Raw genomic sequence first — 57,671 nt, forward strand, 5'->3', positions numbered from 1 at the left:
TTCCCGGAGTTATCCCGATCTTACAGGCAGGTTGCCCACGTGTTACTCACCCGTCCGCCGCTGAATCAGGGGAGCAAGCTCCCCGTCATCCGCTCGACTTGCATGTATTAGGCACGCCGCCAGCGTTCGTCCTGAGCCAGGATCAAACTCTCCATAAGAGAGTATGAGTAAGCTCATACTTTAAAGCTGGCATATCAAGTGATATGTCCGATATCATTTGTTCCGTTCTCGCCCGACGGGGTCGGGGATCGGGAACTCATTTCATCAGCGTTTTGCTGTTCAGTTTTCAAGGTTCATCGCGCTCGCCGCAAAGCTTGCAACCTCTTAACGAGAGCTTAATCATCATATCATCGTCACTCTGGAATGTCAACACAAAATATGAATTGTTTTTTGTGGATTGTGCTCCGAACGACAACTTCTCTACTATACTCGGATGACTGGCAAAATGCAACCCCTAAAATCAAAAAACAGGAAAACAGCTGAAAGCCGTTTTCCTGCCATGCATCCTATTACTCTTCATCTTCCTGCCCGGTCCCGCCATCGGCGTCTTCACTATCGCCGGCTCCGAAGTCTTCTCCATCTTCCTCAATGGAAGGGAACTCTCCCTCAACCGCGGATTCGGGTTCCAGTTTTTCAGGATCGTCGAATTGTTCTTCAAGAACATCTTCCATCTCTCCGTCCGGAAGATCCTCTTCTTCTTCTTTTTCCACTTTCGCGACAGTTGCTACATATTCGCCTTCCTCAAGACGGATGAGGCGCACTCCCTGCGTGATCCGCCCGATAACTGAGATGTCGGCCACATCCATCCGGATCAGGATGCCGTGGATCGTGATGATCATGATATCTTCCGTGCCGTCAATCGTCTTCATGGAAACGAGCGGGCCGTTCCTGTCGGTCACATGAACCGTTTTCAGCCCGAAGCCGCCGCGCGACTGCCTCCGGTATTCGGATTCAGGCGTGCGTTTGCCGAAGCCCTGCTCGGTGACAACCAGGATCTCCTGGCCCTCTTCCACCACATCCATGCCGACAACGTAGTCATCGCTGCGTAGATGGATGCCGCGTACGCCGGTTGCCGTCCGTCCCATCGGACGCAGGTCGTCTTCCGCGAACCGGATCAGCATGCCGTCCCGTGTACCGATGACCACGTCTTTCGTGCCGTCGGTGACCTTGACCTGGACAAGCTCGTCGTCCTCGCGGAGGGAAAGGGCGATCAGCCCGTTTGAACGGATGTTGGCAAAATGCGTGACCGGCGTCCGCTTGGCGACTCCCTGCTTGGTCGTAAATACGAGGAAGGCTTCTTCATCGTATTCGTCCACTCGCAGCATGGTCGTGACATTTTCGCCTTTATCCAGGCCCAGTACGTTGATGATCGGAAGGCCCTTCGCCGTACGGCTGAACTCGGGAATCTCGTAGCCCTTCAGCCGGTAAACTTTGCCGGTGTTGGTGAAGAACAGGATCCTGTCATGGGTGGACGTATACAGGAGGTGTTCGACAAAGTCGTCCTCGTTCGTGCCCATTCCCTGAACACCTCGCCCGCCTCGCCGCTGGCTGCGGTAGGTGCTTGCCGGCAGCCGCTTGATGTAGCCGCGATGGGTAAGCGTGATGACCGAGTTTTCGACCGGAATCAGGTCCTCGTCCTCGAGCATCTCCGAACCGCCGGCAGTGATTTCCGAGCGGCGTGCATCATTGAAGCGTTCCTTCACGTCGGCAAGCTCTTCCTTGATGATATCAAGCAGCTTCTGCTCGTCTGCCAGGATGGCCCGGAGTTCCGCGATAAGAAGCAGCAGTTCTTTGTACTCTTCCTCGATCTTGTCGCGCTCGAGTCCGGTGAGACGCTGGAGACGCATATCAAGGATGGCCTGGGACTGCCGGTCCGAAAGACTGAACCGCTCCATGAGCGCATTTTTCGCTTCTTCTGTCGTCTTGGAACCGCGGATCAGCGCGATGATTTCATCGATATGGTCAAGCGCAATACGGAGACCCTCGAGTATATGGGCTCTGTCTTCCGCTTTTTTCAGTTCGAAGCGTGTCCGGCGTGTGACAACCTCTTTCTGGTGTTCCAGATAGTAAAACAGCATATCCTTGAGGCTGAGCACCTTTGGTTGGCCGTCTACGAGCGCCAGCATGTTGATGCCGAAGCTTGTCTGGAGCGCGGTGTGTTTGTAGAGGTTGTTCACGATGACATTGGCATTTGCGTCACGTCTGACTTCCATGACGATTCGCATGCCGCGGCGGTCCGACTCGTCACGAAGATCGGTGATGCCCTCGATCCGCTTTTCACGGACAAGTTCGGCAATCTTCTCGATGAGCCGGGCCTTGTTGACCTGGTAGGGGAGCTCGTGGACGAGAATCGTTTCCTTGCCATTCGGCGCAGTTTCGATCTCGACCTTGCCTCGTGTCAGGATGGAGCCCCGGCCCGTTTCATATGCGCGGCGGATGCCGCTCCGGCCGAGGATGAGTCCGCCCGTCGGGAAATCGGGCCCGGGAATGATTTCCATGAGCTCTTCTGTCGTGATGTCGGGATTGTCCGCAAGTGCGAGCACCGCGTCAATCGACTCCCCGAGGTTATGCGGCGGGATGTTCGTCGCCATCCCGACCGCAATCCCGGAAGATCCGTTGACCAGGAGGTTCGGGAAACGGCTCGGAAGCACGATTGGCTCTTTTTCCTGACCGTCATAGTTCGGCTGGTAATCGATCGTATCCTTATTGATGTCGCGGAGAAGCTCTGCTGAAATTTTCGACATCCTGGACTCCGTGTACCGCATGGCGGCTGCGGCGTCGCCGTCGACAGAGCCGAAGTTCCCGTGGCCGTCGACAAGCATATACCGATAGTTGAAGTCCTGTGCCATGCGCACCATTGTATCGTACACAGCGCTGTCGCCGTGAGGGTGGTACTTACCGATAACGTCCCCGACGATACGCGCCGATTTTTTGTACGGTTTGTCCGCGGTGTTGCCAAGGTCCTGCATGGCATACAAAATCCGGCGGTGAACCGGTTTGAGCCCGTCACGGACGTCCGGCAGCGCACGAGACACGATGACACTCATCGCGTAGTCAAGGAACGAGGTTTTCATCTCCGTACTGATGTTGATGCGTTGGACGCCACGTTCCGGCGTATCTGCCATGGTCTTTGACCCCTTTCAAAATAAGCCTTATATATCAAGATTTTTGACGTATACTGCGTTTTCTTCGATGAACTGGCGGCGCGGGGCGACTTCATCGCCCATGAGCTGCTCGAAAATGGCATCTGCGTCAAGCGCATCTTCAAGCCCGACCTGGAGGAGCGTGCGGTGCTCGGGATCCATCGTCGTGTTCCACAGCTGCTCCGCATCCATCTCCCCAAGACCTTTGTACCGCTGGATGACCGGTTTCGGCATCTGCGGCAGGCGGGCAAGGATTTCCTGCAATTGCTCGTCTGTATAGCAGTATTCCTGATGTTTGCCCTGCTTGACCTGATAAAGCGGCGGTTGGGCAATATAAACGTATCCGGCTTCAATGAGCGGCCGCATGAAGCGGTAGAAGAATGTCAGCAGAAGCGTCCTGATATGGGCGCCGTCTACATCCGCATCGGTCATGATGACGACTTTGTGGTAACGGGCCTTTGACAAATCGAATTGGTCGCCGATACCCGTTCCAAGCGCAGTGATCATCATCCGGATCTCCGCATTGGAGAGGATCCGGTTGATATTCGCCTTCTCAACGTTCAGGATTTTCCCCCGCAACGGAAGAATCGCTTGGAAGTGGCGGTCACGGCCGTTTTTAGCAGAACCGCCCGCGGAGTCTCCCTCAACGATATAGAGCTCGCTGATCGCCGGGTCACGCGATGAGCAGTCGGACAATTTTCCCGGAAGATTCGAGATTTCAAGCACCGATTTACGGCGGGTTAGTTCACGCGCCTTTTTTGCTGCGACGCGGGCTCTTGCCGCCATAAGTCCTTTCTCGACAATCATGCGCGCACTGGTCGGATTCTCCATGAGAAATCGCTCAAAGCCTTCGGAAAACAGCGAGTTGACGATCTGGCTGACTTCCGAGTTTCCAAGTTTCGTCTTGGTCTGACCCTCAAATTGAGGGTCCGGGTGCTTGATGGAGATGATGGCCGTCAGCCCTTCTCTCGCATCTTCCCCGGAAAGGTTCGCCTCATTGTCCTTCAGCAGACCATTTTTGCGTGCGTAGTCGTTGATGACCCGCGTCAGTGCCGTTTTGAAGCCGGATTCGTGCGTGCCCCCTTCATACGTGTTGATGTTGTTCGCGAATGAAAAAAGATTTGAGGCATATCCTGCATTGTATTGCATGGCGACTTCGACGGAGATGCCATCCCTCTCGCCCTCGAGAAAGATCGGTTCCTCGTGGATCGGCTCTTTGTCTTCGTTGATGTGCTGGACGTAGGATTTGATGCCGCCTTCATAGTGGTAAGCGTCTTCGCGCACTTCCTCCCCGCGCTCGTCAGCAAGCGTGATACGGATGCCGCGGTTCAGGTAGGCCAGCTCCTGGAGGCGGTGCGCCAGGATATCGTACTCATAAACGGTGGTCTCCGTGAAGATTTCGGGGTCTGCCTTGAAGCGTACCTGCGTGCCGGTTTCCTCTGCTTTTCCGGTCACCCGCAGTTCCTCTGCGACAAGCCCGCGCTCAAACGCGATAAAGTGGAGCTCGCCGTCACGGGCCACAGTCACTTCCGTGCGCTCAGAGAGCGCGTTCACGACGGACGCGCCGACACCGTGAAGCCCGCCGGACACCTTGTATCCTCCCCCGCCGAACTTGCCCCCGGCGTGGAGGACGGTCATGATGACCTCGACTGCCGGACGGCCGGTCTTTTCCTGAATACCGACAGGCATGCCGCGCCCGTTGTCCCGTACGCGGATCCAGTTGTCTTTCTCAATGGCCACTTCGATATGGTCGCAATATCCCGCAAGCGCCTCGTCAATCGAGTTGTCTACGATTTCCCAGACGAGATGGTGCAGACCTTTTGAACTGGTCGAACCGATATACATGCCGGGACGCTTCCGGACCGCTTCAAGGCCTTCTAGGACCTGGATCTGATCCGCCCCGTAATCATTGTTGCGAAGGTTCTCTTCTTCCATCGCCAATTCCGTTCACCTGCCCTTTCATGCCCAAACATGATGCAACGTTTTCCTATATTCGTGAAAACCCGCGGAGGGATGGCCCTGCCGCGTGTTCAGTCGTCCTGATTCTCGTGTTCCGCCGTGCCGGCGGCCACACGGTACAGATCCGCTTTCCGGATCGTATCGTGGGTGATGCCGTCCACATTCGTTGTCGTGACCAGCGTCTGCACCTGGCCCTGAATTGTATTCAGCAGATGCGACTGCCGGTAGTCGTCCAGCTCGGACAGGACATCATCAAGAAGAAGTACCGGGGATTCTCCCGTTTCCTGCCGGAGAAGCTCGATTTCCGCAAGCTTCAGCGACAGGGCGGCAGTCCTCTGCTGGCCCTGCGAGCCGTACACCTGGACATTGTGCCCGTTCACAAAGAATGTCAGGTCATCCCGGTGCGGGCCCGCCAGTGTCACGCCCCGGTCAAGCTCCCGCTGGCGCAGCCCGCCGAGACGCTCTCTCAATCTGGAGGCCATCTCTTCGGCCGATTGGTCCGCTTCGATGTCTTTCAGCGTTTCATATGTGATTACGAGCTCCTCAAGTCCCCGTGAAATCCCCTTATGGATCGGTTCAGCCCATTTCTGGAGCATTTCCGCGAACTCGAAGCGTTTCCTGATGATGCGGATCGCCAGGTCAACGTATTGATCTGTATAGACATCGAACATGACATCCGTGAGTCCGCTCCTGCCCTGGTTGGCCTTCAGGATGGCGTTACGCTGGCGCATCACCTTGTGGAACTGCAGCAGGTCATGAAGATAGACCCTTGATACCTGGCCGATTTCCATATCCAGAAAACGGCGTCGCACCTGCGGGCTGCCCTTGATGAGGTGCAGGTCCTCAGGCGCGAACATGACGACGTTCAGCTGTCCGATGTAATCGCTCAGCCTCTGCTGTTCCAGGTGATTGACCTTGGCTTTCTTGCCTTTTTTGGAGAGCGTCAGCTCAAGCGGCAGAACGCCGTATTTCCGCTGTACCGCTCCTTCTATTTTACCATAATCCGCGCCCCAGCGTATTAATTCACGATCGTTGGAAGTACGGTGTGATTTCGCCATCGCCAGTACGTAGATTGCTTCCATGACATTGGTTTTGCCTTGTGCATTTTCGCCGATCAGCACATTGATGTTCGGCGAAAATGACAGGTCCAGTGATTCGTAGTTCCGGTAGTTCTTCAGCTTGAGTTGCTCGATATGCATCAGTTGTCACCCGGAGCCGGCCCTGAAACACGGAACCTGCCTGTTCCCGGGATGTTGATGACATCCCCGTCACGCAGTTTCCGGCCGCGCCGGTTCTCCGGTTCGCCGTTCACATAAACGGCGTGCTCGGACAGGAACCATTTCGCCATGCCTCCGGAGGAGATGGTATTGGTCATTTTCAGCGCCTGCCCGAGTGTGATGAATTCCGCATCGATCGCAAGACGTTCCACGGTCGACACCGCCCTTCGTCCAATATTCGTCCTTCCCCTTATTTTATCGCTTTCAGGCGATAAACAAAAGGAACAGCCATTCGGGCTGTCCCTTTCTTTTTTCAGGGTGCGTTGTTCAGTATGTGCGAACCGGGAGAATCAGCTGCAGAAGCGTGTCGTCCTCGGCCGACTTTAAGATAAACGGCCTCATCGCGCCGGTGAACCGGATCACGATGTCCTGTCCTTCGATCGCCCGGAGCGCATCCATCATGTATTTGGCGCTGAAGGAAATTTTTAGTTCTTCTCCTTCAACTGAAGCCGTCTCGACCTGTTCTTCGACTTTACCGATTTCCGGGGAATTCGAAGAGATCTCCACGATATTGCTGCCATCGGCAGAAAAGCGGACGACGTTGTTCCGCTCTTCACGCGCAAGCAGAGAAGCCCGGTCGATCGATTGAAGCAATGTCTTGCCATTCACATAAATATCGGTCTTGTACTCCGAGGGGATCAGCCGGCTTGTGTCCGGATAGTTGCCTTCCAGAAGTCTTGAATAAAACAGAACATGCCCAGCACGGAACAGCACCTGCTTGTTGCTCATCGTGATGCCGACCGGTTCATTGGAATCTTCAAGGATCTTGTTGAGTTCCTGCAAGCTCTTTCCCGGGATGACAACGCTGTAGTCGTCATCCGGAGCGCTTTCGAGCCGTGTTTTCCGCCGCGCCAGCCGGTGGCTGTCCGTCGCGACACAGACCAGTTCCCCTTCCTGCACCTGCCAGTGGACACCGGTCAGGACCGGCCGGGACTCCGAGGCGGAAACCGCAAACACCGTTTCACGGATGATCGACTTCAGCAGATCTGCCGGAATGGCGAAATGCCGGTCGTCATCAATTTCCGGCAGCTGCGGATAGTCTTCCGCGTCGGAGCCGATCAGATGGAATTCGGATTTCCCGGACCGGATATGCGTCTGCAGATGGCCGCTGACTTCGATTTCGATGTCATTTGTCGGAAGTTTCCTGACGATCTCGTTAAAGTACTTGGCCTGCAGCACGATCGAACCGCGTTGGGATGTGCGGATCAGCTGTTCACCGTTTTCCTCAGCCGGAATGAATGTCTGGATTGTAATATCCGAATCACTTCCGGTCAGATAAAGACCTTCTTCGTCCACATCCAATTTGATGCCTGTCAGAATCGGAATCGCCGCTTTTGAGCTGACGGCTTTCGTAACGTCACTCAGGCCGTTGAGAAGCCGGTCCCTCGCAATCTCAAATTTCATCTCGATACCTCGCTTATATATTTAATTTAAAAGTAAAAAGATAGATAGTAATAGTAATAGGGGCTGTGGATAAGTTGATAAGTGCCTTTAGGCCAAGAGCACCATACTTGTCTACATGTTCATAACCTGTTGACAGGGATGACCGCTGAAAAGAGAGTTATCCACATCAGTTTTTGCCGAGCGCAGCCCGGATTTCTTTGATGTCCTGCTGGAGATTCTGGTCTTCCTTGAGCATTTTCGAGATTTTCTCGTGCGCATGGATGACGGTCGAGTGGTCGCGGCCGCCGAACTCATCGCCAATCTTGGGAAGCGAGAATTCGGTCATTTCCCGGGAAAGGTACATGGCGACCTGCCGCGGAAAAGCGATTGATTTGGTTCGCTTTTTGGCGGAGAAATCCTCGAGACGGATGCTGAAGTGCTCACCGACGGCTTTCTGGATATCAAGGATCGTGACCTGGCGCGGCCGGGCGTTCGGGATAATATCCTTCAGCGCTTCTTCAGCCAGTTTCGGCGTAATGTCTTCATTGACGAGAGACGAATACGCCACAACCCGGATAAGGGCGCCTTCGAGTTCACGGATGTTGGTATCGATCTGGTTCGCGATGTACATCATGACTTCGTTGGACACATCAACAAGCCCGTCCGCCTTCGCTTTCTTGCGGAGGATGGCGATCCGGGTCTCGAGATCGGGTGGTGTGATGTCTGTGATGAGCCCCCATTCAAATCTCGAACGCAGCCGGTCTTCAAGCGTCGGGATCTCTTTGGGCGGGCGGTCACTTGAGATGACAATCTGCTTGGATGATTCATGCAGCGTATTGAATGTATGGAAGAACTCTTCCTGGGTCTGTTCTTTCCCCGCGATAAACTGAATATCGTCAATCAGCAGAACGTCGACATTCCGGTATTTGTCCCGGAATTCGACGGCTTCGTTGTCACGGATCGAGTTGATGAACTCATTCGTGAACTTTTCTGAGGAAAGATAGACGACTTTTGCGTCCGGCTTGTGCTCACGCACGTAATGGCCGATCGCGTGCATCAGGTGGGTCTTCCCCAGGCCGACGCCTCCATAGATGAAGAGGGGATTGTACGCCTTGGCCGGCGCTTCCGCAACAGCCAGGGAAGCGGCGTGGGCAAAACGGTTGCCGGACCCGATGACAAACGTATCGAATGTATACTTCGGATTGAGCATGCCGTCTGACTGATCGACATGGCGCCCGTTTTTCGGCTTGGTTGGGGGCTTCGGCATGTCGAATGCTTCCTCCTCGGCATCTTCGGGCACAGTGAATCGGATATGTACGTCTTCGCCGGTGAGTTCGCTCATGATGCCGGCGATCAGCTGGATATAGTGGTTCTCCAGCCAGTCACGCGTGAACGAATTGGGAGCGCCGATGATGACGGTGTCGTTCCGGTAATCGATCATGCGGGTCGATTTCAGCCATGTGTCGAAGCTCGGCTTGGAGATCCGCTGCTCGACCCTTGCGAGCACCTGGTTCCATAAATCATCGAACTGTTCCAACACGAAACCTCCTTTTCTATTTATTTGGTTGTCGAATCGTGAACCCTATTAAAAGGATTTGCGAACAAATCCACAAGCTGTGGACAATCACAATTAAAAAATGCGGAAAAAATTATCCACAACCTATCAACAATTGTGGATAATAATTAAACGGTTGTTTTCCGCGGAAAAGTTATGCTCCAACATCGTAACAGAAAACCCCGCGGCTGACAACCGCCCGCAGCACTTATCCACACGGCCTTTCCCTGTGCACAAATCTGTTATCCACAAGGTATGGGGATGTGCGAAACTTGTCGATAAGCGCTGTGAATAACTTTTTTCTTGTCGAACGCCGCAAACAGGCTATCCGGAGGGTCCGTGGATAACTTGTCGTGAACCCGGCAAGCCGGAATGGTACCGATTCCGCCCGGGTAAGGAAATATACGGTTGACAGAGGTTGCGGAGTCTTATATAATGTGCAAGACTGTCTGATGTTTAAACGGCAACGATTAGGAGGTGCCTTGACTATGAAACGTACGTATCAACCAAATAAACGCAAGCACAGCAAAGTACACGGATTCCGCGCGCGCATGAAAACAAAGAGCGGCCGCCGCATTCTGGCTGCACGTCGCCGCCGGGGAAGAAAAGTACTTTCCGCATAAGTCCACTGATCACTTCAGTGGTCTTTTTTTTCGTTTAGGGGCGGCTGCAGAGGAAATGAATAACTAAGGAGTGGCGCCGATCCCTTCCTTATAAGGTAGTTAGTAATCAAGAAGCAGGTGGATCCAACCATGAACAAACACCAGCGGGTAAAGAAGAATAAGGATTTCCAGAAGGTTTTCAAGCAGGGGAAGTCGTTCGCGAACCGTCAGTTCGTCATCTATTCGCTCAGAACGGAGGGCCAGGAGGAGTTCCGGCTCGGAATATCCGTCTCGAAAAAAGTGGGAAATGCGGTCACCCGCAACCGGATCAAGCGCTATGTCCGCCAGGCGGTGCTGGAATTGAAGGATGACCTCCGGCCGGAAAGGGACTACATCATTATCGCCCGCAATCAGGCGGCATCCCTGGACTTCCATGAAACGAAAAAGAGCCTGATGCACGTCATGAGGATCGCCAGGGTGCTCAGAAAGAAGTAGAACGCACCGCGCCCGCGTGGTACGATGATGGGAAAGGCGGTTTTGCCGCCGTCGGAAAAGAACGAACGTCTGGGGGAAAGGTTTTGAAAAAGAAGTTGTGGCTGGTTCTCATGGTCGTATTCCTCGCCGCGTTCCTAGCGGGTTGTACGGAATTCCAAGAGCCGATTTATGAGGACAGCGAAGGATTCTGGAATAAGTTTGTCGTCTGGCCGCTCGTCTCGCTTATCATCATGTTCAAGGGACTGCTCGGCACGTTCGGCCTCGCCATCATCGCGGTCACGATTCTGATCCGACTTGCTATTCTGCCTCTGATGATCAAGCAGGTGCAAGGTTCGAAGCGGATGCAGGAGATCCAGCCGGAGATCAAGGCGCTGCAGGCGAAGTATCCGTCCAAAGACGCGGTAACGCAGAAGAAATATCAGGAGGAGTTCCAGCAGCTCCTGAAAACACGCAATGTCAATCCGGCAGCAGGCTGCTTGCCTGTTCTTGTCCAGATGCCGATTCTGATCGGTTTCTACCATGCGATCAGCCGGATGAACAACACGCCTGAAATTGCGCTCGGCAGCATTTTCGGTGTCCATCTTGCCGAGCCGAGCATCATCCTGGCATTTATTGCGGCATCCGCGCAATTTGTCGTGCTGAGGACGGGACCGGCAATGGGCAACCCGCAGATGAAGGCAATGATGTACTTTATGCCGGTCATGATTTTCGCTTTCGGTACGTTCCTGCCGTCGGCGCTCACGCTTTACTGGATTATCGGGAACATCATTTCGTTCATTACAAACATCTTCCTGTACAAGCCATTCAGCAAGAAAGAAAAGCCGGAGGCAGCAACGGCTGCACCGTCAGCCCAAAAGCGCCCGGCGCAGCAGAAGCCGGCAGGCACCCGTCCTGCGGCACAACCAAGCGTGAAGAAAAAAGGCGGCAAACCTGGAGGGAAGAAAAAATGATTCAGACGGTCGCGACGGGCACCACGGTCGATGAGGCAGTCTCGAACGCACTTGCCAAACTCGGCCTGACCCGTGATCAGGTGAAAATCGAGATCATTGACGAAGGCAAAAAAGGGTTTCTCGGCTTTGGTGCGCGCGAGGCGAAGGTGCGCGTCACGGCCGAAGTGGCAGGAACCGAACCGGAAACGGCTTCGGAGGCGGCAAAGGTGGAGCCTGCAGAGGTAACCGCTGCAGAACCGGCGGAGCCGTTGGAACCGCTTGATTCCGGGGGCACCGCTTCCCCGGATGGAACCGTGCAGCCGGAAAATCCGGCAGAAGCGGATCCCGTCCCTTTTGAAAAGGAGCAGGGAGAAGAAAAAGGCCCGGTCGTTCCGGTAGAGCCGCTGGAGCCTGTCTTTCCTGAAGGTGACGAAGAGGAACCGGAGCGGGATCTTGACGAGGCGATTGCCCTGACCGCCGATTATCTGAAATCGGTCGTCCGGGAAATGGGTGCGGAGGACGCTCAAGTGTTTCACTTGCTCGACGGCAAGAACCTTGAGTTCCGGCTTGAAAGCGGGAAGGCCGCGATGCTGATCGGCAAGCGGGGCCAGACCCTGAATGCGCTCCAACAGCTTGTCCAGGTAGTCGCGAACAATTACGCCAAGCAGTTTCTCATCGTATCGGTTGATGTTGGCGATTACCGGGCAAAGCGTGCTGAAACGCTGAAGGTGCTGGCCGACAGGAAAGCCGACCAGGCCGTCCGGACCGGCGCGCGTGTAGCGCTTGAGCCGATGCCTGCATCGGAACGGAAAATCATCCACCATGAACTTTCGGAACGGTTCGACGTCGATACTCATTCGGAAGGCAGGGAGCCGCACCGTCATATCGTGATTGAACCGCATAAATGAAATGGAGCCGGACAGCGCTGAACGCTGTCCGGCTTTTTGCCGGCTTTGCAAAGAGGATGAAGTGATCCTGTTGCACAACAGGGATGAGAGCGTGGACCGGATCCCGGACACGATTATTTGTTCCTTGCCGGTCGCGACACTTTTCCACAAAGAGTGTTTGTGGTACTATATTATGTTAGATCACCATGCCCGCATGCGGCTTATCCACATGTGGATAACAAGATAGAAAGGGGTGGCCGGAATGGAATTTGACACGATTGCGGCGATATCCACACCCATGGGCGAGGGTGCAATCGCCATCGTCCGGCTGAGCGGGGATGAAGCGGTCGGCATTACCGACCGGCTGTTCCGCTCGCCTTCCGGCAAGACGCTGGCCGAATCGGCATCGCATACGATCCACTACGGCCATCTCGTCGACCCGGAAACGGGGAAGACAGCAGAAGAAGTGATGGTGTCCCTGATGAAGGCACCTAAAACCTATACACGGGAAGATGTCGTCGAGATCAACTGCCACGGCGGACTCGTTTCGGTGAACCGCGTCCTTGAACTGGTCCTCCGGAGCGGCGCCCGCCTGGCCGAGCCCGGCGAATTCACGAAGCGTGCCTTCCTGAATGGGCGCATCGACCTGTCCCAGGCTGAAGGGGTCATGGACCTCATCCGCTCCAAAACCGACCGGGCGATGGATGTCGCGCTCGGCCAGATGGAAGGCCGCCTTTCACGGCTGATCGGGGAGCTGCGCCAGGCATTGATCGAAACACTTGCGCAGGTGGAAGTGAACATCGACTACCCGGAATATGACGACGTTGAAGAAATGACGCTTCCCGTGCTGATTCAGAAATGCACATGGGTCCGTTCGGAAATCGATGGGCTCATCCGCACGTCCGGCCAAGGCAAGATTCTCAGGGAGGGACTGTCGACCGCAATCATCGGCCGGCCGAACGTCGGCAAATCGTCGCTCCTCAACAGCCTTCTCCAGGAAAACAAGGCAATTGTCACCGATATCGCGGGCACGACGCGCGATATCATTGAAGAATATGTGAATGTGCGTGGCGTTCCGCTGAAGTTGGTGGATACGGCCGGCATCCGTGAGACAGAGGACATCGTCGAGCGGATCGGCGTCGAGCGTTCGCGAAAAGTGCTGAAGGAAGCCGACCTCCTCCTTCTCGTGCTGAACAGTTCGGAGGAGCTGGGCGAAGAAGATATCCGTCTGTTTGAGGCGGTCCGCGGTATGGACGTAATCGTTGTCGCGAACAAGACCGACCTTCCGCGCAAGCTGGATATCGGTGAGGTACGGAGCCTGACGGGCAATGCGCCGGTCGTTACGACTTCCCTCCTTAAAGATGAAGGGGTCGATGAACTGGAAGAGGCGATCGCCTCGATGTTCTTTGAGGGCCGGACAGGATCCCAGGACATGACATATGTGTCGAACGCCCGTCACGTTGCACTGCTCCATCAGGCGCGCCAATCCGTCGATGATGCCATTTCGGCGGCGGAGGCAGGCATTCCGGTGGATATGGTACAGATCGATGTGACCCGTGCATGGGAAATCCTCGGTGAAATCGTCGGGGATACCGTGCAGGAAAGCCTCATCAATGAATTGTTCTCGCAGTTTTGTCTTGGAAAGTAAATGCCGGCCTGGTGCCGGCTTCATATATTCAGAGATTAGGAAGGATGAACGAACATGCCACAATTTGAAGCAGGCAAGTTCGATGTGATCGTCATCGGAGCGGGCCACGCGGGCGTTGAAGCCGGCCTGGCTGCGGCAAAAATGGGTGCATCGACCCTCATGCTCACGATGAACCTGGATATGGTCGCGTTCATGCCGTGCAATCCGTCGATCGGCGGACCGGCAAAAGGGATTGTCGTCCGCGAAATCGACGCACTCGGCGGCGCGATGGGGAAAGTGATTGATAAAACGCATATCCAGATGCGCATGCTGAATACAGGAAAAGGTCCTGCCGTACGGGCACTCCGCGCACAGGCCGATAAAGTGCTTTACCAGCAAGAAATGAAGAACCTGCTGGAGGAACAGGAAAATCTTCACCTCCACCAGGGAATCGTCGAGGAACTGATCGTTGAAGACGACGAAGTAAAAGGTGTCATCACACAGGTCGGAGCCGTTTACCGCGCCGAAACGGTCGTCGTCACCACGGGAACGTTTCTCCGCGGAGAAATCATCATCGGTGACCTGAAATACTCCAGCGGTCCGAATCACCAACAGCCGTCGATCCGCCTTGCGGAAAACCTCGAGGAACTCGGATTTGAAACGGTCCGCTTTAAGACCGGAACGCCTCCCCGCGTAAACAGCCGCACGATCGACTACAGCAAGACAGAGATCCAGCCGGGCGATGAAGAGCCGCGGGCGTTCAGCTACGAGACGACCGAGTTCATCACTGACCAGCTGCCGTGCTGGCTCACATACACGACCGGAGAAACGCACGAAATCATCAACGACAACCTGAATCTGTCTCCGATGTACTCCGGCATGATCAAAGGCAAAGGCCCGCGTTATTGCCCTTCGATCGAAGACAAAATTGTCCGGTTCAGCGATAAGCCGCGCCACCAGATATTCCTCGAACCGGAAGGCCGCAACACACGTGAAGTATATGTGCAGGGACTTTCCACCAGCTTGCCGGAGCACATCCAGCGCCGGCTGCTGGAAACGGTCCCCGGGCTTGAAAAGGCCGAAATGATGCGTGCCGGCTATGCGATCGAATACGATGCAATCGTTCCGACACAGCTTTGGCCGACACTTGAGACAAAACGGATCCGAGGCCTCTACACCGCGGGCCAAATCAATGGCACGTCAGGCTACGAAGAAGCGGCGGCCCAGGGAATCATGGCCGGCATCAATGCGGCAGCCCGTGTGCTTGGCCGCGAGGAAGTCATCCTGAGCCGCTCCGATGCCTATATCGGCGTCCTCATCGATGACCTCGTGACAAAGGGAACGAACGAACCGTACCGCCTTCTTACATCCCGTGCGGAATACCGCCTGCTGCTGCGCCATGACAATGCCGATCTCCGCCTGACGGAGATCGGTTATCGGACCGGCCTTCAGAGCGAGGAGCGGTATGCACGATTCCTCGAGAAAAAGCGGATGATCGAAGACGAAATCAAACGTCTCGGCCGCACGGTCCTGAAACCGGACGACACGCTCCAGGCGAACATCCGTGAAATCGGCGGCACCGAGCTCAAGGAAGCAATCCACGCCTCCGATCTGCTGAGGCGTCCTGAAGTGCACTACGGACTGATCGAGGCCGTGGCACCGGCAGATGTGAAACTTCCGGAAGAGGCCAAGGAACAGGTCGAAATCCAGATCAAGTACGAAGGCTACATCAATAAGTCGATGCAGCAGGTGGAGCGCCTGAAGAAGATGGAAGACAAGAAGATTCCTGAAAACATCGACTATGATGCCATCCAGGGCATCGCCTCCGAAGCGCGCCACAACCTTAAGGAAGTCCGGCCGCTCTCCATCGCGCAGGCATCCCGGATCTCGGGCGTCAACCCGGCAGACATCTCCATCCTGCTCGTCTATATCGAACAGGGCAAGATTGCGAAAGTATCCGGTTAAACACCAATAGGCCGATGTGAACAAGATTCGCATCGGCTTGTTTTATGGAAGGGGAACCGTCTCAATGAATGAAGAACAATTTGTGCAGGAACTTGAAAAGCGGGGCATCTCGCTGAGCGAACGGCAGATTGCCCAGTTCCGCCGCTACTACGAACTGCTCGTCGAGTGGAACGGAAAAATGAACCTGACGGCGATTACAGACCGGGAGCAGGTGTACCTGAAGCATTTTTACGACTCGGTGAGCGCCGCATTCCAGGCTCCGTTCGACGGTCCATTGACCGTCTGTGACGTCGGAGCGGGAGCGGGCTTCCCGAGCATCCCGCTGAAACTCTGCTTCCCGGAACTGCATGTCACAATCATCGACTCCCTCAACAAGCGGATCACGTTCCTGGACGAACTCGGAAAAGAGCTCGGCCTCGACAACGTCCGGTTTGTCCATGCCCGCGCCGAGGAAGCCGGCCGCAATCCGGAATTCCGCGAAGCGTTCGATGTAGTGACCGCCCGTGCGGTCGCGCGCCTCCCCGTGCTTGCTGAACTGTGCCTTCCGCTCGTGAAGGAAGGCGGCCGGTTTATCTCCATGAAGGCGGCGGCTGCAGGCGAAGAAATGCGGGAAGCGGAATATGCCGTGAATCTGCTTGGCGGGCGCCTGAAGGAATCCCATTCGTTCCTTCTTCCTATCGAGGAAAGCGAGCGCAACATCTTCGTCATTGAGAAAGTTGCCCGCACTCCGAAAAAATACCCGCGGAAACCCGGAACCCCCGGCAAACTGCCGCTTGTAAAATAAACGCTTGATGGTTCCACGTGAAAAGGCATCGTTTGCTGTTCCACGTGGAACATTTTTATATATTCTTTCAATTAGGCTCTCCGGGAAGGAATTTCCGGTCCCGCATCGAATTGACTTGTAGTAGGATGTCCATAAGGGGGTGCCCGTTTTGAAAAGCACTTTCTCGCGCTTTTTCGGGAACAGCGATAAAGATGAATTGTTTGAAACGAGCGGGGCGGAACGTTCCGAAGATGTGATCAAGGTCCGCCTGGCCGATATCATACCTAACCGTTTCCAGCCGAGGACGATCTTTGACGAAGACAAGATCGATGAACTCGCGAGGACCATCAATATCCACGGTGTGATCCAGCCCATCGTCGTACGCCCGATCGAGGACGGCAAGTTTGAAATCATTGCGGGTGAACGCCGATACCGGGCGATGAAAAAGCTGAACTGGACGGAAGTTCCGGCGATTATCCGGGATATGGACGACAAAGAGACCGCTTCCGTGGCCCTTATCGAAAACCTGCAGCGGGAAGAACTGACCGCGATTGAGGAGGCCATGGCCTATGACAAGCTGCTGAAGCTCCATTCTCTCACCCAGGAAGCACTCGCGCAGCGTCTCGGCAAGGGGCAGTCCACCGTCGCCAATAAACTCCGGCTCCTGAAACTTCCGGAACCGGTCAAACGGGGGATTCTTGAACGTGAGATATCCGAACGCCATGCCCGTTCACTGATCCCGCTTAAAGAAGAAGAGCTTCAGCTTCAGGTATTCGAGGAAATCAGAGAACATCAATATAATGTCAAACAGCTGGAAGCAAGGATCCAGGAAATCCTGAATCCTCCCGAGGAAGAACCGGCACCCGAGCAGAAACCGAAAAAACGGCGCAAGGCAGTCAGCAAAGATGTCCGCATCGCCCTCAATACGATCCGGCAGTCCCTTTCCCTCGTCAACCAGAGCGGAATCCGCCTGCAAACGGAAGAAGAGGACGAAGAGGAATTCTACAAGATCACAGTCAGAATCCCGAAACAGAAGTAACCGCCTCTTGCCGCTTTGGCAAGAGTTTTTTCTGTCGGCCAAAAGACCGTCCGGCAGAATTTTGGTAGAATATAAGAAATGGCCTTTCCGGTGTGTGCCGGCCTGGCCAATACCGCAACGAAGCAGTTGGAAAGCAGGTGCATTGTGGGAAGAATCATATCGATCGCCAATCAGAAGGGCGGCGTCGGCAAAACGACGACCTCCGTCAATCTGAGCGCTTGCCTCGCATATCTGGGCAAGAAGGTGCTGCTCATCGACACGGATCCCCAGGGAAACGCGACGAGCGGAGTCGGCATCAACAAAGGCGATGTCCAGAATTGCATATACGATGTCCTGATTGATGACGCAGATGTCCGCAGCGCGGTCATGCCGACGAAGGTGGAGGGCCTGTGCGTCATTCCGGCCACCATCGCACTTGCCGGAGCGGAGATTGAACTGGTGTCCACGATTTCCCGTGAAGTGCGTCTCAAGCATGCGCTGGATGAGCTGAAGGATGAATATGACTACATCATCATCGACTGCCCGCCTTCCCTCGGCCTGCTGACGCTCAATGCGCTCACCGCATCTGACGGGCTGATCATCCCGGTCCAGTGCGAATACTATGCCCTGGAGGGCCTGAGCCAGCTCCTCTCGACCATCCGGCTCGTCCAGAAGCATCTTAACCAGGACCTGATGATCGACGGTGTTCTCCTGACAATGTTCGATGCGCGCACAAACCTTGGCATCCAGGTGATTGAGGAAGTGAAAAAGTACTTCCAGGACAAGGTATACCATACGGTCATCGCGCGCAATGTCCGTCTGAGCGAGGCGCCGAGCCATGGTGAACCGATTATTGTCTACGATCCGCGGTCACGCGGAGCGGAAGTTTATCTAGAATTGGCGAAGGAAGTGATTCGCAATGGCGAAGGGGCTAGGTAAGGGGCTGAATGCGCTTTTTCCCGGAGAGTCGCTGAAACAGTCCGAACAAGTGGAACAGATCGACCTGAAACTTCTGAAGCCGAACCCGTACCAGCCAAGGAAGGTGTTCGAGGAGGAAAGTCTTAAAGAGCTGACCGAATCGATCCGCGAGCATGGTATCCTCCAGCCGATCATCGTCCGGAAAAAAGGCCGGAAGTATGAAATCGTTGTCGGCGAGCGGAGATTCCGGGCTTCCGGAAAGGCGGGACTGGAGTCCGTTCCTGCCGTGGTTCGCGATATGACCGATCAGCAGATGATGGAACTGGCGATCCTGGAGAACCTCCAGCGGGAAGACCTGAACCCTGTCGAAGAGGCGGAAGCCTACAAGCAGCTGATGGACGCCCTCGGCCTGACGCAGGAGCAGTTGGCTTTCCGTCTCGGAAAAAGCCGTCCGCACATCGCGAACCACCTCCGCCTTCTTTCCCTCCCGGAAGAGGTCCGTGCCATGCTGTCGGACGGCCGCCTGTCGATGGGCCACGGCCGCGCACTTCTCGGTCTCAAGAATAAAAAGCAGATTGAACCGGTTGCACAAAAAACAGCCGCCGACAGCCTGAATGTCCGGCAACTGGAGGCGCTTGTCCAGCGGATGAACGAAGATGTTCCACGTGAAACAAAGAAAGAAAAGAAAGACATCTTCATCACCGAAAAAGAAACGGAGCTCCGGGACTTTTTCGGAACAAGTGTAAATATCAGGAAGACGAAAAACCGGGGAAAAATCGAAATCGAGTTTTTCTCGGATGAAGATCTTGAACGGATCCTAGAGCTTCTGGACCAGCAGCAGTAACCACCTGCCCTTTTTCCGCAGAGAAAAAGGGCGGTCTATTTTTGGGAGGAAGGAGGATCCTTATGGCATTATTCGGCACACTTGTGAACGTGCTGCTCATCGTCATCGGTTCAGTGATCGGCCGGTTTCTCGGAAGGATTCCCGAACGCATCAGGGAGACGGTGACTTATGCCATCGGCCTGGCGGTCCTGGTCATCGGTATCCAGATGAGTTTCGCCACTTCCCAGATCATCATCGTCATCATCTCGATCGTTGTCGGAGCGGCAATCGGTGAATGGTTGGATTTGGACGGGCAACTGAACCGCCTCGGCCGCTGGATGGATTCCAAAGCGGGCAAGACAACGGGAGAAAGCGGCCAGGGCGGAATCGCCCAGGGATTCGTTACAGCAACCCTCATCTTCGTGATCGGTTCGATGGCGGTCATCGGAGCAATTGACAGTGGCCTCCGCAACGATCACGACGTCCTCATTGCAAAGGGCATCATCGACGGGTTCACCGCATTGATCCTGAGTTCGACGCTCGGCATCGGCGTCATTTTGTCCGCTGTGCCGGTGTTTATCTATCAGGGCGCAATTACAATGTTCGCTTCCGTCATCAGCCGGTTTATCCCGGATGACATGATGCGATTTTTCATCGAGGAGATGACGGCGACCGGCGGCCTGATGATTCTTGCAATCGGATTAAACCTGATCGGGCTGACGAAGATCCGGGTGGCAAATCTTATCCCGGGGATCCTCGTCGTTGCCCTCGTGACCGGGCTCTTGTACGGGTTTGGTTTCATGCCGGCAACAGGCGAGTGAGATTGCCCTCGCAGTCACCCGGCTCATCATGAACGGCAGATGGAGGCGGGTGTTCTGGAGCACTTCCTGGCTGTTGGGCGCAGCGGCGTTGACGACGCCCTTGATCGACAAATCTCCGATCGGCGGCAGCGTCTTCCCGACAGCACGCCCCGGGAAAAGCGGACGGTCTTCGATGACAATCTGCCCGATATGTTCGGACTTGCCGAGGCAGGCATCAATTGCCACGGTGAACACATCTTCGTCGGTCTCGGCGATCCTCTGCAGGTTCAGCGCATGGACCGGCCTGCCCAGCGTCCCGAGGATCGGATGGCGAAAATCCCCCAGTTCGGCGAGCGACGTGCCGGTCAGCGGCCCATAAGCATCACCTGTCGACCGGTCTGTCCCGATGCAGACAAACCGGACCGGCCGCTTGCCGAACGGTATGTGACTGAGGAGGACGGAGGCGATTCTCCAGGCCGCCCCCGCCTCCGCGTAATGGAAACGTCCCTGTTCAGAACTCGTCCCGATGCGGATCATATGAACCTCTTTTCTGTGCGTGTTTTTGGAAGTATACGCGGAAAGATGAGAGGATATACAGACTTCCGAGGAGGTTGATGCATAGATGGACAAAGAACCTACAGTGGCAGAGACCGTCACGAATGAGGCCAAACGAACATTCGATTTGATCGGGAAGATCAAAGAGGCGCTGTTCAGCGAGGAGCTGTGGCTCAGCGTCGGGCTGCTGGCGCTGAAAATCCTGCTCATTATCACTATTGCAGGTCTGGTCGTCCGGATCGGGAAAGCGATCATCCGGAGGGTATTCAGTGTACGGCTCAGGCGTCCGCTTTCAGAACGCCGGGAACGCACGCTACTCAAGCTATTGGAGAACGTCATTTCCTACGTCGTTTACTTCGCGGCGATCCTTGCCGTTTTGTCGGCGTTCCATATTGATGTTGCCGGTATGATTGCCGCTGCAGGAGTGCTCGGACTTGCCGTCGGTTTCGGCGCGCAGAGCCTCGTGAAGGATGTCATCACCGGATTCTTCATCATCTTCGAGGACCAGTTTTCGGTCGGTGACTACGTGCGGATCGGCGAAGCCGAAGGAACCGTAGAGGAGATCGGCCTGCGCACGACAAAAATCAAGGTCTTCACCGGAGAGCTTCACATCATCCCGAACGGCAACATCCAGGAGGTCATCAACTCGTCGATCTATAACTCATTGGCGGTTATCGATGTGAGTGTTTCGTATGAGACGAATATTCCCAAGGCAGAAGCGCTGATCCGGGAGTTTTTGCACAGCCTTATCGATGATGAAAACTATGCGGATCTGCTGGCACCGCCGGAACTGCTGGGCGTCCAGAGCCTTGGAGCGCATGACGTGATCATGCGGATCACGGCGGAAACAGCCCCGATGATGCATTTCGCCGTCGCACGCAAGTTGCGGAAAGACCTGAAGGAATTCCTGGAACTGAATGAAATTGAAATCCCGTATCCGAAAATGGTCATGGTGGATTCCAAACCGTCGGAATGACATGTTAGAATCAGAAGAAAGCAGAATCCCGGAGGTGGTCCCTGTGGAGCCGAAGGAATACGGCATCGGAGATGTGGTGGAGATGAAGAAGCCGCATCCGTGCGGCACAAACGCCTGGAAGATCATCCGCCTCGGAGCGGACATCCGGATCAAATGCACCGGATGCCAGCACAGCGTCATGATTCCGCGGCGGGAATTCGAGAAAAAGATGAAGAAAGTGCTTGAACGCGCAAAGGCGGGGGAATGATGGACATCCCTGCCTTTTCTTCTTATACTTATAAAGTTGTAGGGATTGAATCAGACTGTTTAATGTTTTGGATATAGATTGAAAGGTTGTGGAAACCATGGCATTAACTGCCGGTATCGTCGGGCTCCCGAACGTCGGGAAGTCCACACTGTTCAACGCCATCACCAAAGCCGGAGCGGAAGCGGCCAACTATCCGTTCTGTACGATCGACCCGAACGTCGGGATCGTGGAAGTGCCTGATGTGCGCCTCAATAAACTGACGGAACTTGTCAAACCGAAAAAGACGGTCCCGACCGCATTCGAGTTCACCGATATCGCGGGCATCGTCAAAGGTGCCAGCAAAGGCGAAGGCCTCGGCAACAAATTCCTCTCGCACATCCGCGAAGTCGATGCGATCTGCCAGGTCGTCCGCTGCTTTGCCGATGAAAACATCACCCACGTCTCCGGCAAGGTCAACCCGATCGATGACATCGAAGTCATCAACCTCGAACTGATCCTCGCCGATCTGGAAAGCGTCGATAAGCGCCTGACGCGCGTGTCGAAGATGGTCAAGTCGAAGGACAAGGAGGCCCTTGTCGAGGAGCCGATCCTGAAGCGTCTGAAAGAAGCGTTTGAAGAGGAAAAGCCGGCCCGGTCGGTCGACTTCACCGAGGACGAGCTGAAGGTCATCAAGGGCATGAACCTGCTCACGATCAAGCCGATGTTGTATGTGGCAAACGTCTCGGAAGACGAGATTTCAGATCCGGACAACAACGAATACGTCCGGCAGGTCCGCGAATTCGCAAAAGGCGACAATGCCGAAGTCATTGTCGTCTGCGCGAAAATCGAGGAAGAAATGGCCGAACTCGATGATGACGAGAAAGCGATGTTCCTTGAGGAGCTGGGCATCGAGGAAGCCGGCCTTGACCAGTTGATCCGCGCTTCTTACAACCTGCTCGGACTGGCTACTTACTTTACAGCCGGCGAGAAGGAAGTGCGCGCCTGGACATTCCGCAAGGGTATGAAGGCCCCGCAGTGTGCCGGTGTCATCCACACCGACTTCGAGCGCGGTTTTATCCGTGCGGAGACGGTCTCCTATGAGGACCTCCTTGAAGCAGGATCGATGGCCGCTGCCAAGGAAGCGGGCAAGGTCCGCCTGGAAGGAAAGGAATATGTCGTCCAGGACGGCGATGTCATGCTGTTCCGCTTTAACGTTTGACGATACGAAATTGCCCCGGTTCCGCTTGATGCGGAACCGGGGCTTTACGTATAGAAGTGCCGGAAGCGCGCATGAGATCATACGCCCGCTTATTATCCGCAAGTCTCCGACAAACCTGCACCCCAAGAGGGTGTTTTTTTGGTCGTCCGGAAAACCGGAGACACTCAGTTTTCGGAATCAGTGCCATCTTCCTGTGTTGCCGCCTTTCCCTTCGGGTTGTAGGCGTACAGCTTCGGTTTCTCGGGGTCGTCCCTGATCAGCCAGTTGTCCGGAAGTTTCTTCAGCTGGCGGTTCATCTCCAGGTCGCCCGCCGCCCCGCCGATCAGGAAGGCCGATAGCAGGATAAGAAGCTGGCTGTCCAGCCAGATGCCGATGATGCCGGGAAGCACCCCGGTGAGCCAGAGTGGCAGAAGAAGCGTGCGACGCATCGGCCGGTTCCGGAGCGGAATTTCGGTCGTCGCATATGCGATTCCCATCTCGAGGTTCACGCCATATGCCATTTTCCGGAACGGCACTCCGCCGAAAATCCGGAAACCGAGCAAATGGCATGCCTCGTGCAGCACAATCAGCACGGCATAACCGACAGCGAACAGCAACAATCCGAGCAAAAAGCCTCCGAACGAGAAGGAAAGCGAGAACTCCCGGCGGATAACGAAACTGGCCAGATAAAGGACGGCCGCACTCCCGCCCGTCAGCCAAAGACTTTGCCTCATCACCCGCTGCAGATCGACTTCAATCACCCGATCCGGCTCCTGCGCCGCAAGATTATTTATTTCCAAGTCAATCGCCCCCAGGAATAGTGAGATTAGTGGAGTCTGAGTGAATGATAGTAAAGCCGGTCGGAGCAGAGGGCACTCCCGCGGAAGCGAATGCCCGGAGCGTAAATCACCTTGGCCCCATCAACAAATTATACGCCAACTTCCCTCTCCGCACTTTCCATAGAAAACAGTTGAAAACGGACAGGCACCGTGGTAGAATAAACCGATGTGAGTAAGTATTGAATATTTTACTCCTTGCCTGCCGCCCCGCGGCAGGCCACAAGTCCACAAGGAGGTGACATCTTGATGAATAAGTACGAAATCATGTACATTATCCAGCCGAAAATCGAAGACGAAGCGAAAAAAGCTCTTGTTGAGCGTTTCGACGGAGTACTCACTTCGAACGGCGCGGAAATCATCGAGTCGAAAGAATGGGGCAAGCGTCGTCTCGCTTACGAGATCAACGACTTCCGCGAAGGGGTTTACCACATCGTAAAAACCAACGCGCCTACGACTGCGATCGATGAATTCACACGTCTTGCCAATATCAACGAAGACATCATCCGTCACATCGCGATCCGCGAAGACGAGAAGTGATTCTCCGTTAAACAGAAACCACAAAAGGGGGTTGTTGTCTGATGATTAACCGTGTTGTCCTGGTCGGCCGACTTACGAAGGATCCTGAACTGAAATACACGCAGTCGGGCATCGCCGTCACCCGTTTCACCCTTGCCGTGAACCGTCCGTTCACGAACCAGCGCGGGGAGCGGGATGCGGACTTCATCAACGTGGTGACTTGGAGGAAGCAGGCCGAGAACGTGGCCAACTTCCTGCGGAAAGGAAGCCTCGCGGGTATAGATGGCCGCATCGAGACGAGCAGTTTCGACGGCCAGGACGGAAAACGCGTCTTCATGACGGAAGTCGTGGCGGACAGCGTCCAATTCCTCGAACCCCGCGGAGCGGGCGGCGACCGCGGCCAGCAGGCACCGCCGTCCTACGGCGGACAGCCTCAGCAGAGCCAGCCGTCCTACAACAATAACAATTATCAGGGGCAATCCCCGAATCAGAATAACTATACACGCACGGATGAGGATCCGTTCTCGCCGGGCGGCGGACCGATCGAAGTATCGGACGACGACCTGCCGTTCTGATCCTCACACCGGTAAAACCAAGAGCAAAGGAGGCGAACCAGTATGGCACCACGTCGCGGACGCAGACGCCGTAAGGTCTGCTACTTCACGTCCAACAACATCACGCACATCGACTACAAAGACGTCGATCTGCTTAAAAAATTCATCTCCGAGCGCGGGAAAATCCTCCCACGCCGTGTGACGGGTACTAGCGCAAAATGGCAGCGCAAGCTTACAGTTGCTATCAAGCGTGCCCGGATCATGGGCCTTCTTCCATTCACAGCGGAAGAACGCTAATCCTGCGAACAAAAGACGTTCCGGCTCTTGCCGGGATGTCTTTTTTCTTTGGCCGGACGGACACCGCGGGCAGTCGCGGGGGCCCGTCCCTTTTTGGTCCCCAAGGCAAAACATGATACAATGATAGGAAGATTCCACTTGGAAATCTGGTGGATATCCTATCTGAAAGAAGGCTGACCATGGGTAATGACAACGCGAGAAGACTGACCTTCGGCGCGATGATGGCCGCCTTGTTCACACTGCTTACGGCCATCACTTATTATGTGCCGGTTCTCGGTGTGCTCACGGTGTTCGTTATCCCGCTTCCGCTGGCGCTCTACGGCGCGCGCTACAGCCGCGGCCCCTCACTGATGGTGACGGGCGCCGGGGTCCTCCTCTCCTTCCTGATCGCAGGTCCGGGCGGGCTGATTCTGGCCCTGCTCAACGCCCCCGTCGGATTTATCATCGGGGATGGCGTGAGGACAGGAAAATCCAAATTATATATCTTCATGGCGTCGGGTCTCGCAGTCCTTATCACCGGAGTGCTGCAATACGCGGCTGCCGCATTACTGATGAACCTGAACATCATCGCCGAGCTGACCGGGCGGATGCGCGACATGTACGTGCAGGCGGGCGAACTGATGGACCGCATGGGCCAAAAGCCTGCGGAATATGATGAAATGGTCTCCATCATTCTCATGCAGGTAGAGACGCTCATCCCTTCCGCATTCATCTTCGTTTCCTACGCAACCGCCTTTGTGACGCTCGCCGTTATTTTCCCGGCCATGCGGAAGCTTGGCACAGCGGTGCCGAAGTTTCCTCCGTTCCGCGACATGAAGTTGCCGGCGGTTCTTCTTATCTACTACGTGATCATTCTGATTGCGTCGCTGATCGGGGAATTCGAGCCCGGTTCGACGGGTTATCTGATTGTCATGAATGCGCTGCTGATCCTGCGTACACTGTTTTTCCTGCAGGGTCTGTCGCTGATCGCATATCTTCTCCATGCCTCCGGCAAACCGGGCTGGCTCCTGGTGTTTGCGGTCTTCCTGGCGCCGCTGCTGTTCCCGATCATCTCGTTGCTCGGGATCATCGACATCGGCTTCAAGCTGAGGGGGCATATTACGGGAAGCAAAGGAAAGTGAGTGGCTGACGAATGGGAAGTTTTTTCAGGCAACGGCCGATCCGGACACCGCTTGCGGTCCTGACGGTAATTGTTCTCGGGGCGACCGTCCCGATCTTGTTTTACAATGAATGGGTGGCGGCAGCTTGGCTGATTGTGGCCATCCTTGCACTGGCTGCCGCGTGGCGCACAGAGGCAAGGACTTACGCGGAGACCGAAAAGCATATCGAAAACCTCTCCGTCCGGATGAAGAAAGTCGGAGAGGAAGCACTTCTTGAGATGCCGATCGGAATCATCCTCATCAACGACCAGTTCACGATCGAATGGGCGAACCCGTACATGTCCCAGCTGCTTGAGCACGATACGCTCATCGGCGAGGAGCTGTTCGGACTGTCCGAGGATTTCCGTTCTTTCGTCAAGGAAGGTGCCGACCCGGAGGGGGTCATCTCCCTCGGCAACAGGCAGTACAAGGTCATCTACAAGCCGGAAGAAAAGTTGTTCTACCTGTTCGACATCACCGAGCAGCTTGAGATCGAAACGCTCTACTACGCCGATCGCACGGTTCTCGGCATGATTTTGGTCGACAACTACGACGAACTCTCCTCCGGCATGGATGACCAGACGAAAAGCCGGCTGAACAGCCTGGTGACCACCCGCATCAATGACTGGGGCGCCGAATACGGAATCTACGTGAAGCGGTTCAGCTCGGACCGGTTCCTCGCCGTCCTGAACGAGTCGATTCTCCACGAGCTGGAAAAGGATAAGTTCAGGATACTGGACTCGATCCGTGAAGAAACGGCGCGTGAAAGCTCCGCGCTCACGCTGTCCATCGGAATCGGGGCGGATTCCGCTTCTCTTCCGGAACTCGGGGAACTTGCCCAATCGGGTCTTGACCTCGTCCTCGGCCGCGGAGGCGACCAGGTCGCGATCAAGCAGCCGAGTGGCCGGGTAAAGTTCTACGGCGGCAAGACGAACCCTGTCGAGAAGCGGACGCGCGTACGGGCGCGCGTCATCTCGCATGCCTTGCGTGACCTGATCCAGGAAAGTGACAAAGTGATCATCATGGGCCACAAACTGCCCGATATGGACGCCATCGGTGCGGCCGTCGGGGTGCGCAGGATGGCCCAGCTAAACGGTGTCGAGGGGTATGTCGTGATCAATCCGGACGAACTCGACGCGAGTGTCATCCGCCTCATGGAGGAGATCCGCTCGGAGCCGGACCTGTTCAGGCACTTCATCACACCGGACGAGGCGCTCGGCATCATTACCGACCGGACGCTCCTCGTTATCGTGGATACGCACAGGCCGAATTTTGTCGTTGATGAGCGGCTGCTCGGCAAGGCGGAAAAGACAGTCGTCATCGATCACCACCGCCGCGGAGAGGAATTCATCGAGGACACGCTTCTTGTCTACATGGAGCCTTATGCATCCTCGACGGCCGAACTCATCACGGAACTGTTGGAATATCAGCCGAAAGGCGAGAAAATATTGCCTCTTGAGGCCACGACGATGCTTGCGGGCATTGTCGTCGATACGAAAAGCTTTACGCTCCGGACAGGGTCCCGCACGTTCGAGGCCGCTTCTTATCTGCGGTCGAACGGTGCCGATACGGTGCTGATCCAGCGATTCATGAGAGAAGAGATCGGCACGTACCTGGAGCGGGCGGATATCATCCGGACCGTCGAGGTGCTGGAGGGCGGAATCGCCATCGCGCATGGCGAAGAAGGACAACCCCACAGCCCTGTTCTTGTCGCGCAGACAGCGGATACACTGCTCACGATGAAAGGTGTCGTCGCCTCGTTTGTCGTGGCACTCAGGCCCGAAGGACGGGTCGGCATCAGCGCCCGCTCGCTCGGCGACCTGAACGTCCAGCTGATCGCCGAGCGGCTGGGCGGCGGCGGCCATCTGACCAACGCAGCCGCACAACTTGATACAGAATCCGTCAGTGAGACGCTTGCCCTGCTGAAAGAGACCATCAGTGAAATGACAGAAGGGGGAACCGAAGAATGAAAGTGATCTTCCTTAAAGACGTAAAAGGCAAAGCAAAAAAAGGTGATATTAAAGAAGTTTCCGTCGGCTACGCACAAAACTTCCTGTTCAAGAACAATGTTGCCGTCGAAGCGACACAGGCAAACCTGAGCAAGCTGGAAGGACAGAAAAAGCGAGCCGAGAAAGATGCCGCACAAGAGCTGGCCGAAGCAAAGGAACTGCAGGCCAAGCTTGAGCAGCTGACCGTCGAGCTCAAGGCAAAATCCGGTGAAGGCGGCCGGCTGTTCGGCTCGATCACGTCGAAGCAGATTGCCTCCGCGCTCGACAAGCAGCAGGGAATCAAAATCGACAAGCGGAAAATGGACCTGCCGGATGCAATCCGCTCGCTCGGCTATACCAACGTTCCGATCAAGCTCCATCCGGACGTCACCGCGACGCTCAAGGTGCATGTGACGGAAGAATAAGGAGAGAACGGAATGGAACAGCAGTTTGACCGCGTCCCGCCGCATAGTAATGAAGCCGAACAGTCGGTGATCGGGGCGATATTCCTCGAACCGCAGGCACTCATCACGGCAGCGGAGACGCTTGTGCCGGAGGATTTCTACCGGGTGTCCCACCAGAAAATCTTCCGGACGATGGTGACGCTCAGTGACCGCGGTGAAGCGATCGACGTCGTCACCGTCACCGAAGAGCTTTCGGCGAAAAAAGAGCTGGAGGACGTCGGCGGCATCTCCTACCTTACGGAGATCGCCAATGCCGTGCCGACCGCGGCAAACGTCTCGTATTACGCGAAAATCGTCGAGGAAAAAGCGCTTCTTCGGAGGTTGATCCGGACCGCGACAGGCATTGTTGAAGACGGCTTCACCCGTGAAGATGAGGTCGACGCGGTGCTTGCCGAGGCCGAGAAAAAGATGATGGAAGTCGCCAGCCGAAAAAATGCCGGCGACTTCAAACACATCAAGGATGTCCTCGTCCAGACGTACGACAATATCGAACTGCTCCATACCCGGAAAGGGGAGGTCACCGGCATACCGACCGGGTTCCGTGACCTCGACCACATCACGGCGGGTTTCCAGCGCAACGACCTGATCATCGTTGCGGCACGTCCATCCGTCGGGAAAACGGCCTTTGCGCTGAACGTTTCACAGAACGTGGCGACGAAGGCCGGCGAAAATGTCGCCATATTCAGTCTCGAGATGGGCGCCGACCAGCTGGTCATGCGGATGCTCTGCGCGGAAGGCAATATCGATGCGCAGGTGCTCAGGACCGGTGCACTTGAAGCTGAAGACTGGCGCAAGCTCACGATGGCGATGGGCAGTTTGTCGAACGCCGGTATCTATATTGACGATACGCCGGGCATCCGGGTAAGCGAAATCCGCGCGAAATGCCGCCGGCTCAAGCAGGAACACGGACTCGGCATGATCATGATCGACTACCTCCAGCTGATCCAGGGCAGCGGCAAGCCCGGTGAAAACCGGCAGCAGGAAGTTTCCGAAATCTCCCGCTCACTTAAAGGGCTTGCCCGTGAGCTGGAAGTCCCCGTCATCGCCCTGTCCCAGCTATCCCGTGGTGTCGAGCAGCGTCAGGACAAGCGGCCGATGATGTCCGACCTTCGTGAATCGGGGTCGATCGAGCAGGACGCCGATATCGTATCCTTCCTTTACCGCGAGGACTATTACGATAAAGAAACCGAAGACCAGAACATGATCGAAATCATCGTTGCGAAGCAGCGGAACGGCCCGACCGGCACAGTGAAGCTTGCTTTCGTGAAAGAATATAACAAGTTCGTCAATGTCGACTGGAGCCAGCATGAGGCGCCGCCGGCATGACTTTCAAAACCCGAACGTTCGATGCCGGAGTGCATCTGTGCGTTCGGGTTTTTCTTGACCCGTTACCGGATCATTGGTACACTATATCTGTTTGAAATCGGACGTGAACAATAGACCGTCCATCGGAGGTGCAGATCTATGCCATCAGTGGTGGTAGTCGGAACGCAGTGGGGAGACGAAGGTAAAGGGAAGATCACCGATTTTCTTTCGGAAAACTCGGAGGTCATCTCCCGTTATCAGGGCGGTAACAATGCCGGTCATACGATCATTTTCGGCGGGGAAACATACAAACTTCACCTGATTCCGTCGGGGATTTTCTACAAGGATAAAATTTCGGTCATCGGCAACGGAATGGTCGTTGATCCGAAGGCGCTTGTCACCGAGCTGGATGGGCTCCATGCACGCGGGGTGGAGACGGACAATCTCCGTATCTCGAACCGCGCGCATGTCATCCTGCCTTACCACATCAAGCTGGACGAAGTCGAAGAACTCCGCAAGGGTGACAACAAGATCGGCACGACCGGCAAGGGAATCGGCCCTGCCTATATGGACAAGGCCGGCCGGATCGGCATCCGGATCGCCGACCTCCTCGACAAGGAAGTGTTCGAGGAAAAGCTGACCCGCAACCTGAAGGAGAAAAACCGCCTGCTTGAGAAGTTCTATGAGACAGAAGGCTTCAAGGTGGAAGATATCCTCGACGAATACTACGAGTATGGACAGAAGATCGCACAGTATGTGACGGATACATCAAAAGTGCTGAACGACGCACTGGATGAAGGGCGCCGTGTCCTCTTTGAGGGAGCACAGGGCGTCATGCTCGACATCGACCAGGGGACATATCCGTTTGTCACGTCGTCGAACCCTGTGGCGGGCGGTGTCACGATTGGTGCGGGCGTTGGCCCGACAAAGATCAACCATGTTGTCGGTGTCTGTAAAGCCTACACTTCCCGTGTCGGCGATGGACCGTTCCCGACGGAGCTGTTTGACGAAGTCGGCGACCGCATCCGTGAAGTGGGCAAGGAATACGGCACGACCACAGGCCGTCCGCGCCGCATCGGCTGGTTCGACAGCGTCGTTGTCCGCCATGCGCGCCGCGTGAGCGGACTGACCGATCTGACGGTCAACTCCATTGACGTGCTGACGGGTCTAGAGACGGTCAAAATCTGCACGGCGTACCGCTATAAGGGCGAGCTGATCACCGAGTACCCGGCGAATCTGCGGGTGCTGGACGAATGCGAGCCGGTCTACGAAGAAATGCCGGGCTGGGACGAAGACATCACAGGCGTCCGTTCCCTGGACGAACTGCCGGAAAACGCACGCCATTACCTGGAGCGCATTGCCCAGCTGACAGGCGTCCAGATCTCCATCTTCTCGGTCGGACCTGACCGCACACAGACTAACGTGATCAAAAGCGTCTGGCGCTAAGCCGACAAGTAAAACCACTCTCTTACAGAGGGTGGTTTTTTGTTTTTACCGGTTTGCCCGTTACCCCTTCCTGTTTCTGTATTTTCTCCATTGTCATCCCTGTCATTTTACTGAAATAATCGACGAATATTTTGGTAGTGCGACTGGGTATTGGGTCCCATTTTACAGTTGGATTACAAATGGTCCGCATTTCTTGTCCCTATATATAGGTAGCTGTTAAAGTGGCTAAGGCTGAGTTGATAAATACAGAGATATAGATAGAGAAACATGGAAAGGATTAGGGAATGAGATGCAAGGAAACACAGAAAATTATCATGCAAACTCTCCATCTTCCGGACAAAAGAAGAGGGGGAAAATCAGAAAAGTTTCGTTGGCGGTGCTCCTGGGCTCCCTTCTCTTCACCGGGACGGGGTTTGCCAGAGAAAGTCTCCACGATCAATATCTCATCTATGAAGGCGACGAATACATCGGGACAGTCAAGAGCCGTGAAGTCATCGATCATGCAGTGGATGAAAAAAAGGAAAGAGCGGAAGCTGCCTACGGAGACCTTGAACTCGTCGTCGGCCGTGACCTCTCCGTCGTAAAGGAGAAAGTATTCGGAAACCCCGAATCTGCTGATGAGGAATCCGTGAAAAAGACATTGGACAAAACACTCGACGTCGAGGCGAAGTCCATCGCTGTCCAGGTGGACGGAAGCACCCTGTTCCATTTGAAGGACACGGAAGCGTTCGACCATGTGATCCGCGGCGTCAAGCTGACCCATATGACCAAGGAAGAATTGGAGAACTACGAAGATTCACGGGAAGCCGGCGAATTCCCGGAGCCTGAAGCAGGACAGACGCAGGTGACCCATCTTTCCCTGAAGGCGGATCTGCAGGCAAAAGAAGTGTATACCGACCCTGAGAACATCAGGACGGAAAAAGAGGCCCTTAAGCTTCTCCGCTCCGAAAGGCCCGTCGAGCGTGATTACACCGCGGCAGAAGGCGACAAGCCGGAAGAAATTGCAGAGTCGCATGGTATGAGCATGAAGCAGTTGCTTGAACTAAACCGCGGAATAGACGCGCAGGACCCCCTTGCCGCCGGTGACACGGTAAAGATCCTGGTTGAGGAACCGTATGTGGAAGTTTCCATCACCCGAAAGCAGCGTGAAGCTTCGCCAATCGCCCATACAAAGGTCGTAAAAGATGATGAAGCGTTGCTGAAGGGCGAGAAGAAAATTGCCCGAGCCGGAAAAGACGGAAGAAAAGAAACCCTTTCGGTCACGGAAACCGTGAACGGAAAAACAGTATCCGAGAAAGTACTGGAAGACGAGGTAACCGAAAAGCCGGTTGATGAACTGATCCTGAACGGCACAAAAGCCGTGGCGGGCAAGGCCCTGGGGAAATTCGCCTGGCCGGCGCAGGGCGGCTATGTTTCAAGCCAGAAAGGACCTCGCTGGGGCCGCCAGCACAACGGCATCGACATCGCCCGTCCGAGCGGAAAGGCGATCCTAGCGGCTGACGCGGGCACCGTTACCGCCACAGGCCCACAGGGCGGCTACGGCAACCGGGTCGTGGTCGATCACGGGAACGGCTATACGACGCTGTATGCCCATTTGGAGTCGATAAGCGTCAAACCCGGGCAGAAGCTTGCCCAAGGGCAGAAACTTGGCGTGATGGGCAACACCGGCAACTCCACCGGTGTGCATCTTCACTTCGAAGTGCGCAAAAACGGACAGCTCATCAATCCGCTTACGGTTGTGAGCCAGTAATCGATCAGGAAGAAAGGACGGCATGCCGCAGGGCCCGCCGTCCTTTTCGGTGTCTGTCATTTTATCGTCTTATACTCGGGAAATATGTCGTTCCAAGGCGAATATTGCCCGGGAAATGAACCGAATATTTCCCGGTCCGATACCGTGGGGCAGATGCCGGCGGCAGACAATTAAATAGGTTGAGATTCAATCTCACAAAGATGCGGAACTTGCAAACTCGTGATAGCATAAGGGAAACAGGATCGAACCTGATAATGAGAAGGGAAGACCATCATGGACAAGACCATTCTTGTAGTGGATGATGAAAAACCGATTGCGGACATCCTCCAATTCAATCTGAAAAAAGAAGGCTACAACGTCATCACGGCATACGACGGCGAAGAAGCGCTGCAGCGTGTTGAAGAGACTGTCCCGGATCTTGCGCTGCTGGATATCATGCTGCCGAAAAAGGACGGCATGGAAGTTTGCCGCGAGCTCAGAAAGAAATACGATTTTCCGATCATCATGCTGACGGCCAAGGACTCCGAGATCGACAAAGTCCTTGGACTGGAACTTGGTGCCGACGACTACGTCACAAAACCGTTCAGCACCCGTGAACTCATTGCGCGCGTGAAGGCCAATATGCGCCGCCACCAGGCCGCTCCTGCAGAAGCAGAAGAGGAAGTGTCCAATGATATCACCGTCGGCCAACTGACCATCCAGCCGGACGCCTACCTCGTCCAGAAACGCGGCGAGCAGATCGAGCTGACCCACCGGGAATTCGAACTGCTCCACTATCTGTCCAAGCACATCGGCCAGGTCATGACACGCGAGCACTTGCTCCAGACCGTCTGGGGCTATGACTATTTCGGCGACGTGAGGACGGTCGATGTGACGATCCGCCGTCTCCGCGAGAAGATTGAGGACAATCCGAGCCACCCGGCGTGGATCGTAACCAGGCGCGGTGTCGGATACTACCTGCGCAATCCCGAACAGGAGTAATGACTCATGCAGAAAGTCGGCTTTTTCCGGTCCATTCACCTGAAGTTCGTCCTCATGTACGTTCTTCTCATCCTGATTGCCATGCAGGTCATCGGCATCTACTTTGCACAGGAACTTGAACAGACGCTGAAAAAGAACTTTGAGGAATCCATCGAGGACCGGGTGAATCTCCTGGAGTTCAGCGTCAGGGAAGAAATGACACGGCAGCGGACCGGTGAAGACCCCTCCCCCGAGGAAAGTCTTCGCGCGGTCCTTGATGGCTTTTCTTCGGATGACATTCTTGAGGTGAGGATCATTGATCCAAAGATGAGGATCCTCGCCACATCCGAATATGAAAACAATGAACTGGTCAACCAGCTGATGGTGAATGAACTTGTACGGAATTCGATTCAGTTCGGTGACTCATTCGACAGCATCTCCCTGAATGAGTCCCAGCGCCGCATCTGGGTGCTGGCGAAGCCGATCATGTCCGGTGACGAAGTGATCGGCTCGATTTATGCCGAGTCGAACATCGAGAAGGTGTATGGCCAGATCAATGACATCAACCAGATCCTCGCCGGAGGGACGGTGTTCTCACTCGGAATCACCGTGATTCTGGGCATTCTGCTTGCCCAGACGATCACCCGTCCGATTGCCGATATGACCAAGCAGGCGAGCGCCATGGCGAAAGGGAACTTCGCCCGGAAAGTCCGGGTGTATGGCCAGGATGAAATCGGGGACTTGGCGAAGGCATTCAACCATCTGACAACCCGCCTTCAGGAGGCGCAGTCGTCAACCGAATCCGAACGCAGGAAACTGGCCACGGTTCTCTCAAACATGACAGACGGTGTCATCTCGACCGATCGGAAGGGGCGGATCATTCTGATCAATGACACGGCGCTCGATATGTTGGGCGTCCCCCGCGAACATGTCCTGAACCGTCCTGTGCCGGCTGTGCTCGGCCTTGAAGCGGAGCACACCTTTGAAGACTTTGTTGATATGCAGGAGCCCCTCACCATCGACTTCAGCGATGAGGTGCGGCCATACATCCTGCGGGCGAATTTCTCGGTTATCCAGAAAGAGACCGGATTTGTAAACGGGCTGATTGTCGTCCTGCATGACATCACCGAGCAGGAGAAAATCGAAATGGAACGCCGTGAATTCGTCTCGAATGTCAGCCACGAGCTGCGCACGCCGCTCACTTCGATGCGGAGCTATCTGGAGGCGCTGGCGGACGGTGCGTGGAAAGACGAGGAAATTGCCCCTTCCTTCCTGCATGTCACCCAAACCGAGACGGAGCGGATGATCCGCCTCGTCACGGATCTTCTCCAGCTGTCACGGATGGACAGCCGGGAATATGAGCTGAACACCGATATCGTCGACTTCGTGAAATTCTTCCACCGGATCATCGACCGGTTTGAACTCATGAAGTCCAAAGACGTCCAGTTTATCAGGCAGATTCCGCCGGGCCCGCTGTATACGGAGCTCGACATGGATAAGATGACCCAGGTCATCGACAACATCATCTCAAACGCACTGAAGTACTCCCCGGACGGCGGCAATGTCAGATTCACTGTGCTACCGGAAGACGACCACATTAAAATAGCGGTATCCGATGAAGGGATGGGCATTCCGGAAGCGAACGTGAAGCGGATTTTCGAGCGGTTCTACCGCGCGGATAAGGCCCGCTCCCGGGCAATGGGCGGCACGGGCCTCGGCCTTGCCATCGCCAAGGAAATGATCCAGGCCCATGGCGGCCACATCTGGGCGGAGAGTGAGGAAGGCAAAGGCACGACCATCTTCTTCACCCTTCCATTTGAAGTTGAAGAGGCGGGTGAATGGGATTGAAATACGTGGAGCATATCAAATCGGCAATCCTGATTCTGCTCATCCTGCTCAGTGTGACGCTGACATTTTCGATCTGGACATTCCGGACCGATTATCAGCCGATTGAACAGGCGCCGGCTGTCGAAACCATTGCTGAAAAACAAAAACTCGGTGATGTGATCCTTCCATATAAACTGATTGCCGTTTCCGAAGACGGTGTCACCGGCACAACGGGCAGGGAGGACATCGGAGAGCTGATGGACTTTATGAAGACCTGGTCGTTCCAGAATCTGACGGAGGCCGACAAAGAAGTCACCAAGGATGAAGCCGATGACATCATCAGCCAGCCCAACACGGTCACGCTCTATTTCCGCTCTCCCATTCCGTTCGGGGTCGCTGACAGTCTGTTCCGGTTTGCTGATTCAGTGACGACGGAAGCCAGCTTTAGCCAGATCGTCATTGAAACACAGTCAGACATCGGGCTTATCCATTTTATCGGGAAAGATGGCGGACGAAGATTTACAGCCCAAGCAACAGGAGTCGAACCTGAACAGCTTAATGATCTGCTGGCGGGAGCCAAGGGATTCGAGCCTTACGGAGCGATCGAGCGGGAAACGGCAATGACGCTGTACCTGCCTGCAACAAGCACGTCTGTCAGCAATATGTCCTTTTTCCAGCAGGAAGTCAGCCCTTCCCGCTTCAAGCGAGTGCTGTTCCCGGACATCACCCTGGTCAAGCAGGTCCCGGCAGGCGAGCATTCAGATAAATACCATGATATCGAGCGTCAGATGATTGTTGACACTGAGATGAAGACGCTGAGATTTAATAATACGCGGATGAGCGACAGCGAGGGGGTCTCGATCCCGAGTGAACTGCTCATGGACAGTCTGGACTTTGTCAACGGACATGGCGGCTGGACCAATGAATTCGTCCTTTCGTCGATGGACCCGCTGCGCAAACAGATCAAATACCGGATGGTGGTAGAAGGATTCCCCGTTTTCAGCGACATCACATTGACTGAGATCACCCAGATCTGGGGCAATGGTCAAATCTCCAGTTATGCACGTCCTTACTACCAGTTGGGTGAGCCTCTCCCGGAAAATGCGGAAAAGCGCCTACCGGCCGGAACAGACGTGGCCGAAGAACTGCGTGCAGACCCGGAAGTTGATTTTAATCAAGTCGAGGATATTGTCCGCGGATATAATCTCCAGCTGATCCAACGCGGCGAAGAAGCATTGTACACACTGGAGCCGGAATGGTTCTATGAGGAAAACGGGGAATGGCATCCTGTGAACAATGCAGGAACAGGAGGTGGCAGGAGTGGACTGGAGTAAGACAAAGACCATTTTCATTGTCGTATTCGCCATCCTGAATGTCTTCCTGTTTTCGCTATATATGAACCGGACGAATGAGTATGAAAACTACGGGGTGCTCGGTGAAGCGAGCATTGAAGAACGGCTGAGCGGGGATGACATCACTTACGGAGAACTCCCGGAGACCAAGGAAGCCTATCGGATTTCCGGCGAGCTGAAGCCGGTCAGCCTCATGGAAATTAGAGAGTTATCCGGCCAGGCACTTAAAGTCACGGAAGGGCACACGCTCATTTCAGAGCTTGAGGAACCTGCCGGCCTTGAAAACAGCAAAGGCAAGCTTGAGTTCGGAGAGTTCCTCGAGAAATATGTGACTAACGGCAAGGATTACACGCTCTGGGAAGTGGACGAGGAAAAAAGGACTGCGACCTTTTTCCAAAACTTCGATGGCAACACGATCTTTTATAACGAGAACTCGACGCTGACCGTGCATTGGAATACAGACCGGAAGGCCATCCGGTATGAGCAGACCATGCTGCACAATCTGAAGGAGATCAACGAGAAGAAACCCCTTTACTCGCCTCTCCAGGCAATCAGCGCGCTATCCCGGTCTGGCGTCATCAAGCCGGGCGCCCATGTCAAGGATGTGGAGCTGGGCTATTCTCCGCTTGTCGAACTCACCCAAACACAGGTGTTTGTCCCGACCTGGCATATTCATGTAGAATTGGATGATGGGACATCTGCCGACCACTTCGTCAATGCGGTGAACGGCAAGATCCTCGATAAGCTTTCCGAACCAGACACCCAAGAACAAGAGTAGGAGGCCGAAACGTGAGATTCAGTGTATTGGCCAGCGGCAGTACAGGCAATTCCATTTATATAGAAAACGACGAACATGCTTTTCTCGTGGACGCCGGCTTGAGCGCAAAAAAGCTCGAGGGGCTCCTCGGGGGCATCGGCCGCAGCATGAAGCAGGTCGACGGCATCTTTGTCACGCACGAACACAGCGATCACATCAGAGGGATCGGCGTGGCGGCCAGGAAGTACGGCATGCCGATCTATGCGAACGAAAAGACTTGGCAGGCGATGGACGGCCTGGTCGGAGACATTCCGGTCGGCCAGCGCTTCACTTTCGATATGGAAACGGTGAAGTCGTTCGGCGGCCTGGATATCCAGTCGTTCGCCGTTTCGCACGATGCTGCCGACCCGATGTTTTATGTTTTCCATGATAGCGGCCGCAAGCTTGCCCTCATCACGGACACCGGCTATGTGAGCGATCGGATGAAAGGCTGGATTGCGGGTGCGGATGCCTTCGTTTTTGAAAGCAATCATGATGTCGGCATGCTCCAGATGGGCCGCTATCCGTGGAACATCAAACGGCGCATCCTGAGCGATGTCGGCCACGTGTCCAACGAGGATGCAGCGGTCGCAATGAGCGAAGTGGTGGAGCAGAAGGAAACGCGCATCTACCTTTCCCACCTGTCGAAAGACAATAATATGAAAGACCTTGCGCGGCTGAGCGTTTCACAGACGCTCGAAACATGCGGCATCCGGCCCGGCGAATTCGTTCATCTGTATGACACCGATGCGGAAGTGCCGACCGAGCTGGTCACGGTCTGAACCGAATCCGTCCCGTTTGGGGACGGATTTTTATTTTTCCAGAGCGGCGGGGTTTTCTTAACACCCGTTATGGACTCCCGCAAAACGCTCTGTGTTCAAATTGCCCGAAACGGGTAGGTTAAAGGACAGTGGATACTTTCAAGAGAGGAAGTTGAATGCATGAGCAAACGAGATGACCGTCAACGCGGACTCCGTTATATCGGTACGGCCGGAATGCTGTCTGCGGCGCTTCTCCTGCAGGGCTGTCTGTCTCCGGACCAGAAAGCGGAAGGCGAGAACAACGCAAATACCGTCGCCGACACGGAAACAGCGGCGAAAGACGGAAACGGGAAGGATAATGTAGCGCCCGACGCCGCGCTTGAACTTCAGGATGGCATCGTAGGAGCGGTGGATGAGGCATCCGCCGCGGTCGTCGGCGTAACCAATCTCCAGACCGCCGGCAACTATTGGACAGGAGCGGAAGAAACCGTTCCTGCAGGCGTCGGTTCGGGCGTGATTTACAAGCAGGAAAAAGGCAAAGCATATGTTGTCACGAACAACCATGTCGTCGAAGGGGCGTCACAACTTGAAATCACGCTGGAGGATGGCACGAAGATACCCGGCAAGCTGCTGGGCACAGATATCTGGACTGATTTGGCAGTGGTCGAGATGGATGATTCCGACATACAGGATGTCATCAAATTCGGGGATTCAGACAAGCTGAAAAGAGGACAGACAGCAATTGCAATCGGTAACCCGCTCGGCCTCGGGTTTTCGGGTTCCGTGACGGTCGGCGTTATTTCCGGAAAGAACCGCTCCATACCGGTCGATCTGAACGGGGACCAGTCGGTTGATTGGAACGCGGAAGTGCTGCAAACGGATGCCGCCATCAATCCGGGCAACTCGGGAGGCGCGCTTGTCGATCTGAACGGAAGGCTGATCGGCATCAACTCGATGAAGATTGCCGAAGCATTGGTCGAGGGCATCGGCCTGGCCATCCCGATCAATTCCGCTGTGCCGATCATCGAAGATTTGGAGCAGCACGGGGAAGTCCGCCGTCCGCAAATGGGCGTCACGCTGTTTGACCTGATGGATGTTCCGGCCGTGTACCAGCAGCAGGAGCTGAATCTGCCTGAGGATGTCAAGGAAGGTGTGGTCGTTGATCAGGTGATGAAGGGTTCCCCGGCACAGAAAGCGGGACTCCGGCAGTATGATGTCATCACAGCGATGGATGGTGAACCCGTAGCGGATTTGATCGACTTGCGGAAGTACTTGTATAATGAGGTGAAAGAGGGCGACAAGGTCAAGCTCAAGGTGTACCGGGGCGGCGAAGCAATGGATATCGAAATCAAATTATAGCAGTTTGCAACTAAATAACTGAAATTTTGTTCTACTGTTACAAATATATCTATCCACAAGGGGCAGCACGGTGAGGGATCAACCGGCTGCCTGTGTTTATTACCGGGAATAATTGCAATTGTCCACCAATGTGGATAACTATTTGCAAATGTTTATAACTTTCTGTAGTGGAAAAGGAGGTTTTTGAGTGGAAAACGTATCGAAAAAAGCGTGTGAAACCCATATATACCGGGCTTTAGACGAAGTGACTGCCAAAACGGAAGCGTTTCCGGTCATGGAAACCATCAACAATCCCGAAGAGTTATCCACACCCTGTGATTATTGCCAACAGGCTGCAATATATGTGGTATCGAACATGCAGTCGCCCACCATATCTTGATTTCACTTGTGGATATGTGCATAATTCCTGTGAACAACTGATTTGATAAAGGTGGACAAGCTGTGAATATTACAATCATTACAGTCGGAAAGCTCAAAGAAAAATATCTGAAAATGGCCATCGAAGAGTACGAAAAACGGCTGCGCACCTATGCGAAAATCCAACTGGCCGAAGTACCGGATGAAAAAGCGCCCGAGCAGTTGAGTGAAGCGGAGATGGAAAGGGTGAAGAAAAAAGAAGGAGAGCGGATCCTGTCGAAAATTCCGGCCGACGCCCATGTGATCGCACTCGCCATTGAGGGCAAGCAGCGGTCGTCGGAAGAACTCGCGGCAAACCTCGAATCCCTGATGACCTACGGCAAAAGTAAAGTCGTATTTGTCATCGGCGGCTCGCTTGGCCTGCATGCCGATGTTCTCAAACGTGCCGACGAGAAACTCAGCTTTTCCAAAATGACCTTTCCTCATCAGCTGATGAAGCTCATACTGATGGAGCAGGTGTACAGGGCTTTCAGGATCATGAAAAATGAGCCGTATCATAAGTAGGCTGTCAAAAAGGATGTGAGCAGATGAGATACAACAAAACCGTCATGACGAAATTGATCAACGAGCACCGTGAATTGCATGATGAGCTAAAGAAGATCAAATCCGAGATGGGTCTGGAGAAAAATCTGGCCATCAAGGCGCTATACCATTCAGTTGTAGCGGATGACGGTCCGTACATGAAGCAGTACCAAGTGTTGGACCGTTTACACGGGGAATAAATAAAAATGATCATCGGACCTGTCCCATTGCCTGGGCGTGGCTCGGATGATCATTTTTATGTCATTACCATTCTCTTGGTTCGTAGTCGAGTTCCCTGAATAATGCGGTGCGTTCTTTTTTGGACAGATCCCTCCACTGCCCGGGGGGAAGATTGCCCAGATGGATGTTCATGATCCGGATTCTCTGCAGCCGGTACACTTGGTAGCCCAAAGCCTCGCACATACGGCGGATCTGGCGGTTCAGCCCTTGTGTGAGAATGATTTTGAAATCATATTTCGATAATTGTTCCGTCTTGCAGGGAAGCGTTTTGGTCCCCAATATCCTGACGCCCTCTGACATGTTCTTCAGAAATTCAGGGGTGATCGGCTTGTCGACCGAGACGATATATTCTTTTTCATGCTTGTTTTCGGAGCGCAGGATTTCGTTGACGATGTCCCCGTCATTCGTGAGAAGGATCAGGCCTTCAGAATCCTTGTCGAGACGCCCGATGTTGAACACTCTCAGTGGATGGTTGACCAAGTCGACGATATTCCCTTTTACACTTTTTTCTGTCGTGCTCGTGATGCCAACAGGCTTATTCAGCGCAAGATAAACATTGTTCCTGGCCACCCGGACGGGATTCCCGTCTACCCGGACATCATCCCCGGGTTCGACTTGAGTGCCGATCGAGACACGTTTGCCGTTGATCGTCACCCGCCCTTCTTCAATGAGTTTATCGGCACCGCGCCTGGATGTCTTTCCGGATTCACTGATGTATTTATTGATACGCATGTCTGCACGTCCTTTCCTTGATCAGGATCATTGGATTTGATGCTTACTATACTTTGTTTTATGGGGGAATCACAACTACTGATGCAGGGATGTCCCGGTAAGCGGAGTGCAGCAGATGATGATTTGAGTACCTGTCTTCATGATTCAATATGTATGAAAAATGGGTTTCGGTAAAGGATAACTATGAGTCAGGAAGGAGGAGTTCATACATGAGTGTGCTTTCACGGATTGCGCTGGCTCTTTTGATTATCGGCGGGATAAACTGGGGATTGATTGGTCTTTTTCAGTTTGATTTAGTTGCAACGCTATTTGGCGGCCAAGATGCCTTCTTGTCCAGGGTGGTTTATGGTCTTGTGGGAATCAGTGCCCTGATCTGTATCGGTCTGTTGTTTAAACCGAGTGAAGAGATGGACGACGTGGTGACCGGTGACCGACCCTCAAGAATCTCCAATCAGGATCTGCGTACAGAATTCGGCGAGGAGCCCGATTTCAGTAAAGAGCGGGAGACTGAGTCAAAAGAGGCGGACCGCAACAAGGATTGATTGGATCTCAAACACTGCCAGGCTTTGCGCAGAATGTAAGCTTCGCCCGCGTTATTGCGGACTCGTCGGCTTTCATCCGTATCATGCGGATGAAAGCCTTTTCTATTCTGTACAGTTGAATGCTATTTCACGCATGGTGTTCCTTGTTCGGTCCCGGAGTCCTGATTAAACCGGCAAAAAAGGTATAATTGTACTGTATGCAATCGGAAGTAAATAGGAAAGACAATTGTCGAACTATGTTATAATAAAGATTAAGAATGAACATAAGTTGTTCCCGGCCGGTGCTTGTTGATCACCGGGGCAGGAGCTCTATTATTAAAATATAATCCAGGGGATAAGGAAGGTTGTCATGAGCAGCATGCAAAAGCAAACAGATGTGATTTTGATCGGTGCCGGTATCATGAGCGCGACTTTGGGATCCTTGCTGAAAGAGCTCTCGCCGGATATGAAGATTAAAGTATTCGAGAAATTGGATAAGCCGGGGGAAGAAAGCTCCAATGAATGGAACAATGCGGGTACGGGCCACTCTGCGCTGTGCGAGCTGAACTACACTCCCCAGAAAGAAGACGGCACGGTCGAAACGAAAAAAGCGGTCCGTGTAAACGAGCAGTTCCAGCTTTCCCGTCAGTTCTGGGCCCACCTCGTCAAAAACAATCTGATCCAGGATCCCGAGAAGTTCATCATGCCTCTTCCTCACATCAGCTTTGTGGAAGGCGAAGACAATGTCTCGTTCCTGAAAAAGCGTTTCGAGGCGCTGTCGGGCAATCCTCTCTTCAAGGGAATGGAATTCAGCGACTCCCCTGAAAAGCTGGAGGAATGGATTCCTCTGATGATGGAAGGCCGCCAGGTCGATGAGCCGATTGCGGCGACGAAAATCGACTCGGGCACGGACGTCAACTTCGGTGCGCTGACCCGCATTCTCTTTGACCACCTGCAGCGCCAGGAAGTCTCGGTCGACTATCGCCACAGTGTCGAGGACATCCGTCGCTCCGGCGACAAATGGGAAGTGAAGGTCCGTGACCTCGACGGCAACAAGCTGGAGTACCACACGGCGAAGTTCGTGTTTATCGGTGCGGGCGGCGGCAGCCTGCACCTGCTTCAGAAAACGGGCATTCCGGAATCCAAGCATATCGGCGGCTTCCCGGTCAGCGGGCTGTTCCTCGTCTGCAACAATCCGGAAGTCATCGAACAGCACCATTCGAAAGTATACGGCAAGGCGAAGGTCGGCGCGCCGCCGATGTCGGTGCCTCACCTTGACACCCGCTATATCGACGGCAAGCGTTCCCTCCTCTTCGGGCCTTACGCGGGCTTTTCGCCGAAGTTCCTGAAGACGGGTTCGTATCTGGATCTGATCAAGTCGGTGAAGCCGAATAACCTCCTGACGATGCTTTCCGCAGGCGCGAAGGAAATGAAGCTCACGAAGTACCTGATCGAACAACTGATGCTGAACCAGGAACAGCGCATCGATGTGCTCCGCGAATTCATCCCGAACGCGAAAAGCGAGGATTGGGATGTGGTCATCGCGGGACAGCGCGTCCAGGTCATCAAAGACACCGAGGAAGGCGGAAAGGGCACGCTCCAGTTCGGCACGGAAGTCGTGACGGCACAGGACGGCTCGGTTGCGGCACTTCTCGGCGCATCTCCCGGCGCGTCCACCGCGGTCCATGTCATGCTTGAAATCCTTGAGCGCTGCTTCCCTGAGCAGTACGGAGACTGGGAGCCGAAGATCAAGGAAATGGTGCCTTCCTATGGCATTTCCCTTTCGGAGAACCCTGAACTCTTCGAGAAGATTCACTTCGAGACTGCAGAAGTGCTCGGCCTGAATGAAACTGAAAAAGAACCGGTTCACAACTGATAGGAAAAGAGCGCCGTTCCACATGGGACGGCGCTTTTTTTCATGGTTATTTAAATGCGGGGACTTTCTTGAGGGCGATGCAGACCGGGATGGCGACAATCAGGCCGACCACGTTCTGGGTGATGTTCCCCGGGATCGAAGCCACAGGGATGATCCAGTTGCTGAACAGGACAGCTTCGCACAGGTAGTAGCCCGCGAGCATGAACGGCAGGGAAACAATCGCAGCAATCGTATTGAAAACCGGGCTTTTCCCTTCGCGGCCGCCGGACCATGCGATTTTGCCCACGATATAGCCCTGCAGGCCTCGCGTGATCAGGGTGAACGGGGCCCACAGTGTCCAGCCCGAGACCAGGTCGAACAGAGCCATTCCGACGCCGCCTGCAATGGCACCCTTTTTGGGGCCAAACAAAATGGATGAGATAAAGAGCATCGCCGTCCCGAGGTGGACAAGCCCGCCGTTCGCGGTGATCGGCAGTTTGATATTGAGCAGCAGCGTCGCTGTAAAGACGAGCGCAATGAGCATGCCGGTGACAATCATATCGTAGGTTTTGGTCCGTGTGACGGAAACCGGGTGTGTTTTCTGCATGATGACTCCTTCTTTTCTGTATGAGATAAGACCTATCATACCGAAATGCTGACTTATGGAAAGGTTCAATTTTGTCTGTATTGAAGGGGTCAGTTTTAACGTTCTCATGACAAAACGTAGTTGGAACACTTTTATTCCGTTAAACCAAAAAGCAGGCAATGATGTTTGTTCACGCACCATTGCCTGCTTTTTTACTGTTCAATTTTATCTATCATGATGCCCGGAATTGAAATGCTTGCCCCCATGGTGGATTCGTAAGTGAGTAGACCGCTGGATATTCCCATGATGGTAATGACATCGTCTTCGAGAATTCTTGAATCAACAATCGAAGAATCAAATTCCCCATAAATGATGGTATCGTAGTCCTCGTTAACTGCAAATCTGATTTGAGTGGTGCCGTCCCCTTCCATAACCTGAATGACTTTTCCGTGGAATTTCACTTTTTTCCCGATGTAGTCATCAGGAGTCCTGGCCAATTGGTCATATGTGATTCCTGTCTCATAACCTTTCTTGGCTTCCTCTTCAGCCTTTCGTTTGGCTTCTTTTTCTTCTGCCTCTTTTCTGGCTGCTTCTTCAGCCGCTTTCTTTTTGGCTTTTGCTTCTTCTTCTTCTGCTTTCTTTTTAGCTGCTGCCTCTTCTGCTTCTTTCTTTACTTTTTCTTCATCAATTTTCCGTTGTCTTTCAGCTTCCGATAGCTCAAACCACGGTTCGGCTTCTTCTACTTTTGCCTCTAAGTCTTTGATTTTGCCTTCTTTTTCTCTTAACTTCCCATTGAGATCATCGTACTTTGCTTGTAACGAGGACAGTTCTTTATCTTTTTCAGCCAGCAATTGCTCCTTTTCGGAAGCGTTGCCGGAGAGGCTGGTAATAAGGAAAAAAACAACAAAGACAATTAAAATTTGTATCCAGAATTTTTTGCTCTTCCAATTGACCTTCAACGCTAGCCATCTCCTAATCCAAAAGTTTCCTCAATTATACAGGACGACTGATTCTAAAGATATACATTTCTATACAATATACGGAATTTAGATGGGTAATTTATAACTCAATAAATTTTAGGCTGTGTCTGTTTTCATTTGCTAAACCTTGCTGTTGAGCCTTTCAATGAGGTTTGTAAAGATTGTTAACCCTGTTGCAGACTCGGTTTACAAACGATTTACATCTAATTCATTTGTCCTCAACAACCTGTTGCTAAAGTAGGGAATGTAAACAAAACGACTACGACCAACAGGGGGAACATTTACATGAAAAGCTGGAAACACTATCTCGGACTCACTGTCGTTTCATCGGCTCTGCTGCTCGGCGCTTGCGGCGGCAACGTGGAAGAAGACACAGCAGAGGATGGAGCAACTGAAGAACAGGCAGCGGAAAGCGATACGGCAAGCGAATCTGCAGATCAGTCTTCTGAAGCAGCGGTTGAAGGCGAAGTTTCCGGCGATGGCTCAAGCACGGTCGCGCCAATCATGGAAGCCCTCGTCGAAGAATATTCCGCAACCGGAACGGACGTCCAGGTAACGGTCGGTGTATCCGGAACAGGCGGCGGATTCGAGAAATTCATCGCCGGCGAGACCGACTTCTCGAACGCATCCCGCGAGATCAAAGACGAAGAAAAGCAGAAGCTTGAAGAAGCCGGAATCGACTACACAGAATTCCTTCTCGCCTATGATGGGCTGACAGTGGTCGTCAACCCTGAAAACGACTGGGCAACCGAGCTGACCGTCGAGGACCTGAAGAAAATCTGGGTGGAAGACGGCACGACAAAGAAATGGTCCGACATCAATCCGGAGTGGCCGGATGAAGAAATCGTCTTCTACTCCCCGGGCACGGACTCCGGCACATATGACTACTTCAATGAAGTCATCCTTGAAGAGGAAGACATGGTCCAGAACGCCACGCTTTCCGAAGACGACAACGTCCTGGTACAGGGCGTTCAGGGCGACAAGAATGCCATCGGCTTCTTCGGATATTCGTACTATGTGGCCAACCAGGACACCATCCAAGCAGTCGCAATCGACGGCGTAGAACCGACGAACGAAACGATCGAATCCGGTGACTACTCGCCGCTGTCCCGTCCGCTCTACACATACGTGAGCAACGAGGCGCTTCAGAACGACGCGGCAACTTACGACTTCTTCGAGTTCGCACTGGATAACGCAGGCGCCATGGCTGAAGCCGTCGGCTATGTCAGCCTTCCCCAGGAAGTGACGGACGAACAGAAAGCAAAGCTGGAAGAATTCAAAAAGTGACTTTCATCTCTCTGCAGGGCAAATGAGCGGCATTCCGCTGCTCATTTCTTTCTGCTTTCCAAATAAATGGAGGTAAATGATGGTAAATCCGACTACCCGGGAACGGGCATCCGTACAGGAACTGATTGCCAAAGCCGGAAACAACAAACGTAAAAAAGCCATTGAGAAAATCATCCCGGTCATTCTTTTCCTGATTGCAGGCGTCTCCGTGCTCACAACGATCGGAATTGTCGCGACGCTGATCTTTGAGACGGTGACGTTCTTCAGGCAAGTGCCGATCCTGTCGTTCATCTTCGGAACCGAGTGGCTGCCGTTCTCCAACAAGGAAGCGAAATTCGGCATCCTGCCGCTGATCGCCGGCACGCTCAAGATTACGCTGATCGCTGTAATCGTGGCGGTCCCGATTGGCCTCGCGGCAGCGATTTATCTGAGCGAATATGCTTCGGACACCGCTCGCCGGATCATCAAGCCGGTCCTTGAGGTGTTGGCGGGCGTCCCGACAATCGTCTATGGATTCTTCGCCCTGACTTTCGTGACACCGGTCCTTCAGACGATCATCCCGGACCTGAAGATCTTCAACGCCCTCAGTCCCGGGATCGTGGTCGGATTCATGATCATCCCGATGATCGCTTCGCTTTCCGAAGACGCGATGAGTGCCGTGCCGAATGCGATGCGGGAAGGGGCGCTCGCGATGGGCGCGACGAAGTTCGAGGTTGCGATCAAAGTCGTCCTGCCGGCGGCCCTTTCCGGAATTCTTGCATCGGTCGTCCTCGCCACCTCGCGTGCGATCGGGGAAACGATGATCGTGTCGCTTGCAGGCGGTTCGACACCGCGCTTTGATGCGAACTTCACCGACTCCGTCCAGACAATGACCGCCTATATCGTCCAGGTTTCCACGGGTGATGCGGGTTACGGCACTCCGATCTACTATTCGATCTATGCGGTCGGCTTCACGCTGTTCCTCTTCACCCTGCTGATGAACTTCCTGGCAAGCCGCATCACGAAACGATTCAGGGAGGCGTACTAAGATGAGAATCACTGAACAGCAGCCCGGAGTCAGCAAACGCTATATCGATCCGGATTCCGTCACCAAACGGATGGACGGCCGGAAAGTCATCAATACGGTTTTCAGATCCTTGTTCTTCATGGCGACACTCGTGGCGCTGCTTGTGCTGGGGATTCTGTTCTACAGGATCCTGTCGCAGGGCCTTGGCTTCCTGTCCGCGGAATTTTTCCAGAACTTCGCATCGCGAATCCCCGAGAAGGCCGGCATAAAGGCCGCCCTCGTCGGATCGCTCTGGCTCATGGCGGTCGTCGCGCCGGTTTCGATGTTCCTCGGAATCGGGACGGCGATCTACCTGGAAGAATACGCCAAGAAAAATCGGATCAATGACTTGATCCGGATGAATATCTCGAACTTGGCGGGCGTCCCGTCCGTCGTGTTCGGCCTTCTGGGACTGACAATCTTCGTCCGGGCGCTCGCCCTCGGAAACAGCATCCTGGCCGCGGGCTTCACGATGAGCCTGCTCATCCTGCCGGTCATCATCGTCGCCGCCCAGGAAGCGATCCGCGCCGTGCCGCAGGACGTGCGGGAAGCGTCGTACGGGATGGGGGCAACCAAATGGCAGACCATCGTCCGCGTCGTGCTTCCGAGCGCGATTCCGGGCATCCTGACAGGCAGCATCCTCGCCCTGTCGCGTGCGGTCGGGGAAACGGCACCGCTGATCGTTATCGGCGTGCCGGTCATTATCCACTTCCTGCCGACGGGCGTCACGGATACATTCACGGCGCTTCCGATGCAGATCTACGACTGGGCAAAGCGGCCACAGGCCGACTTCCAGCAAGTTGCCTCAGCAGGCATCATTGTTCTCATGGCGTTCCTGCTTTTCATGAATTCGATTGCTGTCCTGATCCGGAATAAATTCCAGAAGCGGTACTGAGAACCGAGAGGAGAAAAAGGAATGGTACAACTGATGAACCGAACCGAAACTGAAGCGGTCGTGAGCCCGCCGGAAGCACCGGTCAGGGAAGCGGCAAAGCCGGTCGTCTATGATACAAAGCAGCTGAATCTCTGGTATGGCAGCCACCACGCTCTGAAGAATATCGATCTGCCGATCCGGGAAAACGAAGTCACGGCAATCATCGGTCCTTCGGGCTGCGGGAAGTCGACCTATATCAAGACGCTTAACCGCATGGTGGAACTCGTTGACGGTGTCCGCACATCGGGAGAAATCCTGTACCGCGGCCGCAATATTTTCGACGCCAAGTATTCGGTCGAGGAACTTCGCACGCGTGTCGGCATGGTGTTCCAGAAGCCGAACCCGTTCCCGAAGTCGATCTATGACAACATCGCCTACGGCCCTCGGATCCATGGCATCAAGAACAAAAAAATTCTTGATGAAATCGTTGAACAGAGCCTTCGCGGCGCGGCAATCTGGGATGAAGTCAAAGACCGCCTGAACACGAACGCCTACTCGCTCTCGGGCGGCCAGCAGCAACGGATCTGTATCGCCCGCGCACTGGCGATCGAGCCGGACGTCATCCTCATGGACGAACCGACATCCGCCCTCGATCCGATCTCGACTCTGAAAGTCGAAGAGCTCGTCCAGGAACTCAAAGAAAACTATTCGATCATCATCGTCACGCACAACATGCAGCAGGCCGCACGGATTTCGGATAAGACGGCGTTCTTTCTGAACGGCGAAGTCATTGAGTTCGACCATACGGATAAGATTTTCCAGAACCCGGCCGACCAGCGGACCGAAGATTATATCTCCGGCCGGTTCGGCTAAAAAGGGGGTCACGGAGTTGAGGAATATGGGGAATGTACGGAAGACGTTCCAATCGGAACTGGAAGACCTGAAGGGCACCCTGCTGCGGATGGTGGATCTCGCGGAGCGGCAGCTCGGGGATTCGATGGAAGCGCTGAAGGCCCAAAACCTGATGCTCGCCAATGCGGTCAAGCAGAAGGACGCTGAAATCAATGCATTGGATGAAGAGATCAACCAGAAAGTAATCCAGCTGATCACCCAGCAGCAGCCTGTTGCGACAGATCTGCGCAAAATCATCGTCGCGCTCAAGATTTCGACCGACATGGAACGCATCGGCGACCTCGCGGTGAACATCGCCAAATCCACCATTCACATCGGTGAAGAGCCGCTGATCAAGCCGATCATCGACATCCCCAAGATGGCGGATGCGGTGCAGGTCATGCTCCGGAAAGCGTTTGATGCCTATGATCTCGAAGATATCGACCTTGCATTCGAACTTGCGAAGGAAGACGATGCCATCGACGAGGCTTACGGCCGGCTCATCCAGGAACTGATGGGCTACATGCACCGGAATCCGGATCATGTGAACCAGATCACCCAGCTGGCCTTTATCTGCCGACACCTCGAGCGTGTCGGCGACCACGCCACCAACATGGCCGAGAACATCATCTTCATGGTCAAGGGTAAAACACTGAATCTGAATGAATGATGAAAAGAGGCTCCGGCATGGGGCCTCTTTTTCCTATGACCAATCAGGTGTACAATATAGTCAGAACATTAAGAAGGTGAAGCCGTGATCATCGAAATGGAGAACGTCTCCCGCAAGCGGGAGGGGAAATGGATTTTAAAAGATATCGATTGGAAAGTCGAAAAGGGGGAGCACTGGGTGCTCTACGGGCTGAACGGAGCGGGGAAGACTTCGCTCCTCGAGCTCATCAATGCCTATCTGTTCCCGACAAGCGGGACGATCCGTGTGCTCGGCATGGAGTTCGGGAAGACATATCTGGCGGAGCGGTTGCGCAAACGGATCGGATTTGTCTCGTCACTGGTCCAGCAAAAGCTCGAGCCGGGGGACAATGCGTATGAGGTCGTCCTGAGCGGCGCGTATGCCTCGTTCGGTCTGTATGAGGAGACAACAGAAGAGATCGACCAAAAGGGCGTCGGCATCCTCAGAGAACTGGGTTGCCTGGAATACGCCAACCGCCGGTATGATACGCTGTCTCAGGGAGAAAAACAGCGGGTGCTGATCGGCAGGGCGCTCATGGCGGATCCGGATCTGCTGATTTTGGATGAGCCGACCAACGGGCTCGATTTTCTTGCCCGCGAGGAACTGCTGGAATCGATCGGCCGGATTGCGGAAAAGCCGGATGCGCCGACCATCCTGTATGTCACGCATCATATCGAGGAGATCCTGCCGGTCTTCAACAAGACACTTCTTTTGAAAGAAGGAAACGTTTTTGATGCCGGAGATACGCGAAGGCTTGTTACCGGCGACCGTCTTTCCGAGTTTTTCGGCATGCCTGTCAACGTCTTCTGGAACGATGGCCGACCGTTGCTCTCGAAGGCTCGTACAGTCAGAACATGATCCATGCCATACATCCAACAGGGATTGTCCATGATCCACACGGACAATCCCTGTTGCATTCTTTCGCGATCTCTTAACGTTCCAGCTTTTTCAGCGGTGTCTTGGCCGGTCCCGCCAAGACATTGCCGGTGCTGTCAAAGACCGAGCCGTGACATGGGCAGTCCCAAGTTCTGTCACCGTCATTCCATGCCACTTCACAGCCAAGATGGGTGCAGGAAAGGTCGAGTATGTGGGTGCTGCCGTCTTCGTCTTTATAGATGCCGACCGGCTTTCCATCTCGTTCCATGCGAATAGCCTGGCCGTCTTCGAGCTCTGCGGCAATGCGTGATACAGTGGTGGACTCGTTTTTCTTGCCTTCATCTTTGTCGTTGCCGCCGTTCTGATTGCCGGTGTCTTCAGGCAGCTGCCGGTGAGGGTCAAACAGTTCCTTGCAGGGGTGATCCTCTCCTGTAATCAGGCCGGCGATAACGCGGGCTGCGCAAGCAGATGCGGCGAGCCCCCATTTGCCGTAGCCCGTCATGACATAGATGGAACTGCCGCCTTTTTCAAGCGGACCGATATACGGTCGTTTGTCGGGGGTAACGAGATCGTGTTCGGACCAGTATGTCTGCATGTCCGTCAGCCCAAAAGCTTCTTTGGCGAATGTCCGGATTTCTCTGTAACGGCCGGAGACCGAGGAGCCGTCTCCTGTCGGATGGGTTTCCCCGCCGATGATCCATACAAGCCGGCCGTCTTCCGCTTCCGATGTTCTGAATGTCCGCGTCGGTGAATCTTCTGTGATGTACATGCCATTTCCCCATTCAATATTTCCACGCGTGAAAGAAGTCAGATGGGAAGTGAACGGTTTCATCGTGTTTGAATAAAATGACTCGGGATCCTCGACGGGGAACAAGGTCGCAAGTACGATTTGGCTGCAGGTCACTGTGTACGGCTGATTGGTCCGGACGACCAGCCGGTCCCCATTTTGCTCTGCCTCCATGTATCTGGTACCTTCGTAAAGCTGCACGCCCATCGACTCCAGTTCCTGCAGGATCCCGTGCAGAAAGTTCATCGCATGGAACTCTGCCTGATCCTCCATAACCAGTGCCGCTGCCGATTCAAATCCGGGCGGAGATGATTTGGTCATTCTGCCGGGAATGCCCAGCCGGCTGTAAGCTTCTGCCTCTTTTTTCAGTTTGCCGATTCCATCTTCTGAGCGGGAGATGACATAGGCGTCCGTCTTCCTGAAATCACAGTCAATCCCGTGCTTGCGGACGAGGGATTCAATCAGCTGCCGGCCTTCCTGATTGGCCTCAAAGTATTGACGGGCTGTTTGCTCGCCGTGACGTTCCAAAAGATCATGATAGATGAGCCCATGCTGGGCAGTTAGTTTTCCGGTGGTCCCCCCGGTGGTCCCACTTCCCATTTTCAGTGCTTCGATCAGGGCGACCGATCTGCCTTTTTCGGCAAGCGAGTAAGCGGCCAACACCCCGGAAATTCCTCCGCCTGCCACTACGACATCCGCTTCAACATCCTCCGACAACTCCGGATAACCGCTCCTCACCGCACTTGCACGCCAAAAGGATTGATTCATTCCCATCGCCTTTTCCTCCATTTGAACGCCTCCTGTCCAAAATACGTTTCTCTTTTTCTCTTCCTTTCTATGGAGACGCTAAACGTGCCGGTCGATCCGATTGACAACCGCATGTTAGATATTTATACTGTTAAAAGGTTTAATGATTAAAACATTTAGCGGAGAAAGTAATCAGGAGGTCAACATGCCAAACGATGATCAAGGGTTTGCCCGTTTTGAAGAACTGTTCTGGGAAGTGACACGGGGAATGGGGAAAAAGTGGTCCCGTATTTTTGAATCGCAGTTGCCGGGCTCCCAGGCGTATCTGGTTCACCTCTTGGAGCGGGAAGGCCGGGTGCGCATGTCCAGCCTTGCGGATGCGTTGCAGCTGACCGGCGGAGCGGTGACAAGCGCTTCGGATAAACTGATTCAGCGGGAGTTTGTTACAAGGATCAGGGATGAGGAAGACCGGCGGGTTGTGTACCTGGAGCTGACCGAACAGGGGCGGCGGGTGATGGGGGAACTCAGGGAAAAAGGGCGCGCCGAAATGAAGCGGGTTTTCGGCCATCTGTCCGAAGATGACCTGGATACGCTGGTTCGTATTTTTGGGCAGGCAGCACATAAGCTGTGGGAAAAAGAGGAGGACAAATAACAAGCATGAATCATTTGTCAGACAAGCAGAAAGTGACGATCATGATCGCTATCATGGTCGCGATGTTCTTCTCGGCCATCAACCAAACGATCATAGGGGTCGCCATGCCAAGGATCATTGCCAGCCTCGGCGGGATGGACTATTACACGTGGGTAATCACCATATACTTGCTGACGATGGCCGTGGCGACGATTCTTGTCGGGAAGCTGTCCGATATCTACGGCCGGAAGCCGTTTCTGCTGGCGGGAATCGGATTTTTCATGGTTGGAGCCTTTCTGTCCGGCTTTTCCTCGACGATTTTTCAGCTGATCATTTTGCGTGGTCTTACCGGAATCGGCGGCGGGATGATCATGTCGACGGCCTTCACGGCGGTCGGCGACCTCTATCTTCCCCGTGAACGTGCCCGCTGGACCGGCCTTATGAGCGGGATTTTCGGGATTTCGAGCGTTCTCGGGCCGCTCATGGGCGGCTTCATCGTCGATCACCTCGACTGGCACTGGGTGTTTTGGATCTTCCTTCCGCTCGGAATCGTAGCGTTCGGCATGATCTTTAAGCTGTTTCCGAGCGTGCCGAAGCGGGAAGGAGAGTCCATTGACTACGTTGGATCGGCATTTCTCACCATTACGATCGTTTCCCTTCTACTCGCATTCAGCCTGGCCGGAGAAGGGGCTGGAAAGTACGCCTGGTCGTCCTGGCAGATTCTCGGTCTGTTCGGATTGACTGCGGTCTCGCTTGCAATCTTCATTTTTGTCGAATCAAAAGTGCAGACACCGGTATTGCCACTGTCGCTGTTTAAAAATGATATCGTGACCGTTTCGAATCTTTGCGGTTTCCTGCTCGGGATGGGCATGATGGGCGTTATGATCTATACGCCGTTCTTCATCCAGGGAGTCAAGGGAATCTCGCCGAGTGGCTCGGGTTATATCATGATGCCGATGTCGATTGTCATGGTGTTTGCCACGACTTTTGCAGGCGGCTATATGACCAAGACGGGCAAATACAAGGGGCTTGCCATTTCCGGCCTCGGCATCACCTCCATGGGCATCTTCCTGCTGTCCATGATTGATGCGGCGACGCCGGTCTATGTTCTGATCAGCTATCTGTGCATCATTGGCATCGGGCTCGGCGCCAGCATGCCGGTCTTCTCGCTCACCGTACAAAATGCCGTTCCGCTAGGTCAACTCGGCGTTGCTTCCGCCTCGTCCCAGCTGTTCCGCTCGCTCGGAAACACGATGGGCATCGGGATTCTCGGCGCGGTCATGAGTTCCAGGATGGCCTCGCGCATGAAGGATGCTTATGCGCAAGGCGGGGAAGGGGCGAGCGTGATGTCGCAACTTCCGCCCGAACAGGCCAAGGAACTCGGTGCGCTCGTGAACCCGGAAATGCTGCTGGATCAGCCGAAGCTTGAAAAGGCACTCGCATCCATGCCGGCCGACCTGAAACCGGTCGCAGAAGGGCTCATTGCTTCTGTGAGGGACGTGTTCAGCGATGCACTGACGACCACATTCCTTGCGGGCGGCATCATCATGGTCATCGCGGTACTGCTGGCCGTATTCCTGCGCGCCATTCCGCTCGTTTCGGCGAAGCCGGATGCAGGTACAGTGGATAAAGGTAAAACTCCTGCGAAGCCTGTGATGCAGAACGAAAAGTAATCAAAAAACGCCATGCGCTTTCCTGAACGGAATGCGCATGGCGTTTTTGTCTGGGAGGGGAAGCGGCTTGCAGGCGGCGTGCTGGATTGATAGTGTGGAGTCAAAGGGGGAATGCGTCGCATTTTTCCGCGAGTGAGCCGCTTTCAGCTGAAACAGGGAGAAAGGGGACTGGGGCAATGAACATCGGTGTGTTGGGGACGGGAAACATTGCGACTTATCTGCTGGAATGCGTGAATGAGGAGAAGCTCGTCGACGGGGAGATCAAAGCGGTTTGCGGACGGAACCGGGAAGCGGGAAAGCAGCTTGCAGCGCGCTACAGCACCAGGTTTTATGAAGACGTCGATGAGTTCATCGCTTCGGGCATCGACGTCGTGATCGAAGCGGCGGCGATTGAAGTGGCGGCCGCTCGTGCCGTCGAAGTGCTGAAGAACGGGAAAGACTTCATTGCCACCAGCATCGGGGCGTTCAAGGACGCTGGTTTTCTGGAAGACGTGCGGAAAACCGCTCAGGCAAACGGCCGGTCGGTCTTCCTTCCGTCCGGGGCGATCGGCGGTCTCGATCTGCTGCAGTCGGCCAACGCGATCGGCGGTCTCCAAAAAGTGAGCATCACGACACGGAAGTCGCCGAGATCACTTGGGCTGGATTCGATGGATGAAGAAAAATTATTGTTTGAAGGATCCGCCGGCGAGGCGATCGGCAAGTTCCCGGAAAACATCAACGTCGCCCTGCTACTGTCACTCGCCGGACTCGGGACAGACAAGACGAGGGTCCGTATCATTGCCGATCCCGCTGTCGAACGCAATACGCATTTGATTGAAGCGGACGGCAGCTTTGGCAAGATGATGCTGAAAACCGAAAATACACCCATGCCCGGCAATCCGAAAACAAGCTACCTTGCTGCGCTCAGCATCCTATCGGTCCTTCAGAACAAAGGAAATCCGGTCATCATCGGATGAAGCTGAAAAGGAAGGAAGAACTCAAGATGAAGGATCAGCTTGAACAGGCCCGCTCCCTCGGGAAGGCGGGCCGGCTGGAGGAAGCCGGGGAACTGCTGATCCTGCTGGCGGCAGATCATCCGGATGACGCCCGGCTCCAGTTTGAATGCGCACGGGCAATGGACCGGACGGGAAAAGAAACTTCCGCTGTTCCTTATTATAAACGGGCCATTTTGCTCGGCCTTCCGGAAAGCAAACTAAAAGACGCCTACCTCGGTCTCGGAAGCACCTTGCGTACGCTCGGCCGCTACAGGCAGTCACTTGCCGTGCTGGAGAAAGGATCCGGCCGCTTCCCGGAAGACCGTGCCTTGCAGGTGTTCCGGGCGATGACCCTTTACAACCTGGGAGAACACAAGGAGGCGATGCGATTGCTTCTGGTTAATCTTGCTGACACTGCGGCGGACGGCGAAATCAATAAGTATGAAGCAGCCATCCGCTTCTATGCCGGGCATCTGGATCAAGTGTGGGAGTGACTTCAGGAGGTGCATAAATGGGTATTAGTTTGGTTTTGGCCGCTTCATTAATCTTAAATCTCGGCCTGCTTTTAATTGTTGTTGGGCAGTCCAGGAAAATACAGGTTTTAAGACAACAGAACAAGAGAGTGTTGCCTAAGGAATCAAACGATGAATTGGCAGCTTTGGCACAAGAAAAGCTAAGAACACTTGGAGACATCAAGACCATAAAATATCTGAGGCTGGAAAAGGGCCTGTCAATGATAGACGCTAAAACGCTTGTGGATTCCCTGAAAGATCCGAAGTGATTTTGAATGTCCCGTTACAGGCCCAAAGACGGCGGGTGCTGACCGGACAAGAGGATTGAAACTGAATAGCACATAACGGATTAAAAAATGCACCCCTGAGGGTGCATTTCAG

At 54.3% G+C, this 57,671-nt stretch carries 57 protein-coding genes and 1 rRNA gene; 45 read left to right on the top strand and 13 right to left on the bottom strand.

Annotated elements, in window-relative coordinates:
* The 7 genes from BLT01_RS10870 to dnaA all read right to left on the bottom strand — a co-directional run.
* A 16S ribosomal RNA gene (locus BLT01_RS10870) occupies positions 1-158 on the bottom strand; the annotation flags it as partial.
* 351 nt (positions 159-509) lie between these two features.
* On the bottom strand, positions 510-3,125 hold the full coding sequence (gene gyrA / locus BLT01_RS10875; RefSeq protein ID WP_092097718.1) for a DNA gyrase subunit A: 2,616 nt from the start codon (positions 3,123-3,125) through the stop codon (positions 510-512).
* 27 nt (positions 3,126-3,152) lie between these two features.
* Positions 3,153-5,078 carry a DNA topoisomerase (ATP-hydrolyzing) subunit B gene (gyrB, locus tag BLT01_RS10880; protein ID WP_092097766.1) on the bottom strand — a complete coding sequence of 642 codons (1,926 nt, stop codon included), beginning with the start codon at positions 5,076-5,078 and terminating at the stop codon, positions 3,153-3,155.
* A 95-nt stretch (positions 5,079-5,173) separates the two neighbouring features.
* The gene (gene recF / locus BLT01_RS10885) at positions 5,174-6,301 is read right to left on the bottom strand and encodes a DNA replication/repair protein RecF (RefSeq protein WP_092097719.1); all 1,128 of its coding nucleotides are present in this window, start codon (positions 6,299-6,301) and stop codon (positions 5,174-5,176) included.
* On the bottom strand, positions 6,301-6,531 hold the full coding sequence (gene yaaA / locus BLT01_RS10890) for a S4 domain-containing protein YaaA (protein WP_092097767.1): 231 nt from the start codon (positions 6,529-6,531) through the stop codon (positions 6,301-6,303). Before yaaA ends, recF begins: the two co-directional genes overlap by 1 nt.
* 115 nt (positions 6,532-6,646) lie before the next feature.
* A complete protein-coding gene (dnaN, locus tag BLT01_RS10895; RefSeq protein WP_092097720.1) occupies positions 6,647-7,783 on the bottom strand; it encodes a DNA polymerase III subunit beta in 1,137 nt (378 codons plus the stop codon).
* 166 nt (positions 7,784-7,949) lie between these two features.
* Positions 7,950-9,299, bottom strand: coding sequence for a chromosomal replication initiator protein DnaA (gene dnaA, locus BLT01_RS10900; RefSeq protein WP_092097721.1), 1,350 nt, complete (start codon positions 9,297-9,299; stop codon positions 7,950-7,952).
* Between the two features lie 506 nt (positions 9,300-9,805).
* Here dnaA and rpmH point away from each other — a divergent pair.
* The 11 genes from rpmH to BLT01_RS10955 all read left to right on the top strand — a co-directional run bounded on the left by rpmH (position 9,806) and on the right by BLT01_RS10955 (position 20,165).
* Complete coding sequence (rpmH, locus tag BLT01_RS10905; protein WP_081607183.1) at positions 9,806-9,940, top strand: 50S ribosomal protein L34; 135 nt, start codon at positions 9,806-9,808, stop codon at positions 9,938-9,940.
* Between the two features lie 129 nt (positions 9,941-10,069).
* The gene (gene rnpA, locus BLT01_RS10910) at positions 10,070-10,414 is read left to right on the top strand and encodes a ribonuclease P protein component (protein ID WP_092097722.1); all 345 of its coding nucleotides are present in this window, start codon (positions 10,070-10,072) and stop codon (positions 10,412-10,414) included.
* An 83-nt stretch (positions 10,415-10,497) separates the two neighbouring features.
* Entirely contained in the window at positions 10,498-11,364 is an 867-nt protein-coding gene (gene yidC, locus BLT01_RS10915) for a membrane protein insertase YidC (protein WP_092097723.1), read from the top strand.
* On the top strand, positions 11,361-12,251 hold the full coding sequence (jag, locus tag BLT01_RS10920; protein ID WP_092097724.1) for an RNA-binding cell elongation regulator Jag/EloR: 891 nt from the start codon (positions 11,361-11,363) through the stop codon (positions 12,249-12,251). The genes yidC and jag overlap by 4 nt, the downstream gene beginning before the upstream one ends.
* Before the next feature lie 241 nt (positions 12,252-12,492).
* A complete protein-coding gene (gene mnmE / locus BLT01_RS10925; protein ID WP_092097725.1) occupies positions 12,493-13,878 on the top strand; it encodes a tRNA uridine-5-carboxymethylaminomethyl(34) synthesis GTPase MnmE in 1,386 nt (461 codons plus the stop codon).
* Positions 13,879-13,932: 54 nt separating this feature from the next.
* A complete protein-coding gene (gene mnmG / locus BLT01_RS10930) occupies positions 13,933-15,822 on the top strand; it encodes a tRNA uridine-5-carboxymethylaminomethyl(34) synthesis enzyme MnmG (RefSeq protein WP_092097726.1) in 1,890 nt (629 codons plus the stop codon).
* A 64-nt stretch (positions 15,823-15,886) separates the two neighbouring features.
* Positions 15,887-16,606, top strand: a complete 720-nt coding sequence (gene rsmG / locus BLT01_RS10935; protein ID WP_092097727.1) for a 16S rRNA (guanine(527)-N(7))-methyltransferase RsmG — start codon at positions 15,887-15,889, stop codon at positions 16,604-16,606.
* Positions 16,607-16,754: 148 nt separating this feature from the next.
* On the top strand, positions 16,755-17,624 hold the full coding sequence (noc, locus tag BLT01_RS10940; RefSeq protein ID WP_092097728.1) for a nucleoid occlusion protein: 870 nt from the start codon (positions 16,755-16,757) through the stop codon (positions 17,622-17,624).
* A gap of 144 nt (positions 17,625-17,768) precedes the next feature.
* Entirely contained in the window at positions 17,769-18,542 is a 774-nt protein-coding gene (locus BLT01_RS10945) for a ParA family protein (RefSeq protein WP_092097768.1), read from the top strand.
* Positions 18,523-19,365, top strand: coding sequence for a ParB/RepB/Spo0J family partition protein (locus BLT01_RS10950; protein WP_092097729.1), 843 nt, complete (start codon positions 18,523-18,525; stop codon positions 19,363-19,365). Before BLT01_RS10945 ends, BLT01_RS10950 begins: the two co-directional genes overlap by 20 nt.
* Before the next feature lie 62 nt (positions 19,366-19,427).
* Positions 19,428-20,165: a DUF554 domain-containing protein gene (locus tag BLT01_RS10955; protein ID WP_125903754.1), complete on the top strand. Its 738-nt coding sequence runs from the start codon at positions 19,428-19,430 to the stop codon at positions 20,163-20,165.
* Here BLT01_RS10955 and yyaC read toward each other — a convergent pair.
* Positions 20,046-20,681: a spore protease YyaC gene (yyaC, locus tag BLT01_RS10960; RefSeq protein WP_092097730.1), complete on the bottom strand. Its 636-nt coding sequence runs from the start codon at positions 20,679-20,681 to the stop codon at positions 20,046-20,048. The genes BLT01_RS10955 and yyaC overlap by 120 nt on opposite strands.
* Before the next feature lie 85 nt (positions 20,682-20,766).
* Here yyaC and BLT01_RS10965 point away from each other — a divergent pair, with 85 nt between their 5' ends.
* From BLT01_RS10965 to ychF, 3 genes are all read left to right on the top strand, one after another.
* The gene (locus BLT01_RS10965) at positions 20,767-21,675 is read left to right on the top strand and encodes a mechanosensitive ion channel family protein (protein ID WP_092097731.1); all 909 of its coding nucleotides are present in this window, start codon (positions 20,767-20,769) and stop codon (positions 21,673-21,675) included.
* 43 nt (positions 21,676-21,718) lie between these two features.
* Positions 21,719-21,922: a DUF951 domain-containing protein gene (locus BLT01_RS10970; RefSeq protein ID WP_092097732.1), complete on the top strand. Its 204-nt coding sequence runs from the start codon at positions 21,719-21,721 to the stop codon at positions 21,920-21,922.
* Between the two features lie 97 nt (positions 21,923-22,019).
* Positions 22,020-23,120, top strand: a complete 1,101-nt coding sequence (gene ychF, locus BLT01_RS10975; protein WP_092097733.1) for a redox-regulated ATPase YchF — start codon at positions 22,020-22,022, stop codon at positions 23,118-23,120.
* A 164-nt stretch (positions 23,121-23,284) separates the two neighbouring features.
* On the opposite strand, the gene BLT01_RS10980 is transcribed toward ychF, so the two are convergent.
* Positions 23,285-23,899 carry a DUF3267 domain-containing protein gene (locus BLT01_RS10980; RefSeq protein ID WP_245696920.1) on the bottom strand — a complete coding sequence of 205 codons (615 nt, stop codon included), beginning with the start codon at positions 23,897-23,899 and terminating at the stop codon, positions 23,285-23,287.
* 285 nt (positions 23,900-24,184) lie between these two features.
* On the opposite strand from BLT01_RS10980, the gene rpsF reads away from it, so the two are divergent.
* The 18 genes from rpsF (at position 24,185) to BLT01_RS11070 (ending at position 41,591) form a co-directional block, all read left to right on the top strand.
* The gene (gene rpsF, locus BLT01_RS10985) at positions 24,185-24,475 is read left to right on the top strand and encodes a 30S ribosomal protein S6 (protein ID WP_092097734.1); all 291 of its coding nucleotides are present in this window, start codon (positions 24,185-24,187) and stop codon (positions 24,473-24,475) included.
* Between the two features lie 41 nt (positions 24,476-24,516).
* Positions 24,517-25,029, top strand: coding sequence for a single-stranded DNA-binding protein (gene ssb / locus BLT01_RS10990; RefSeq protein WP_092097735.1), 513 nt, complete (start codon positions 24,517-24,519; stop codon positions 25,027-25,029).
* Between the two features lie 42 nt (positions 25,030-25,071).
* Complete coding sequence (gene rpsR, locus BLT01_RS10995; protein WP_008300433.1) at positions 25,072-25,305, top strand: 30S ribosomal protein S18; 234 nt, start codon at positions 25,072-25,074, stop codon at positions 25,303-25,305.
* Between the two features lie 179 nt (positions 25,306-25,484).
* Positions 25,485-26,426 (top strand): YybS family protein, encoded by a 942-nt coding sequence (locus tag BLT01_RS11000; RefSeq protein WP_092097736.1) that lies wholly within the window; start codon positions 25,485-25,487, stop codon positions 26,424-26,426.
* Positions 26,427-26,437: 11 nt separating this feature from the next.
* A complete protein-coding gene (locus BLT01_RS11005) occupies positions 26,438-28,414 on the top strand; it encodes a DHH family phosphoesterase (protein ID WP_092097737.1) in 1,977 nt (658 codons plus the stop codon).
* Positions 28,411-28,857 carry a 50S ribosomal protein L9 gene (rplI, locus tag BLT01_RS11010; RefSeq protein ID WP_092097738.1) on the top strand — a complete coding sequence of 149 codons (447 nt, stop codon included), beginning with the start codon at positions 28,411-28,413 and terminating at the stop codon, positions 28,855-28,857. Before BLT01_RS11005 ends, rplI begins: the two co-directional genes overlap by 4 nt.
* A 12-nt stretch (positions 28,858-28,869) precedes the next feature.
* Positions 28,870-30,222 (top strand): replicative DNA helicase, encoded by a 1,353-nt coding sequence (dnaB, locus tag BLT01_RS11015; RefSeq protein WP_092097739.1) that lies wholly within the window; start codon positions 28,870-28,872, stop codon positions 30,220-30,222.
* A 138-nt stretch (positions 30,223-30,360) separates the two neighbouring features.
* The gene (locus tag BLT01_RS11020) at positions 30,361-31,647 is read left to right on the top strand and encodes an adenylosuccinate synthase (RefSeq protein WP_092097740.1); all 1,287 of its coding nucleotides are present in this window, start codon (positions 30,361-30,363) and stop codon (positions 31,645-31,647) included.
* Between the two features lie 376 nt (positions 31,648-32,023).
* Complete coding sequence (locus BLT01_RS11025; RefSeq protein ID WP_245696922.1) at positions 32,024-33,397, top strand: peptidoglycan DD-metalloendopeptidase family protein; 1,374 nt, start codon at positions 32,024-32,026, stop codon at positions 33,395-33,397.
* Positions 33,398-33,670: 273 nt separating this feature from the next.
* Positions 33,671-34,378: a response regulator YycF gene (gene yycF / locus BLT01_RS11030; RefSeq protein WP_092097742.1), complete on the top strand. Its 708-nt coding sequence runs from the start codon at positions 33,671-33,673 to the stop codon at positions 34,376-34,378.
* Between the two features lie 6 nt (positions 34,379-34,384).
* Complete coding sequence (walK, locus tag BLT01_RS11035) at positions 34,385-36,205, top strand: cell wall metabolism sensor histidine kinase WalK (protein ID WP_092097743.1); 1,821 nt, start codon at positions 34,385-34,387, stop codon at positions 36,203-36,205.
* The gene (locus BLT01_RS11040) at positions 36,196-37,518 is read left to right on the top strand and encodes a YycH family regulatory protein (RefSeq protein WP_092097744.1); all 1,323 of its coding nucleotides are present in this window, start codon (positions 36,196-36,198) and stop codon (positions 37,516-37,518) included. Before walK ends, BLT01_RS11040 begins: the two co-directional genes overlap by 10 nt.
* Positions 37,505-38,314, top strand: a complete 810-nt coding sequence (locus tag BLT01_RS11045) for a two-component system regulatory protein YycI (protein WP_176765126.1) — start codon at positions 37,505-37,507, stop codon at positions 38,312-38,314. Before BLT01_RS11040 ends, BLT01_RS11045 begins: the two co-directional genes overlap by 14 nt.
* A gap of 11 nt (positions 38,315-38,325) precedes the next feature.
* A complete protein-coding gene (locus tag BLT01_RS11050) occupies positions 38,326-39,114 on the top strand; it encodes an MBL fold metallo-hydrolase (RefSeq protein WP_092097746.1) in 789 nt (262 codons plus the stop codon).
* Positions 39,115-39,273: 159 nt separating this feature from the next.
* The gene (locus BLT01_RS11055; protein WP_092097747.1) at positions 39,274-40,452 is read left to right on the top strand and encodes a S1C family serine protease; all 1,179 of its coding nucleotides are present in this window, start codon (positions 39,274-39,276) and stop codon (positions 40,450-40,452) included.
* Positions 40,453-40,639: 187 nt separating this feature from the next.
* Positions 40,640-40,831 carry a CxxH/CxxC protein gene (locus BLT01_RS11060; protein ID WP_092097748.1) on the top strand — a complete coding sequence of 64 codons (192 nt, stop codon included), beginning with the start codon at positions 40,640-40,642 and terminating at the stop codon, positions 40,829-40,831.
* Between the two features lie 62 nt (positions 40,832-40,893).
* Positions 40,894-41,373, top strand: coding sequence for a 23S rRNA (pseudouridine(1915)-N(3))-methyltransferase RlmH (gene rlmH, locus BLT01_RS11065; RefSeq protein WP_092097749.1), 480 nt, complete (start codon positions 40,894-40,896; stop codon positions 41,371-41,373).
* Positions 41,374-41,396: 23 nt separating this feature from the next.
* Positions 41,397-41,591: a hypothetical protein gene (locus BLT01_RS11070; RefSeq protein WP_092097750.1), complete on the top strand. Its 195-nt coding sequence runs from the start codon at positions 41,397-41,399 to the stop codon at positions 41,589-41,591.
* 64 nt (positions 41,592-41,655) lie between these two features.
* On the opposite strand, the gene rluF is transcribed toward BLT01_RS11070, so the two are convergent.
* Positions 41,656-42,363 (bottom strand): 23S rRNA pseudouridine(2604) synthase RluF, encoded by a 708-nt coding sequence (gene rluF / locus BLT01_RS11075; RefSeq protein ID WP_092097751.1) that lies wholly within the window; start codon positions 42,361-42,363, stop codon positions 41,656-41,658.
* Positions 42,364-42,572: 209 nt separating this feature from the next.
* On the opposite strand from rluF, the gene BLT01_RS11080 reads away from it, so the two are divergent.
* Positions 42,573-42,905, top strand: a complete 333-nt coding sequence (locus BLT01_RS11080) for a DUF378 domain-containing protein (protein WP_092097752.1) — start codon at positions 42,573-42,575, stop codon at positions 42,903-42,905.
* Positions 42,906-43,254: 349 nt separating this feature from the next.
* On the top strand, positions 43,255-44,760 hold the full coding sequence (locus BLT01_RS11085; protein ID WP_092097753.1) for a malate:quinone oxidoreductase: 1,506 nt from the start codon (positions 43,255-43,257) through the stop codon (positions 44,758-44,760).
* Between the two features lie 46 nt (positions 44,761-44,806).
* Here BLT01_RS11085 and BLT01_RS11090 read toward each other — a convergent pair whose 3' ends face one another.
* Together BLT01_RS11090 and BLT01_RS11095 are read right to left on the bottom strand one after the other, a co-directional pair.
* Positions 44,807-45,346, bottom strand: a complete 540-nt coding sequence (locus BLT01_RS11090) for an ECF transporter S component (RefSeq protein ID WP_092097754.1) — start codon at positions 45,344-45,346, stop codon at positions 44,807-44,809.
* Positions 45,347-45,537: 191 nt separating this feature from the next.
* The gene (locus BLT01_RS11095; RefSeq protein WP_092097755.1) at positions 45,538-46,284 is read right to left on the bottom strand and encodes a toxin regulator; all 747 of its coding nucleotides are present in this window, start codon (positions 46,282-46,284) and stop codon (positions 45,538-45,540) included.
* 306 nt (positions 46,285-46,590) lie between these two features.
* On the opposite strand from BLT01_RS11095, the gene BLT01_RS11100 reads away from it, so the two are divergent.
* The 6 genes from BLT01_RS11100 to BLT01_RS11125 all read left to right on the top strand — a co-directional run bounded on the left by BLT01_RS11100 (position 46,591) and on the right by BLT01_RS11125 (position 51,948).
* On the top strand, positions 46,591-47,592 hold the full coding sequence (locus tag BLT01_RS11100) for a PstS family phosphate ABC transporter substrate-binding protein (RefSeq protein ID WP_092097756.1): 1,002 nt from the start codon (positions 46,591-46,593) through the stop codon (positions 47,590-47,592).
* Between the two features lie 79 nt (positions 47,593-47,671).
* Positions 47,672-48,619 (top strand): phosphate ABC transporter permease subunit PstC, encoded by a 948-nt coding sequence (gene pstC, locus BLT01_RS11105; RefSeq protein ID WP_092097757.1) that lies wholly within the window; start codon positions 47,672-47,674, stop codon positions 48,617-48,619.
* A gap of 1 nt (position 48,620) precedes the next feature.
* On the top strand, positions 48,621-49,532 hold the full coding sequence (gene pstA, locus BLT01_RS11110; RefSeq protein WP_092097758.1) for a phosphate ABC transporter permease PstA: 912 nt from the start codon (positions 48,621-48,623) through the stop codon (positions 49,530-49,532).
* A gap of 21 nt (positions 49,533-49,553) precedes the next feature.
* A complete protein-coding gene (gene pstB / locus BLT01_RS11115) occupies positions 49,554-50,384 on the top strand; it encodes a phosphate ABC transporter ATP-binding protein PstB (RefSeq protein WP_376739632.1) in 831 nt (276 codons plus the stop codon).
* Between the two features lie 25 nt (positions 50,385-50,409).
* Entirely contained in the window at positions 50,410-51,072 is a 663-nt protein-coding gene (phoU, locus tag BLT01_RS11120) for a phosphate signaling complex protein PhoU (protein ID WP_176765127.1), read from the top strand.
* Positions 51,073-51,156: 84 nt separating this feature from the next.
* On the top strand, positions 51,157-51,948 hold the full coding sequence (locus BLT01_RS11125; protein ID WP_092097760.1) for an ABC transporter ATP-binding protein: 792 nt from the start codon (positions 51,157-51,159) through the stop codon (positions 51,946-51,948).
* Between the two features lie 73 nt (positions 51,949-52,021).
* On the opposite strand, the gene BLT01_RS11130 is transcribed toward BLT01_RS11125, so the two are convergent.
* On the bottom strand, positions 52,022-53,542 hold the full coding sequence (locus tag BLT01_RS11130; RefSeq protein ID WP_092097761.1) for an FAD-dependent oxidoreductase: 1,521 nt from the start codon (positions 53,540-53,542) through the stop codon (positions 52,022-52,024).
* Positions 53,543-53,705: 163 nt separating this feature from the next.
* On the opposite strand from BLT01_RS11130, the gene BLT01_RS11135 reads away from it, so the two are divergent.
* The 5 genes from BLT01_RS11135 (at position 53,706) to BLT01_RS11155 (ending at position 57,559) form a co-directional block, all read left to right on the top strand.
* Positions 53,706-54,152 (top strand): MarR family winged helix-turn-helix transcriptional regulator, encoded by a 447-nt coding sequence (locus BLT01_RS11135; protein ID WP_176765128.1) that lies wholly within the window; start codon positions 53,706-53,708, stop codon positions 54,150-54,152.
* Between the two features lie 5 nt (positions 54,153-54,157).
* Complete coding sequence (locus tag BLT01_RS11140) at positions 54,158-55,804, top strand: MDR family MFS transporter (RefSeq protein ID WP_092097763.1); 1,647 nt, start codon at positions 54,158-54,160, stop codon at positions 55,802-55,804.
* A gap of 176 nt (positions 55,805-55,980) precedes the next feature.
* Positions 55,981-56,760, top strand: a complete 780-nt coding sequence (gene nadX / locus BLT01_RS11145) for an aspartate dehydrogenase (RefSeq protein ID WP_092097764.1) — start codon at positions 55,981-55,983, stop codon at positions 56,758-56,760.
* A 26-nt stretch (positions 56,761-56,786) separates the two neighbouring features.
* Complete coding sequence (locus BLT01_RS11150; protein WP_092097771.1) at positions 56,787-57,272, top strand: tetratricopeptide repeat protein; 486 nt, start codon at positions 56,787-56,789, stop codon at positions 57,270-57,272.
* Between the two features lie 17 nt (positions 57,273-57,289).
* On the top strand, positions 57,290-57,559 hold the full coding sequence (locus BLT01_RS11155; RefSeq protein WP_092097765.1) for a hypothetical protein: 270 nt from the start codon (positions 57,290-57,292) through the stop codon (positions 57,557-57,559).
* The last annotated feature ends 112 nt before the right edge of the window (positions 57,560-57,671 follow it).

This window comes from Bhargavaea beijingensis (genome assembly GCF_900101985.1).
Classification (GTDB): domain Bacteria; phylum Bacillota; class Bacilli; order Bacillales_A; family Planococcaceae; genus Bhargavaea; species Bhargavaea beijingensis.

Excerpts from the sequence above, each read along its gene's own strand:
- rpsF (WP_092097734.1), top strand. The coding sequence starts at position 24,185 with ATGAATAAGTACGAAATCATGTACATTATCCAGCCGAAAATCGAAGAC.
- ssb (WP_092097735.1), top strand. The coding sequence starts at position 24,517 with ATGATTAACCGTGTTGTCCTGGTCGGCCGACTTACGAAGGATCCTGAA.
- ychF (WP_092097733.1), top strand. The coding sequence starts at position 22,020 with ATGGCATTAACTGCCGGTATCGTCGGGCTCCCGAACGTCGGGAAGTCC.
- phoU (WP_176765127.1), top strand. The coding sequence starts at position 50,410 with ATGGGGAATGTACGGAAGACGTTCCAATCGGAACTGGAAGACCTGAAG.
- yyaC (WP_092097730.1), bottom strand. The coding sequence starts at position 20,681 with ATGATCCGCATCGGGACGAGTTCTGAACAGGGACGTTTCCATTACGCG.
- pstA (WP_092097758.1), top strand. The coding sequence starts at position 48,621 with ATGAGAATCACTGAACAGCAGCCCGGAGTCAGCAAACGCTATATCGAT.
- pstC (WP_092097757.1), top strand. The coding sequence starts at position 47,672 with ATGGTAAATCCGACTACCCGGGAACGGGCATCCGTACAGGAACTGATT.
- BLT01_RS11085 (WP_092097753.1), top strand. The coding sequence starts at position 43,255 with ATGAGCAGCATGCAAAAGCAAACAGATGTGATTTTGATCGGTGCCGGT.
- BLT01_RS10965 (WP_092097731.1), top strand. The coding sequence starts at position 20,767 with ATGGACAAAGAACCTACAGTGGCAGAGACCGTCACGAATGAGGCCAAA.
- BLT01_RS11020 (WP_092097740.1), top strand. The coding sequence starts at position 30,361 with ATGCCATCAGTGGTGGTAGTCGGAACGCAGTGGGGAGACGAAGGTAAA.
- BLT01_RS11055 (WP_092097747.1), top strand. The coding sequence starts at position 39,274 with ATGAGCAAACGAGATGACCGTCAACGCGGACTCCGTTATATCGGTACG.
- rnpA (WP_092097722.1), top strand. The coding sequence starts at position 10,070 with ATGAACAAACACCAGCGGGTAAAGAAGAATAAGGATTTCCAGAAGGTT.
- BLT01_RS11040 (WP_092097744.1), top strand. The coding sequence starts at position 36,196 with ATGGGATTGAAATACGTGGAGCATATCAAATCGGCAATCCTGATTCTG.
- yycF (WP_092097742.1), top strand. The coding sequence starts at position 33,671 with ATGGACAAGACCATTCTTGTAGTGGATGATGAAAAACCGATTGCGGAC.
- BLT01_RS11070 (WP_092097750.1), top strand. The coding sequence starts at position 41,397 with ATGAGATACAACAAAACCGTCATGACGAAATTGATCAACGAGCACCGT.
- BLT01_RS11150 (WP_092097771.1), top strand. The coding sequence starts at position 56,787 with ATGAAGGATCAGCTTGAACAGGCCCGCTCCCTCGGGAAGGCGGGCCGG.
- dnaB (WP_092097739.1), top strand. The coding sequence starts at position 28,870 with ATGGAACAGCAGTTTGACCGCGTCCCGCCGCATAGTAATGAAGCCGAA.
- gyrA (WP_092097718.1), bottom strand. The coding sequence starts at position 3,125 with ATGGCAGATACGCCGGAACGTGGCGTCCAACGCATCAACATCAGTACG.
- rplI (WP_092097738.1), top strand. The coding sequence starts at position 28,411 with ATGAAAGTGATCTTCCTTAAAGACGTAAAAGGCAAAGCAAAAAAAGGT.
- dnaN (WP_092097720.1), bottom strand. The coding sequence starts at position 7,783 with ATGAAATTTGAGATTGCGAGGGACCGGCTTCTCAACGGCCTGAGTGAC.
- BLT01_RS11140 (WP_092097763.1), top strand. The coding sequence starts at position 54,158 with ATGAATCATTTGTCAGACAAGCAGAAAGTGACGATCATGATCGCTATC.
- BLT01_RS11090 (WP_092097754.1), bottom strand. The coding sequence starts at position 45,346 with ATGCAGAAAACACACCCGGTTTCCGTCACACGGACCAAAACCTACGAT.
- BLT01_RS11100 (WP_092097756.1), top strand. The coding sequence starts at position 46,591 with ATGAAAAGCTGGAAACACTATCTCGGACTCACTGTCGTTTCATCGGCT.
- jag (WP_092097724.1), top strand. The coding sequence starts at position 11,361 with ATGATTCAGACGGTCGCGACGGGCACCACGGTCGATGAGGCAGTCTCG.
- recF (WP_092097719.1), bottom strand. The coding sequence starts at position 6,301 with ATGCATATCGAGCAACTCAAGCTGAAGAACTACCGGAACTACGAATCA.
- BLT01_RS11155 (WP_092097765.1), top strand. The coding sequence starts at position 57,290 with ATGGGTATTAGTTTGGTTTTGGCCGCTTCATTAATCTTAAATCTCGGC.
- rpmH (WP_081607183.1), top strand. The coding sequence starts at position 9,806 with ATGAAACGTACGTATCAACCAAATAAACGCAAGCACAGCAAAGTACAC.
- walK (WP_092097743.1), top strand. The coding sequence starts at position 34,385 with ATGCAGAAAGTCGGCTTTTTCCGGTCCATTCACCTGAAGTTCGTCCTC.
- BLT01_RS10955 (WP_125903754.1), top strand. The coding sequence starts at position 19,428 with ATGGCATTATTCGGCACACTTGTGAACGTGCTGCTCATCGTCATCGGT.
- rluF (WP_092097751.1), bottom strand. The coding sequence starts at position 42,363 with ATGCGTATCAATAAATACATCAGTGAATCCGGAAAGACATCCAGGCGC.
- BLT01_RS10950 (WP_092097729.1), top strand. The coding sequence starts at position 18,523 with ATGGCGAAGGGGCTAGGTAAGGGGCTGAATGCGCTTTTTCCCGGAGAG.
- rpsR (WP_008300433.1), top strand. The coding sequence starts at position 25,072 with ATGGCACCACGTCGCGGACGCAGACGCCGTAAGGTCTGCTACTTCACG.
- gyrB (WP_092097766.1), bottom strand. The coding sequence starts at position 5,078 with ATGGAAGAAGAGAACCTTCGCAACAATGATTACGGGGCGGATCAGATC.
- BLT01_RS11000 (WP_092097736.1), top strand. The coding sequence starts at position 25,485 with ATGGGTAATGACAACGCGAGAAGACTGACCTTCGGCGCGATGATGGCC.
- BLT01_RS11005 (WP_092097737.1), top strand. The coding sequence starts at position 26,438 with ATGGGAAGTTTTTTCAGGCAACGGCCGATCCGGACACCGCTTGCGGTC.
- BLT01_RS11135 (WP_176765128.1), top strand. The coding sequence starts at position 53,706 with ATGCCAAACGATGATCAAGGGTTTGCCCGTTTTGAAGAACTGTTCTGG.
- nadX (WP_092097764.1), top strand. The coding sequence starts at position 55,981 with ATGAACATCGGTGTGTTGGGGACGGGAAACATTGCGACTTATCTGCTG.
- pstB (WP_376739632.1), top strand. The coding sequence starts at position 49,554 with ATGGTACAACTGATGAACCGAACCGAAACTGAAGCGGTCGTGAGCCCG.
- BLT01_RS11130 (WP_092097761.1), bottom strand. The coding sequence starts at position 53,542 with ATGGAGGAAAAGGCGATGGGAATGAATCAATCCTTTTGGCGTGCAAGT.
- BLT01_RS11080 (WP_092097752.1), top strand. The coding sequence starts at position 42,573 with ATGAGTGTGCTTTCACGGATTGCGCTGGCTCTTTTGATTATCGGCGGG.
- rsmG (WP_092097727.1), top strand. The coding sequence starts at position 15,887 with ATGAATGAAGAACAATTTGTGCAGGAACTTGAAAAGCGGGGCATCTCG.
- mnmG (WP_092097726.1), top strand. The coding sequence starts at position 13,933 with ATGCCACAATTTGAAGCAGGCAAGTTCGATGTGATCGTCATCGGAGCG.
- mnmE (WP_092097725.1), top strand. The coding sequence starts at position 12,493 with ATGGAATTTGACACGATTGCGGCGATATCCACACCCATGGGCGAGGGT.